Source organism: Yersinia enterocolitica (genome assembly GCA_002082245.2).
Classification (GTDB): Bacteria; Pseudomonadota; Gammaproteobacteria; order Enterobacterales; family Enterobacteriaceae; genus Yersinia; species Yersinia enterocolitica_E.
Genome location: NBTC02000002.1, coordinates 3979163 through 4036833, shown reverse-complemented (window position 1 = coordinate 4036833; position 57671 = coordinate 3979163). Strand labels below are relative to the sequence as shown.

Below are 57671 nucleotides of genomic sequence, written 5' to 3'. Positions count from 1 at the left end.
CAATAGAAGTAGGAGAATACCCATGGCATCACCCAACATTCTGCTGTTACGCATCGATAACCGGTTAGTTCACGGTCAGGTCGGCGTGGCGTGGTCCTCATCTCTTGGGGCAAACCTGTTATTAGTTGCCGACGACGGTGTCGCGCAGGACAAACTCCAACAGCAAATTATGTCGATGACCGCCGAGTCCATGGGGTTAGGGATCCGTTTCTTCTCCATCCAGAAAACCATTGATGTTATTGGTAAAGCCTCTGCTGAACAGAAGATTTTTATCGTCTGTCGCACACCGGATGAAGCTCGCCGCTTGGTTGAGGGCGGGGTACCTATCCGCGACGTGAACGTCGGGAATATGCATTTTTCGGAAGGCAAACGTCCGCTAACCAAAAAAGTGTATGTCGATGATAACGATCTGGCCAACCTGCACGCAATTCAACAGCATAACGTAAATGTCTTTATTCAGGACACACCGAGTGACGGCAAAGATAAAGTCCAGTAAAAAGCCGCCGCATCAGGGTATAGCAATCTGAGAGTCTCGGACTTAATCCGATAATACCCTGCCCTACAACGCCTTTGGTGACGGAATTATTTATGCATGAAATAACAATGATGCAAGGTATTGGGCTGGCAATCATGGCACTGATTGTCGGGATCGATTTTTGGTTGGAAGCGTTGTATATCTTCCGCCCGCTAATCGTTTGTACCTTAACGGGTGCCATTCTCGGTGATATCCAAACGGGTTTGATTACCGGTGCATTGACCGAACTGGCCTTTACTGGCCTGACCCCGATTGGCGGTACCCAACCACCAAACCCAGTGTTGGCAGGTATTATGACGACCGTGATTGCCCACAGCACCGGTGTCGACGCGAAAACGGCCATCGGACTGGGCCTGCCCTTTAGCTTCTTAATGCAATACATCATTTTGTTCTATTACTCAGCATTTTCCTTCTTTATGCAGAAGGCTGACCGTTATGCAGAAGAAGCTGATGGCGCAGCTCTCGGGCGGCTGAACTTGTTGTTAACCGCCATTGTTGCTGTGACTTATGCCGCCGTGACATTCTTGTGCGCTTACGTTTCACAGGGCGCGATGCAAAGCCTGGTACGATCAATGCCAGTCTGGTTGACTCATGGCTTTGAGGTTGCCGGTGGTATCTTGCCTGCGGTTGGTTTCGGCTTACTGTTGAAAGTTATGATGAAAACCCCGTTCACCCCTTTCTTTATTATTGGTTTCCTGTTTGTCACCTTTATACCGGTACAGAATCTGTTGCCTGTTGCGCTACTGGGAACGGCTTTCGCTATCTACGAATATTACAACCAACAGAAAAAAGCCGCCCATGCTGCTGCCGCTCCTGAGGAGATGAATGATGGAATCTAATACCTTGCCAACAACGACAGATACCAACACTGAACCAACCACCAAGTTGACGCGCCGGGATATCACCAAATTGGGTTTTCGGTCAGCACTGTTACAGTCCGGTTTTAACTACGAACGTATGCAGGCGACTGGTTTTGCTAGTGCACAAGCCCCGTTGCTGAAGAAGATTTATGGCAATGACAAAGCCGCTCTGTCTGCCGCCATGAAAGATAATCTGGAGTTTATTAATACCAACACCAATGCGGTTGGTTTCCTGATGGGGTTACTGATCTCTCTGGAGGAACGCCACGAAAGTCGAGACCTGATCAAAGGGTTGAAAGTGGCGTTGTTCGGGCCACTGGCGGGAATTGGTGATGCTATTTTCTGGTTCACTTTATTGCCGATTGTCGCGGGGGTTTGTGCCTCTTTTGCCAGTCAGGGCAGTATTTTGGGGCCAATCATCTTCTTCGTGGTTTATCTGGCGCTATTTTTACTGCGCGTGGTATGGACCCATCTGGGCTACACCTTGGGGGTAAGAGCCATCGATAAACTGCGTGCCAGTTCGGGGGCTATTTCCAGAGCAGCGACCATCCTTGGTGTGACAGTCGTTGGTGGGCTGATTGCTTCGTATGTCCATATTACCGTGGCGGCAAAAGTCGCGGTGACCGCGGGCCACGAGGTCTCTATTCAGGAAGCCTTCTTTGACAAAGTCTTCCCAAATCTGCTGCCCATGGTCTACACCTTGCTGATGTATTACCTGTTGCGCGCCAAGAAAGTCAGCCCGGTTACGCTCATTCTGGTGACTTTTGTATTGTCTATCGCACTGTCATGGCTCGGTGTGTTGTAGCACCTCAATCAGTCTCAATCTTTAATGCGCTGGCTAACGGCCAGCGCCCAAGGACCTTTTATGGTAAGCATTATCATCACCGGCCATGGGCGTTTTGCCAGTGGATTGTATAACGCGGTGGAACAAGTCATTGGCCCACAACCGCAAATCATTGCGGTCGACTTTCCGGTGGGTATGAGTACTCAACAGCTAGACCATGCGTTACAGCAGGCACTGGATACATTACCTGTTGAGCACGGTGTGGTGTTCTTCACCGACTTGCTCGGGGGCTCCCCATTTCGCAGTGCAGTCCAATTGAGTGTGCATCAACCTCAATTTGAAGTGATTACTGGTACCAATATGCAGATGCTGGCGGAAACAGTGCTAGACCGAGATGAAATCCCTACAGCCCGCGAATTGGTTCAACAGGCACTGGCGGCGGGAAAGCGGGGAATCGTTCATTTTGTCGTTGACAGTGAAACACCCAACAATGAGGAAAATGACGAGCCGGAGGGAATTTAATAATCCCATAATTCAAAATAGATCAGGGGGCTGAAACTCAAGCGACGGATTATCTTAAGACCCTGATGATCACCCGGTTGGCTTCAGACACCAGATAATGGCGGCGCTAAATGGTTAACCATTTAGTTCGCGGATAAAATCAATAAACGCTTTGAGTGGTGAAGGGATAAGACGACGGTCGGGATAGTACAGATATGGGCCTGAAAACTGCTGCCACCAGGGGGTTAGAATTGCTTCAAGTTCGCCACGTTCAATCGCGGGTCGCAGCCACTCTTCAAATAGATAGATTATCCCACCGCCAGCAATCGCCGTTGCCACCGCAAGGTCAACGGCAGCACCAATGCTAACCATTAGCGGGCCATTTGGCTTAACTCGCACCACCTCGCCGTCTCGCTCAAACTCCCATTCAGGCACTATGCCGCTGGCATAACGGCCACGAATACAGAGGTGGTTAAGGAGTTCGCTCGGATGTTCCGGCCGACCATGCAGGTCGAGATACTCAGGAGCTGCGGCAACAGCAAAGCGCTGCTGACGTTTTCCTATCGGAAGCGCAATTACATCCTGCTCGAGACATTCATCATAGCGGATACCCGCATCGCAGCCATCACGGAATACGTCCTGCACGTTGCTTTCGGCCACCACTTCTAACTGAATGTCTGGATAACGTTTCAAAAAAGTAGGAACAATGGCAGGCAACACCAGCCGCGCAGCACTAACAGGGACATTTAGACGTAATGTGCCCGACGGGGTATCACGAAAGCGATTAACAATATCCAGTGCAGCATCAACTTCGCTCATCGCAGGCATTAACCGCTCCATCAGTGCTCTACCTACCTCAGTCAATGCCACCGTTCGAGTGGTTCGATGAAATAGCCGGACACCCAGTTGCTGTTCCACCCGCCGCACCGCATCGCTGAGATACGAAGGATTACTGCCTATCATGCGTGCAGCCTCACGAAATCCGCCAGCTTTTGCCACCGCGACCACCGCATGAAGCAGTGCAATATCAATTTGCATTGTCCGCCACTCCGTACAACTTGTCTTCATTTAGCCAGATAGTTGCACAGCTATAAGCCAGCTACAATCATTGCGTTACTTACTCAGGAGATATCCCATGTCACAACGTACTCTTACTTATCGACTTGGCGATCGGCAGATTAATCGCCTCGGCTATGGCGCGATGCAACTGGCTGGCCCAGGTGTATTTGGCCCACCCTCGAATGAATCTCAGGCGATTCAGGTGTTGCGCGACGCTATCAAATCAGGGGTCCAACATATTGATACCAGTGATTTTTATGGGCCGCATATTACTAACCAATTAATTAAACGAGCCCTCCATCCTTATCCTAATGATCTGTGTATTGTTACCAAGGTGGGCGCACTACGCGATAAGACGGGGAACTGGCTACCGGCATTCAGCGCCGATGAACTCACCCGCGCGGTCGAAGATAATCTACGTCACCTTGGGCTTGATGTGTTGGAAGTCGTGAATTTGCGTAGCATGTTTGCTGTCCACCAACCGGCAGAAGGTTCCTTGGCCGCCCCCCTTGAGACACTGGTCAAACTGCAAGCGCGAGGGCTGATTCGCCATATTGGATTGAGTAACGTGACAGCAAAACAGGTCACCGATGCCCAAAAAATCGCCCCCATTGTCTGCGTACAGAACTTGTATAATCTGGCAAATCGCAATGACGACCTACTTGTCGACGAGCTTGCTGCACAGAATATCGCCTGGGTTCCTTTTTTCCCGCTCGGTGGCTTCACACCATTGCAGTCGACACAACTCAGTGAAGTCGCACAGTCACTGGGGGCCACGCCAATGCAGGTTGCGCTTGCCTGGCTGCTGCAACGCTCTCCAAATATCATGCTCATCCCTGGCACGTCATCACCGCAACATTTACAGGAGAACCTGGCCAGTGCTGAATTGATACTCTCCGCTGAGGTGGTGGAAAAGCTAAATAGCATTGGCTAACATTGCTAACGGTCTAATTATTTTCGCACTCTCTAATTTTGCGCGTACTGCTTTGACGCCTTGAACTTAAGATTTTACCGCGATTAAGGCAGTATTGAGCTGCTGCACAGCCTGCTGCGGAGTCTGCTCTGGATGGATAAAAAAGGAGTTCAGTACGTGGAAGAAGATCTCTTTGGTTTGTGCATCTGTCGCCATCGAATGCGCCATACTCGGCAGCAATTTACCCGAGGCCTCCGCCTGACGGAACGCCTTGCCTGACTGCTGCGCGCAGGAGTCAAAATCCTGCAAAGAAACATCCATTCGGGCGGGGATCGAGCCTTTTAGTTTATTAAACGTAACCTGAAACTGCTTATCCATCAGTACATCAGCCAAATGGCGCTGGCCCGATACCACGACTGGATTACCGTTTTGCTGCAAAATAGCAAAGCTGTCCGTGTTATAAATAAAATAGCCCTGAGTACCGGGAGCCAGCGCACACAAAAACGCTTGGCCGGGATTATCACCATCCTGCATCATCTCGCCTTTGGCCCAGTCGCCCATAATCATCATGGCAGCTTTACCACTGCGCAGCATTTCTACCGACTCATGCCACGGACGATTGGCGGCATCGGGGTCGATATAACCTTTAAGCTTGCGAAACTTTTCCAGCACTCGCACCATCTTCTCGCTGGTAATGGCACTACTGCGCTGTTCCATAAACACCTGGCGGTAGAATTCCCCGCCTTCCATGCCTAACAGCAGATTCTCAAACACCGTGGCGTCCTGCCATGCCTGCCCGCCATGTGCCAATGGAATGTACCCGGCAGCTTGTAACTTATCGGCTACGGCAAAAAACTCATCCCATGTGGTAGGTACGGCTAATTTCAATTTGGCGAAAGGTTTCGGGTTAATCCACATCCAATTGATACGATGTATGTTTACCGGTACGGCAACATACTCACCACGATATTTAATGTTGGCTTTGATGGCGAGAGGCAAAGCCTGATCCCACTCAACGGTTTGCTCCGGCGTATAAGGGCTAGAGAGAAAACCCAGTCTGGCCCACTCCTCAATAGCCTTACCTTCTAGTAACGCCGCCCCGGGAGGGTTACCGGCAATAGCACGCGTTTGCAATACACTGTATGCACTCTCTCCTGCACCACCAGCAACAGCAAAATCTTGCCAGTTATCCCCTTTTTCGGCCAGCGCCTGTTTTACCGATAACAGTGCCGCCTGCTCACTGGATGAAGTCCAATAATGCAGGACTTCAACGTTAACGGCAGTGGCATTGGTCGCGACCAACAGCAGAAAAATAAGAGATAGTGTCTTTAACATGCGTATTAGACTCAGTTATAGCGTTGTAAACGGACTTCAACTATCAGCCCACTGGCGGGATGATTACGTAATGTCACTTCACCACCATGTGCTCTGGCAATGCTACGTGAGATAGCAAGCCCCAACCCACTGCCACGGTTATCCTGTTGCAAACGATAGTAAGGCTTAAATACTTTCTCCCACTGCTCCTCGAGAATTCCGGGGCCAAAATCACGGATAAACAGCATGATGTAATCTCGGTGATCTGACAGGATTATTTCTACTCGCTGCCCATAGTTCAGCCCATTCTCCACGATGTTATTAAGTAGGCGCTTAATCGCCAGAGGGCGGCCAAAGATCGGGCTGGCTTTACCGGAAACAGTAACATTGAGATAGGCGTCCATCGTTTGCCTTAGCAAATTCATGATATCTATGGACTCCATATTTTCATGTAAATCAGTATCCTTCATACTTTGCAGTGCGCCTTTGACCATCATTTCCAAGTCAGCGACATCCCGTTCAAATTTTTTCCCCAAAGTCTCATCTTCTAGCATTTCTACCCGCAACCGTAGGCGGGTTAGCGGGGTTTTCAAGTCATGACTGATAGCGGTAAATAGCATTTCACGATTATGCAGGTAAGCGCGCAGACGGCTTTGCATTTGATTGAAAGAACGGGTCGCGGTAACCAATTCTGCACTGCCTTCCTCTGGCAATGGTTCACTGTCCAGTGAACTATTGAGTTCAAGTGCGCCATGGGCTAGCCGTGCTAATGGTTTCAGTTCACGCCGAATCAGCCACCAGGTAAAAAGTAAAACCAGAAGCAAACTACACAGGGTAAAGCCGACCTGACGCAGGCTAAACAACGGGCTTTCTAACTGATCATAAGGCGGTGGCAGTGGTGCTGCCAGAAACAGCCATTCATTGGAATTCAGTTGTAACTGAATGACTAATACTGGCGCATCTTTATGGGATGTAGTGATACCAAAACGTACCCAGGCAGGGGGGAGATTATCAACCAGAACTCCAGCGTTAAAAACTTTCAGTTGATCTGCGGGTGTCAGGGAGATAATCGCCGCCTGCCGTTCCCCTAATTGTGTTCGCAGTTCTTGTTTTGCCTGCGAGACCACGGTTCTGGCGGCCTGACTGTTCAGCAATTGCACTTCATCCAATACATGGTTATTGATCGAAATAAAAAACTGCGAGCCACCTAACGCCAATTGTTGTTGCAACACTAAATGGCGATAGTTATACGGCAGAGATGACATAAAGTTGTAGCTAGTCAGCATCCCTTGCACCAGCCCTTTGATAGTACTTTCCAGACTGGCCTGATTGCGCAGACTAAACTGACGGTACCAAATTGAACCAGAGATACTTTCTGCCAGCAGCAGGGCAATCACCAGCATGCACAGCATGCGGCTCAAAAGTGAACGCGGCCAGAGTGGCCGGAACATATCCTGTAGCCAACGGACATAACGGCCCGAATCAATATTCACGGGTAACATCACAACACAGCATGTAACCCTGATTACGCAGGGTACGCAGTAGTAAGCGCTGGCTATCTTGTAGACGCTGACGTAAGCGGCTGATTTGCACATCAATCCCCCGCTCCAAAGGGTTATTTTCCCGTCGGCGGGTTATCTCAGAGATTTGATCCCGGTCGAGGATCTGATTGGGATGACGTAAAAATAACGAGAGCAACGTAAATTCAATCCCCGACAACGGCTCACTCTGCTTTTGCGGATCAATAAGCTCCCGCCGGACTAAATCCAGTTTCCAGCCGTTAAAACACAAAAATCGTGCCTCAGTGCCGGGGCTTTGCACAATTTGATTACGGCGTAATAACGCCTTAACTCGCGCCAGCAACTCGCGGGCACTGAACGGTTTAGCCAGATAATCATCTGCGCCTAGCTCTAACCCAATCACTTTGTCACTTTCATCAGATGCCGCCGTCAACATGATGATCGGCACTGCCGATACTTGCCGTGCTTTGCGGCAAAGGGTGAAGCCGTCATCACCAGGCAACATGACATCCAAAATGACTAAATCCACGGACTCCTGCTTCAATGTTGTCAGCAAATGTTCGCCATCAGGTAGCGAAAGCACACGAAAATTCGCTTTAGTGAAGTATTCCGTCAGCAAGCTGCGGATCTCTTCATCATCATCAATCACGAGCAAAGTATGAGGGGACATAATGGCGCTGACCTGAGTAAACGAGTGTCGCTAAAAGACAAGCAGTGTACCGCTATAACTTGGTACGCAGCTATATGCTACCAGGTATTAACTTCGTTCTGAGAGCTGCCTCAAAACTGTTGTTCTGCTGTTTCTGTCATATGAAATCCAATGCGGGGAGCTTCGCACATTTACAGCTTAAAAGGTTTAAATAGAGGGCTTTGTTGCTTATTTAGCAATAGTGTTGTGCATTATTGTCCATTTTTCTCTCGCGTAAAAACCATTAGCATACTCAGCATTCCGGGTAGGCCGCTGTTTTGGGTTATTAGCCCCCCGTTTCACAAGGATTATATCAATGAGTAATGTATTAATTATTAACGCCATGAAAGCGTTTGCGCACTCCAAAGGGGCGCTTAACCTCACGCTCACGAATGTCGCTGCCGACTTTCTACGTGAAAACGGCCATCAGGTGAAAATCACCACGGTTGATGAAGGCTATGATATTGAAAGTGAAATTGAAAAATATCTGTGGGCCGATACCGTTATTTATCAAATGCCCGGTTGGTGGATGGGTGAACCGTGGATTCTGAAAAAATATATTGATGACGTCTTTACCGCAGGTCACGGCAAACTGTATGCCAGTGATGGCCGTACCCGTTCTGATGCCACTAAAGGTTATGGTTCTGGCGGTTTGATTCAGGGTAAAACCTACATGCTGTCAGTCACCTGGAACGCACCACTTGCAGCGTTCAATGACCCGAAACAGTTCTTCCATGGGGTGGGCGTTGACGGTGTTTATCTGCATTTCCATAAAGCGAACCAATTCCTTGGAATGGAACCTCTGCCAACATTTATGTGTAATGATGTGATTAAACAACCAGACATTGAAGGTGACATCAGCCGTTACCGTCAGCATTTAGCCGAAAACTTTAACTATCAGGCCGTTTGATTTCCTATCAGAGATAAATAGAGGCAGTAATGATTACCGTTTTTGCAGAAATCAAAGTCAAACCAGGGCGCCGTCAGGCAGTATTACAGGCAATTGAGAAGCTTATTCCGGCGGTACTGGCCGAGGAAGGTTGTGGCGGTTATGTGCCGATGGTTGACGTTCCCACCCAGCTTGACTGGCAAAAGAACTCGCCGGACTCTATTTTCATGCTGGAGAAGTGGCAAAGTGTGCATCATCTGGAGTTACATTTGCAGATGGAGCATATGCATCAACACCGTGAAGTGATTAAGGATGATGTGTTGGATGTGAACATTCACATTTTATCTTAGCCTTCTTACTTGAAGCTGCAGCGGTGTTAGCCGCTCTCACTCACCCGAATCACTTACTTGAGATTCATTCGTTTGCTGCCTTGCTGCAACTCCAATTACTTTGGCTAATACCCTTCTGGCTTGAAGTTGCAGCGGTGTTAGCCGCTAATATCTGAGCCAATGGCTCCCCTGCAACTGAATCTGCTCACTCACATAATCGAGAAAACAGGTAATCCGCGCGGCAAGTTGTGTATTGCGATAATACACCGCATTGATCGGTTGCCAGGTTTCCAGAGTTTGATCCGCCATAACTTCAACCAAATGCCCCGCCAGTTGATCTTTACGCGTCATAAAATCAGAGAGTTCGACGATCCCTTCACCCTGTAAAGCCAATAAACGTAGCGTTTCGCCGCTGGAAGCCGCTAAATTCGGGATAATCGACGAATGCCCGCCTGGCAAATGAGGTAGCGACCATTGATTAAGGAATTCAGGCTGAGTGAAACCGAGCAGACTGTGATTTGCGAGGTCATCAATAGTGTGCGGGGTACCGTGACATTGCAGATAGTCGGGGCTGGCAAGAATACGCACCCGGCTGGCACCCAGCAAACGTGCATGAATAGTGGAGTCGCGCAAAGCACCAATGCGGATCGCGATATCAGTACGTTGCTCTAACAGATCGATATTAAGATCGTCGGTATTCAGTTCAAGAATGATTTGCGGATATAAGGCGCGAAAGCCGCTGATCATCGGCACGATAACGTGCTGCATAAAGGGGGCTGCTGCATTCACTCGCAACCGACCAGCAGGCTTCAACCGCCGCAGAGCAATCTGTTCCTCAGCATCATCCACCGCGCCAAGAATCTGGCGTGCATGGCTGAGAAACAGCTCGCCCTCTTCGGTCAATTCCAACCGACGGGTGGTGCGGCGTAGCAAAGTGGTCGCTAGCTTTTGCTCCAATCGGCTCAATGCACGGCTGATACCCGATGTGGTCTGGCTACGTTGCTCTGCCGCCGCGGTAATCGAGCCGCAGTCAACTACCGAGGTAAATGCCTGCAACTCTTCTAACGTCACTTTCATCTATTAAACCCTGCCATCGATCAAACTTCGATTTCAGCGGTATCCCCTTTCTCTTGCAGCCAATTGCGCCGATCTTCGGAACGCTTTTTCGCTAACAACATGTCCATCATTGCTAGCGTTTTATCAATATCATCATCACCAATGGTCAATTGCACCAGACGGCGAGTATTCGGATCGAGGGTCGTTTCACGTAACTGCAACGGGTTCATTTCACCCAACCCTTTAAAGCGCTGAACGTTGGGTTTACCGCGTTTACGCTTCAGTTGTTCCAGAACACCGGTTTTCTCTTCTTCATCCAAGGCATAAAACACTTCTTTGCCTAAATCGATGCGATACAGTGGCGGCATCGCCACATAAACGTGACCGTTGCGCACCAACGCCCGGAAGTGACGCACAAACAGGGCGCACAGCAGGGTGGCAATATGCAAACCATCGGAGTCCGCATCCGCCAGGATACAAACTTTACCGTAACGCAGTTGGCTCAAATCTTCGCTGTCTGGATCGATACCAATGGCTACCGAGATATCGTGTACTTCCTGCGAGGCCAGCACTTCATCTGACGAAACTTCCCAGGTATTTAGGATCTTGCCTTTCAGCGGCATGATCGCCTGATATTCACGATCACGTGCCTGTTTAGCCGAACCACCGGCGGAATCCCCTTCCACCAAGAATAATTCGGTCATGCTCAGATCCTGCGAAGTACAATCCGCCAATTTACCGGGCAATGCCGGGCCGCTGGTCAGCTTCTTACGCACCACTTTTTTTGCCGCACGCATACGGCGCTGAGCACTGGAAATGGCCAATTCAGCCAGTTGTTCTGCCGCTTGTATATTCTGATTCAACCATAGGCTGAAGGCATCTTTTACCACACCGGACACAAAAGCAGCACACTGACGTGAGGAGAGCCGCTCTTTCGTCTGGCCGGCAAATTGTGGGTCCTGCATTTTTACTGACAACACATAAGCACAGCGTTCCCAGATATCATCGGCCGAAAGTTTGACACCACGGGGCAAAATATTGCGGTATTCGCAGAAATCGCGCATGGCATCCAGCAAACCCTGACGCAAACCGTTGACGTGAGTTCCGCCCTGCATGGTGGGGATCAGGTTGACGTAGCTTTCTGTCAACAGTTCACCGCCTTCTGGCAACCACAACAGCGCCCAATCAATCGCTTCAGTATCACCGGCAAAAGAGCCGACAAACGGTGCTTCTGGCAGGGTAATCAAGCCATCAACCGCTTCCATCAGATAATCGGTCAGGCCATCGGCATAGCACCAACGCTGCTCGGTATTATTCACCAGATCTTTAAAGACGATTTCTACGCCGGGGCACAACACGGCTTTCGCTTTCAGCAAATGGGATAAACGCGAAACCGAGAAACGTGGGCTATCGAAGAATGAGACATCCGGCCAGAAATGCACGCTGGTACCGGTATTGCGCTTACCGCATGTCCCGATAACTTGTAGTTCCTGCACTTTATCGCCATTTTCAAAGGCGATACTGTAGATTTGGCTATCACGGCGCACCGTGACCTCTACTCGCTTGGATAAAGCATTCACAACTGAAATGCCTACACCGTGCAAACCACCAGAGAACTGATAGTTTTTATTCGAGAATTTGCCGCCTGCGTGTAACCGACACATAATCAGTTCAACGGCGGGAACACCTTCTTCTGGATGGATATCAACAGGCATGCCACGGCCATCATCAGTCACTTCCAGCGATTGATCGGCGTGCAGAATAACGTCAATACGCCGGGCATGGCCCGCCAGCGCCTCATCGACGCTGTTATCAATCACCTCTTGACCAAGGTGGTTTGGCCGCGTGGTATCCGTATACATGCCCGGACGACGACGCACTGGTTCTAAACCGCTGAGTACTTCAATGGCATCAGCGTTATAGCTGGATTCAGTCATGGTTGATTAATATTCGGCTAATGGTTGGAAGGCTGGCGGTGACATGCCTGGTGGGCCATCTCGGCCCCAGTGCAATACCCACTGTAGTAACGATACCCAACGGTAGTAATACCAAAATTGTAGTAATACCAAACCTACTGTATCGGTGGCACATATACGGCCTGTTATCAGGCAGTCGCTAGCCCTAAAAAAGTTACAATCGGGGAGAAATAGTGATCAAAGCCAACAAAGGCATGATTTCCACCTGATTCTACTGTTTGCCGGCAAGGGGTGTAATAAGCAACCGCTTGACGGTAATCGAGGATCTCATCCCCGGTTTGTTGCAATAACCAGAGTAAATCTGGGGATTCCAACTTTTCAATTTGCATGACCTTCAGGTCGTAAATATGTCGAGACTCTAACACATATTGTTGACCTGTGTAGGGGTTCTCATTCTCGCCCAGATAATCACTGAGCAGCTCAAAAGGCCGCACTGCCGGGTTAACAACCACCGCAGGAATGCTGAAACGCTGGGAAAGCCAGGTAGCAAAATAGCCGCCCAAGGAAGAACCAACAATACCAATAGATTGCCCCGCTTTATCCATCACAATGTTTTCCAACATTTCTGCTGCTTGTGCCGGATACGGCGGTAATTGCGGTGTCAGCATCTCAATATGAGGATGGTGCTGCTGCAACCAACTTTTAAAGGTGGTTGCTTTGAGCGAACTGGGGGAGCTATTAAAGCCGTAAATATAAAGAAGCGTACTCATCAATAACCATCCGAGTCCATGTCCGGGCAGAACTCATCACTGGCTAACCGACGAACCTCAGTTTCAAGTATTCCATCAGGCAGTAAGTCGAGGTAGCGCCATCCCGGGGCCACAGTATCAAGCGTAAAATTAGTACAGTGCGGTTTGAACTGCACACAAGTAGAAGGGCTGGCCAGCAGCCGTTTACCATACCAATCGAGATCCAAATCTTGATGGATATGGCCACACAATAAGGTGGTAACACGCGGATAACGAACCAGCACTGCCGCCAACATATGCGCATTACGCAGACTGTGTTGGTCAAGCCAAGTGCAGCCGGATGGCATTGGGTGATGATGCAATAAAATCAGCGTATAGCGTTCTGGGTAAGCCACCAGACAACGCTCCATCCACTCCAACTGATAATCGCTCAGTTCACCATAAGGAACACCGAATACCTGACTGTCCAATAACAGAATTTGCCAGTTATCACCAACCAGAACCTGCTTCGAAGGCGCAATGCCTGAATCCGCCAGTGCATCTACCATCGCCGGTTGAAAATCGTGATTACCGGGTAGCCATACGCAAGGCGCCGGCAAACGGGAAATACCCTTCGCAAAATTTTGATAGGCAGCAACCGAATGGTCCTGCGCCAAATCACCGGTTGCAACAATCAGATCAAATGGATGTTGCTCAGCAATAATCGCATCCAACACAGCGCGATAACTGCGGGACGTATTCACACCCAGCAAGGTCTCATGTTCACCTGCGAAGAGGTGGGTATCTGTTATTTGTAAAATTCTGACTTTGGCCCCACTCGCCATAGGCAGTTTAAACAGGCTTTCCAAATGGTGTCCTTGTTTTTGCACCCTTCCCAACCAGAATTATCACGATTCTTCACTCTCTGTAGGCAAGGTTATAAGTCTGTCTAACAAACCGGAACTGCCACCGCTCCATGCGCCAAACAATAGCGCAACCAGTCAGCAAGAAACTGGTTAATTTGATGCTTTTCGTCCCGCTGATGCAACTTTTTATTCGGATAATCATAACTTGCTTTGAAGCGGTAGATCTGCTGACTGGCACACACTTCCGCGACCTGTGCATCATGATAAAGCCGCACCACCATCGATGGCAGGCTCCAGTGACTCACCGCAGGCTCGGTTTGCACAATCTCTACTACCGAAGTGTAGCGGGTTGACTCAATAATTGTCAGCCTATAACTGCCACCATTAACCTGATAAGCCACGTTTTCGCCCACTTCATCGACGCGAGGTATCAAACGACGCAATTGTGCGAAGTTAGTTTCACATATCCGCATCATCTCAGGGAAATCAGGTGTATAGCGCTTACTCATTATTTTTTCTCTTTATGACTGCCATTCTGCTCTCAGCGATTGATGGTGCAACGCCAACCATTGTAATGCAATGATTGAGGCTGCGTTATCAATAGCACCTTCTTCAACCCAACGACAAGCTTGTTCACGACTAACAACATGCACTCGAATATCTTCATTTTCGTCGGCCAAGCCATGAATGCCCTTCGCCGTTGTCGCATCAACTTCGCCCACCATAATAGACAAACGTTCGCTGGTGCCCCCGGGGCTGGCTAAATAGCTGAGCACCGGCTTACAGCGGCCAATGTCAATTCCGGCTTCCTCCTGCGCCTCGCGACGGGCGACCGCCTCAACGGTTTCACCCTCTTCAATCATTCCGGCTACCATTTCTAATAACCAAGGTGACGGGCTACTGTCAATGGCGGCAATCCGTAATTGCTCAACCAATACCACTTCATCACGCACCGGATCATAGGGTAACAACACCGCAGCATGGCCACGCTCGAAAATTTCACGCTTAACTTCACCACTCATTTCACCGTTAAACAGGCGGTGGCGGAATCGGTATAAATTCAGTGAAAAAAAACCACTGTAAAGTGTTTCACGTGCAATAATTTCCACATCATTCTTGTCAAAGGTCACCGGTGAAGATTGTACTGACGTCATTAACTGTTCTCCTTACTTAAGTATCCAAGCTTAATTGTGATTTTTGATGACAGCCAAACTACACAGGCTATACCCTAAATAATTAGAGTTGCAGGAAGGCGGCAATTGAGCGACAAATTGGTTGTAAACCATTTTGCACAGCGCCTGCGCTGGCCCGTAGGGTGAGGCTCATAATCCCCCATAAGCTTACATAAGTAAGTGACTGGGGTTAACGAAAGCAGCTAACGCACATGCAGCTTGCAGTATGACGGGTATACAGGATTTTAAAATAGCAGGCATAGAGTTAGCCGATAGAAATGATTTTGATAAAGATTATTTGACCAAGATAGCTCGATACAGATGAGTTGTCTGAATACTCATTTAGCTTTGTGATAGATTTAAGTAAATTAAGGCGAGATGGCACAATCAGCCACCTTATCCCATTGGCAGACTCTGATAGAATCGGCAACAATATCGTCTATCGACAGCTACCATAGTAAAATTGCCGCACAAATGCTGCACAACAAGGACTGCAAATGAAGAAACTGCTCCCCCTTCTTATCGGGCTGAGTCTGGCTGGTTTCAGTACCATGAGCCAGGCAGAGAACTTGCTGCAAGTTTATAAGCAAGCCAGGGATAGTAACCCGGATTTACGCAAATCGGCTGCTGACCGCGATGCTGCATATGAAAAAATTAATCAAGCTCGCAGCCCGCTGTTACCACAGCTCGGTTTGGGTGCAGGTTACAGCCATACTAATGGTTTCCGTGATGCATCCGATAGCCCGGATAGCAACGCGACATCAGGCTCCCTGCAACTGACTCAAACTATTTTTGATATGTCTAAATGGCGCGCCCTGACCTTACAGGAAAAGGCGGCGGGTATTCAGGATGTCACATTCCAGACCGACGAACAGGCACTGATCCTGAACACGGCAACAGCCTATTTCAACGTACTCAGAGCGATTGATAGCCTGTCTTACACCGAAGCACAGAAGCAATCGGTCTATCGCCAGTTGGACCAAACGACCCAGCGGTTTAATGTAGGTTTAGTCGCAATTACCGATGTGCAAAACGCCCGTGCCAGCTACGATACCGTGTTAGCAGCAGAAGTGACTGCCCGTAACAATTTGGATAACGCGTTGGAAAACCTGCGCCAGATCACCGGTGTTTATTATCCTGAATTGGCATCACTGAATGTGAGTCGCTTGAAGACTGAGCGCCCACAAGCAGTTACTAACTTATTGAAAGAAGCTGAAAAACGTAACCTTGCCTTGCTTTCTGCCCGTTTGAGCCAAGATTTGGCTCGTGAGCAAATTAAGTCAGCAGAAACCGGTTATATGCCGACGGTCGATTTGACCGCCTCATCTTCTGTAACCAATACACGTTACAGTGGGGGGTCACCAACCAGCCAGCAAGTGAATAATGATGCTGGGCAAAACCAAATTGGTGTGCAACTGAGTTTGCCACTGTATAGCGGCGGGGCCACCAATTCTGCGGTGAAACAAGCACAGTACAATTTCGTCGGTGCCAGTGAACAGCTAGAAAGTGCGCACCGTAGTGTGGTGCAAACTGTACGCTCCTCATTCAATAATATTTCAGCCTCCATCAGTAGTATCAAGGCTTATGAGCAGGTGGTCATTTCCAACCAAAGTTCATTAGATGCCATGGAAGCCGGATACCAGGTGGGTACCCGTACTATTCTGGATGTATTGACTGCAACGACTAACTTGTATCAATCCAAACAGCAATTAGCTGACGCGCGTTATAACTATCTGATTAATCAGTTAAACATCCAATCCGCGTTGGGGACATTGAATATGGACGATCTGATGCAACTGAATGGCGTATTGGACAAGCCAGTGCCAACTTCAGCCACCAGTCTCGCACCGGACAATGCCAACCAGAATGCTTATGCTGATGGCGAAAGTGCTCAATCAGCACCGCGTGCTACTTCTGTAAGCCAACCAGCTACCGCAGCACCAGCAGCGGCGCGTAGTGGCAATCCATTCCGTAACTGATTTTTACGGACTCGGACTCTCCGGGTGCAGCATCAGGCTGTGCCCGGTTTCTATGCCCTACGTCTTCGCTGCCAAGCACTTTTTGCCAATGAAAAAAGCGAAGCTACTCGCAGCATTTCGTATAGCTTTGTAAAGTCTGCCGCTGGCAAGCCCCCACGCTTTAATTTCGTACATCTTTCCCCTATTCTAGAGCGTACTTACTGGGAAAGGGCACAAAAGCCCTGAAATGAGATAAATAATGATGAAACGGACTCAAAACATCAATCAAGAGACTTTCCGTAAATCCTGGCGCAATTACCGTCTTGCGCCCGTAGCTTTAGCTGTCAGTGCTGTATTTATGCTGGCTGGCTGTGAAAAAACCGATGAAACCGTCTCTTTGTATCAAAATGCTGATGATTGCTCTCAGGCGAATCCGTCCAAGAGCGCGGAATGTACCACCGCTTACAACACGGCATTACAAGAAGCGGCTAAAACTGCACCAAAATATGCGACCCGCGAAGACTGTGTGGCAGAGTTTGGTGAATCTCAGTGTACTCAGGCTCCTGCTCAAGCTGGCATGGTACCAACATCTTCATCATCTTCTGGCGAAACCACGGCGGCCGCACCACAACAAAGTGGCAGTATGTGGATGCCATTAATGGCCGGTTATATGATGGGCCGGATGATGGGCGGTGGTGCAAGCCAGCCACTATTCACATCGAAAGCGCCAAATAGCCCAGCGAATGGCAAGTTTGTTGATGCGACAGGTAAAAACTTTGGTTCAGCCACCACTGGCCGCACCATGAACGTGCCAAGAACCGCCATGGCACCCAAACCTGCGGTAACCAACACTATCACTCGTGGTGGCTTTGGTGAGTCCGTGGCTAAGCAGTCTTCTATGCAACGTAGTGCCGCGACATCATCTAAAACCAGCACACGCAGCATGGGTGGTTAAGGTCTGATTAATGAAACGTTTAGCGATTAGCGAACGCCCAGACTGGCGCGAGAAAGCCACTGAATTCGGTTTCCGTTTCCACACCATGTATGGCGAGCCGTACTGGTGTGAGGATGCGTATTACGAATTCACACTGGCACAGATTGAAGAGCTGGAAGAAACTACCGCAGAATTGCATCAGATGTGTCTGCAAGTGGTTGAGAAAGTGGTGAATAGCGATCAACTGATGGCAAAATTCCGCATTCCAAAACACTGCTGGGATTTTGTTCGTAGCTCATGGAAAACTCATCAGCCATCGCTCTATTCTCGCCTTGATCTGGCCTATGACGGCATCAATCCAGCAAAACTGCTGGAAAACAATGCGGACACCCCAACGTCATTGTATGAAGCCGCCTTTTTCCAATGGTTATGGTTGGAAGATCAGATCAACGCAGGCAATTTGAGTCAGGATTCTGATCAATACAACAGCATGCAAGAGAAGTTGATTGAGCGCTTTGTCGACCTGCGTGATAACCATGGTTTTAGCTTACTGCATCTGGCCTGCTGTCAGGACAGTGAAGAAGATCGTGGCACGGTGCAATATTTGCAAGATTGCGCGCTGGAAGCAGGTCTGCCAACTGAATTCATGTTTATGGAAGAGATCGGCTTAGGAGAGAAAGGCCAATTTACTGACCTGGATAATCAGGTTATCAGTAATTTGTTCAAACTCTATCCGTGGGAGTTTATGTTCCGTGAAATGTTCTCAACCAAGTTGGAAGATGCTGGCGTGCGCTGGCTGGAACCTGCGTGGAAGAGCATAATCTCTAATAAAGCCTTATTGCCGCTGCTGTGGGAGATGTTCCCAAATCACCCTAACCTGTTGCCTGCTTACTTTGCCGAAGATGACCATCCGAAGATGGACCATTATGTCACCAAGCCGCTGTTCTCACGGGAAGGTGCCAATATCCAGATAGTGGAAAACGGTAAAGAAGTTGCCCGAGTTGACGGGCCATACGGGGAAGAAGGCATGATTGTGCAGCAATTCCATCCGCTGCCTAAGTTCGGCGACAGCTATACCCTGATAGGTAGCTGGCTAGTGAATGATCAACCCTGTGGCATTGGTTTGCGTGAAGACAGAGAACTGATTACCCAAGATCTGTCGCGTTTTTACCCGCATATTATTTTGGGCTAAGGCTGCGCATAATTTAAGGGAAAGCACTCGCTTTCCCTCAGACTGCTGACAAGGTCAAATGAAGGGGAAACACTCCGTTGGGGCTACTTTTAGTTTCAAATACAAGTGTGTAAACCGCCTGAACGCCCGTAGGAGTGGTCACCCCCTGGCTCGCTGACTTTATCAGTTCAAACCTTTCTTTTTATAACGTCGAACTATCCAATTCTTACCGACAACATACTGAGCGATCCCATCTCAATCCCATCAGTGGGAATCGAAATCGGCTCGACGCCGTCCCAGCTCCCCAACACATACAAAAGTGGTAGATAATGCTCTGGTGACGGATTAGATAGCGCAGCCCCTTCATGTTGCATAAAGTTCACTAAAGGATGGTTATCACCTTGATAGTTAAGGTTGTCTCGCACAAATTGATTGAAAGATTCAGCCCAAGGATAAGGACTGCTATCACCCTGCCATCTAACCATACGCAAGTTATGCACGACGTTTCCGCTGGCGACAATCATCACGCCCTGCTCCCGCAGCACTGCCAGCTTGCGACCTAACTCATAGTGATAAGCCGCCGGTTGCGTACCATCAATACTCAATTGCACCACCGGAATATCAGCCTCAGGGTACATTTTAATCAATACCCCCCAGCTACCGTGGTCCAATCCCCATTCACTGGTATCAGCCCGCACAACGATAGGTGCCAATAATTGCTGAACTTGTGCTGCCAGATCCGGTGAACCCGGCGCTGGATATTCGGTATCAAATAACGCCTGAGGGAATCCACCAAAATCATGGATAGTCCGAGGTTGCTCCATTGCCGTCACTGCGGTACCACGGGTATACCAGTGGGCGGAGACGGCCAGAATCGCCTTAGGACGCGGTAAAGTCTCACCCAACGTACGCCATGCCTGAGTGTGACTGTTTTCTTCCAGCACGTTCATCGGGCTACCGTGGCCGAGAAACAGTGCAGGCATACGAGAGCTGTTCATAAGAAATCCTTACTGTTAAGAGAGAAAATGGCGCTTGAAATCATAAGAAATACATTACGCGCTTTTTTTTCATTGCACAGCCAGATAACAGTGATGAAGATATTCAATAAAATTGAATGGGGAAAGTCAGAGAAGGGTTAACTTAGGGGTCAAGACATGATAGGAAATAACCGGGCCGCACTCTATTCAGGAAAATAGAGGCAACCCGGTGTTTAAACCAACACCATCAGCAGGCAATATCCATTGATATCGCCACTCTATTAGCTGGCTTTTCTTGCCTGAGACTGGAGGTAATCAGCCAGGTCATCAATTGTCACTACCGGCATATCATGCAATTTAGCGAACTCAATAACCTCTGGCGCATGGGCCATGCTGCCATCGTCATTAGTCAGTTCACACAACACACCTGCTGGCTTGTAGCCCGCCAGTGTTGCCAAATCGATAGAGGCTTCGGTATGACCACGACGCGATAATACGCCGCCTACCTGACCACGCAGCGGGAATACATGGCCCGGGCGGTTAAGATCAGCAGGTTTAGCGTTGTCAGCAATGGCCGCACGAATAGTCGTCAAACGGTCAGCCGCAGAAACGCCGGTCGTAACACCTTTAGCCGCTTCAATTGTCACGGTAAATGCCGTCTGGAACTGGCTGGAGTTATTGGTCACCATCATCGGCAAATCAAGCTGCTGGCGGCGTTCGTCAGTGATACACAGACACACAATGCCACTACCGTGGCGGATGGTCAGTGCCATTTGTTCAACAGTCATTGCTTCAGCTGCAAAGACGATATCACCTTCGTTTTCTCGACTTTCGTCGTCTAACACCATAACGCCACGGCCATTACGCAGCGCGTCGACAGCACGTTCTACACGCTCAACAGGCGTGCCAAAATCTGATAGAAGGGTCTGATTCATGGTAAAAAACCTCATTAAAATTATGGATTACCAGAATCAGGGCGGTCTTGAGGAGTAAAAGGCCACTCTTTCATATATAACATTGCTTCATATATAAATAGAAATAGCCGAAATAACGCAAGCGAGCTATAAGCCCGGCAGATACCGTTACTCTCTCCCATCCGGACTATAACCGTCGGCCCCGGAATCACACCGGGTCTGCTGACCTCTACCTTGCCCTCTTTAACAAGAGAAACAACGTGAGCGCTCGCGGGCTTTTGCACCACGACACAGATATGCCGCACCACAATTTACCGCCGGTGGGGACTTGCACCCCGCCCTGAGAATAAGCCCTATGACTATAGCGCTATTGATTCGTCTGGGCAATTACCAAAATGTAGATGTTTGGAGGTTTATACAATCAACGTGAGGCATTACACTAATAAGCAGTAATCCATCTCATTAGGGAAATATCATGATTGACCCGAAAAAAATTGAACAAATCGCCCGCCAGGTGCATGAGTCTATGCCGAAAGGAATTCGCGAATTCGGGGAAGACGTCGAAAAGAAAATTCGTCTGGTGCTGCAATCGCAATTAACACGACTGGATTTGGTTAATCGTGAAGAGTTCGACGTACAAACTCAAGTGTTACTACGCACCAGAGAAAAACTGGCGTTACTGGAACAACGCGTGACAGAGCTGGAAGCCAAATTCAACAACGTCCCAGCCGTTATTGATGATAACAGCGGTGATGACAAAACCGGCGAGTAACGCTTGGTCGCATGTCAGTAGTGATAATCAGGGCGCAGTTCGATATCGCGCCCTGAGTTTACGAGGATATCGCCGCTGGCCGCATTCTGGAAAGCAGCACCCACAATAGGAAAAACATCAGTAAAGCGTATAAGCTTTTCCAACCTATCATCACCAGCAATACACAACACAGAATACTGCCAATCACCGACATCACCCGCGAGCGCCCGCTCAATAAGCGAATCCCCGCCAGCATACATAGCAAATAAATCAGCACAAAAATGCCATTGGCATAAACAATCAGCAGGTCCAGTGGCAGCGATAGCCAATAAATCAGTAACGCAAATACCAGGCAACTCCCCACCACGGCAGTAAGTGCGTTAACCGGCGTTTGCCCGGCAGAAAGCTGCGCAAGTTTGCTTTCAGGCCGAACCTGCGCCTGCGACCACACCATGCGGGCAAAACTCTGGGTATAGATATTGACGCTGGCAAAACAGGCCAGATAGCCAATAATGCACGCTATCCACAGTGCATGCTGACCAAAAAGTTGCACTACAATGCCCGGCAACGACGCCGCAGCCGCCTGTTGTTCGCCATAAGCATGGAAATGCAACACCGCCACGGTACAGCCCCAATACACCGCACCAGCAACGAGTAAGCCAACGATCAGTGCGCGTGGGAAATCACGTTCGGGATGGCGGAATTCTGTCGCCAAATGTGCAAAGGCTTCTAATCCGACAAAACACCAGAACATTACGGCCAACGCGTTGAACATATTCGGCGGAGAAATATCTTGTAGCTTTGGCCAAGGTATCTGTGATGGATGAATCTCACCCTGCCACCAAATAGCCACCACCAGCGCAATGACCAGTAATGCTATCAATGTTTGCACATTGGCGCTGGAACCTGCACTGCGCGTGCCAAGCAACCAAATAACCAGCAAAGTGACCAGTTGCACCATCAGCAACCCAGTATCGCTCCAGCCGAATGTTGCCTGCCAGAAACCGGCAGCAATTTGCAAGGCGGCGGGTAAACCAACAGGAATAACAGACAAGAATAGCCAACCAGTGACATTCCCCAACTTCGGGCCAAAGGCCATTGTCACAAAGTGGGCCGCCCCTGCGGCACTAGGGAAATGGCGGCCTAGCGCAGCAAACGCGATAGCAATCGGGAAAACCAGTATAATTAATATCGGCCAGGCCCATAGACTGTCGTCTCCGGCCAGCATCGCCGCCAATGCAGGAACGGCAAAAACGCCCGTTCCCAGCAGTGAAGTGGACAGCAACCCGACTCCCTGTGCCAGACTCAACTCCTGTTTTAGTCCACCCACCTACTAGCCTCGGCCATTCTTGATTGACTGAATAATATTGGTGGTGGAAACTCCATCTTCAAAATTCAGTACTTTAACCTCACCGCCTGCGGCCCAAACCTCGGCACTGCCCGCGATCTCATCCGGCTTATAATCACCACCTTTTACCAGCAAATCCGGCAGAATATCGGCAATTAAGCGCTGCGGCGTATCTTCTTCAAACGGCACCACCCAATCCACAGCTTCCAACGCACCTAATACAATCATGCGCTGATCAAGTGGGTTAACTGGCCGTTTTTCGCCTTTCAAGCGTTTGGTAGAGGCATCGCTGTTCACTGCCACAATCAGGCGGTCACCCAGCTTACGGGCGTTAGCCAAATAAGAGACATGACCCGCATGGAGAATGTCAAAAATGCCATTGGTCATGACCACTTTTTCACCACGCTGACGGGCCTGCGCAACGGCTTTTTTCAGTTGTTGCTCATCCATCACCCCAAAACCGGTTTCCGCACGACCACGGATGGCATTTTCCAGCTCAATCGGTGAAACCGTTGAGGTACCTAACTTACCAACAACGACACCGGCGGCAGCATTAGCCAGGAAGCATGACTCTTCAAGCGTATTACCCGCAGCCAGTGCCGCAGCCAATACCCCAATCACCGTATCACCCGCACCGGTCACATCGAACACTTCCTGCGCCTGAGTGGGTAGATGTAATGGGGGTTTCCCCGGTTGTAGCAGTGTCATCCCTTGTTCGGAGCGAGTCACCAACAGAGCTGAAAGCTCAAAGTCAGCCACCAGCTTCATGCCACGGCTGACCAGTTCTTCTTCATTTTTACAGTGACCGACGACGGCTTCAAATTCAGATAAGTTAGGGGTTAACAGTGTTGCGCCGCGATAACGCTCAAAATCGCTGCCTTTAGGATCGATAAGTACTGGAACTTTCGCATTACGTGCCAGTTGGATCATCGGCTGCACACTGTTCAATGCACCTTTGGCATAATCGGATAACACCAGTGCGCCAATCTGTGGCAGCGCCTGCTGGATGCGATCAAAGATAGGTTGCGGATCAACACCGTCAAAACCTTCTTCAAAATCCAGACGGATCAACTGCTGATTACGGGAAAGTACCCGCAATTTGGTAATCGTTGGATGGGTAGGCACCGAAACAAAGTCGCAGCGCACCTGTACTTCATTCAGCTTGTTGGTCAGCGCCCGCGCAGCATCGTCGATGCCGGTCAACCCAACTAAACGAGAGATAGCGCCAAGGGATGCGATGTTCATCGCCACGTTTGCAGCACCACCGGGGCGCTCTTCGATGGTATCAACTTTAACAACTGGCACCGGTGCTTCTGGTGAGATCCGGCTGGTTGGCCCATACCAATAGCGGTCTAACATGACATCACCAACGACTAATACACCGGCGCGGCGAAAATCAGGCAGCGTGACTTTCATACGTTAGCCCCCCAAAGTGAGCTGTTATTAACCCCGAAAACACACATCTCTTCGCTCCAATTTTGTGTTTGTTATACTCTAAATAATTCGAGTTGCAGGAAGGCGGCAAGCGAGTGAATCCCGACGAGCTTACTTATTTCTTAAGGTCAAGACCAGTAAGTGATTCGGGCGATTGAGCGCGGCCAACACACATGCAGCTTGAAGTATGACGAATATATGTGGTGCCGGATAATATCACAGACACCTTGCATACTATTAATAACCGACGTACCCAGTCATAACGGGCACTGCTGCACTTTATCTTATTCGCTGGCAACAATATCTGACGTCACCAGCCATTTTCGCCAACTGGCAGCAACTTGCTCTCTTTCGGTGATAAAACTGTCAGCAGAAACCTTACTGGATAGCTCCTGCAATGCCAGGTGATGAATCTCATCACGCATGGTGACATAAGCACGGGTCAGTGCTGCTGCCTCTTGCGGTGCCATGATGTCGTAATTAGCCATCAACTCAAAAATGCGTACATTATCTGACCAACGGGTCAACCGTGGCTCGCTGGCCGCATAGCGCAACACCAGATATTGCGCGATAAACTCAATATCGGTAATCCCCCCCTCATCAGCCTTAATATCAAAGATACCACGCTGTTTGCTGCCCAGATGGTTGCGCATTTTCTCTCGCATTTCGCGCACTTCCTGCTGCAATTGTGGGTCTTCTCGGTGGCGGCACAGAATTTGCTGGCGGATGGTATCAAACTGTTGATGCAATTGAGGATCACCATAAACGATGCGGGCGCGAACCAGTGCCTGATGCTCCCAAGTCCAAGCCTCATGCTGTTGGTAATCGGCGAAAGCTTCAACGGTGCTGACCAGCATGCCCGCCTCACCTGATGGCCGTAGGCGAGCATCCACTTCATATAAAATGCCTGACGAGGTGCGGGTGCTGAACAAATGCATCACCCGCTGAGCCAAACGCAGGTAGAACTGACGGCCGTCGATGCTACGCTCGCCATCAGTCATCACATCCAGCGGGCAATCGAGCAAGAACACCAGATCCAAATCTGAGCTGTAACCTAGCTCCCAGCCCCCCAACTTGCCATAACCAATCACGGCGAAACCACGGCCTTCTCGCTGCTGTAGATGGCTCGGCTGGCCATAGCGAGCCACCATCTGCCCCCAGGCTTGCTGAATAACCGCATCAATCATGGCCTCTGCCAGATAAGTTAAGTGATCGCTCACTTTCATTACCGGCAGTGCCTCGGTGATATCACCAGCAGCAATACGCAATTGCTGGGCTTGCTTAAATTGACGCAACGCCTCGAGTTGCTGCTCTTCGTCATCCTCCGGCACCCGCAATAAGTATTGGCGCAATTCATCGCGATAAGCACCGGGTTCCAGTGGTTGATAGAACGATTGCGGATCAAGCAACTCATCCAATAACAGCGGGTAGCGGGCCAATTGACTGGCCACCATCGGCGAGGCAGAACACAGGCGAATAACATGTTTTAGTGCCGCATGATATTCCACCAGTAATTCGAGATAAGTGGTGCGGGTAAGGATACTGAGCAGCAACTGAATCAAGCGGCTGAGGGCGACATTGGCGTCCGGGCGCGAGCAAACCTCGGAGAACAAGCGCGGCATCAGTTGATCCAGCACCTCACGGCCCCGAGGACCAATGGTGCGTTTATCAACGTCATGGCGGAAATCATTAATCGTCGTCAACAACTGCCGGCGGGCTGGTTCGTCTAAATGTGGCGTCAAAGGGGCTAAATCACTCTCTTCGAGCACATCCTGCCATAAGCTTTTATACAAACCATGACGAGGATCTTCACCGATATCGGGAGTATCATCGCCAATCAGGTCGTCAAATACCAACCGTACCGCCTGCATATGGTGTTCCAGTGCAGCACTCATTTCTATCCAGTCGGTATACCCCATGCCCCAAGCCAATCGGGCCTGATTCAGTGCATCACCGGGTAACGTTTGGGTTTGCTCATCAGCAATAGCTTGCAGCAGATTTTCCAAACGGCGCAAAAACAGATAACTGCTGCTGAGGTCGTTCACTTGTTGTGGTGGCAATAAACCCAGCTCGGCGACTGCCTGCAACGTCGGCAGTAAAGCCCGCTCTTGCAGGCGCGGTTCACGGCCGCCACGAATAAGCTGAAATACCTGCGTGATAAATTCGATTTCACGAATACCGCCGGCCCCCAGCTTAATGTTGTCTTTCAGGCCACGCCGCCGGACCTCACGGGCAATCATCCCTTTCATGTTACGTAGCGATTGGATCACGCTGAAATCGATATAGCGGCGGAAGACGAAGGGCCGCAGCATCTGGCGCAGCTCTTTACTGTAGTGGTCTTCAGCCCCGCCCATCAAACGTGCCTTAACCATCGCATAGCGTTCCCAGTCGCGCCCTTGCTCTTGGTAATAATCCTCCAGCGCGGCAAAACTCAGTACCAGCGGGCCACTGTCACCAAACGGGCGTAGACGCATATCCACCCGATAGACAAAACCATCAATGGTTTGCTGACCCAACGCTTTAATCAGCCGTTGCCCCAAGCGGGTAAAGAACTGGGCATTATCCAACTGGCGACGCCCACCCTGGGTCTGGCCGTTTTCTGGGTAGGCAAAAATCAGATCGATATCAGAGGAGAAATTTAGTTCACCGCCGCCTAACTTACCCATGCCCAAAATCAGCAGCGGCTGCGGTACCCCCTCGGCATTAGAGGGGGTACCGAACTCACGGCAACAAGCCTGGTACAGCCAATCGCGCGCCGCCAAAATCAGGCTTTCAGCCAACCCGCTCAGTTGTTGCAAGGTCTCAGTAGTCACACTGGTTTGCTGTGTTTGTGACCAGGCGATGCGCACCATCATCCGGCGGCGAAACAGCCGCAATGCGGCTAATAATGCCGCTTCGTCATGTACCTCGGCCAACGCCAGATTTAACCATTGTGGATAAAATTGCCACTCCTGCGGTTGCGGGGGTTGCTGATGCAACTCCTCCAGCCACTCAGGGTGAATCAGTAACATATCACTGACAAAATCACTCAACGCCAGCACAGAGATATCTTCCTCGTGTAAATCTGGCGGAGCCGGTAACTCATAAAAGCGCTGTCGTATATTCTGCGCCTGAATCTGTAAATCCGAAGAGAGTGGCAACATAAAGCATTCCTCAAGCTGCTATCTATTAACTAGCAGCACCGTTCAACCAAAAGGCTGCCTGCGCAAGCGCTTCCTTACGGGCGGTATCACGCCAGTGACCCTGACGGTGCATAATCTCCTGCTGTAAACCAAACCAGCCATCGATATACGGCAACCATTCACTCTGCGGATAGAAGCCTGAGAGCAATTGGAAAGACATGATCTGCCGGTTCAAGCGAGGGAGTTGCGCCAAATAACCATCGTCATCCAGATGCTGGCCAAAAGCGTCTTTCAGATCAGCAGCGCTGCGGCTCAACATGATGTCGCAGAAGCGTTTGAATGACCCTTCAAACTTGGTCTGTGCTTTGGCATCCATAAATGGCCGCCAGCCAGAGGTAACCAGCCAAGATGTGAGCGCTAACTTACATTTTAGGTAATCACTGCTATAGCAAAGCTGCTCAGCATCGACATTCTTCGGTTCTAACTGCGGTTCAAGCGCCAGCAGCCCGGCACGCAATTCAGTACTGGCTTTGCGCGGGACCAAACCACCAAAAATAGCTAATGACTGACGCACCATTGCCAATGCTTCAATGATCATAGCTTTAGCGGCCGGTTCGCCACGTAACCACAGCTCTTCATGGTATTGCCAATGGTCCAGGGCCATCTCCAGCCCTGCGACCATACCTTGCTCAACGGTGGATTTGGCCGCTGGCTGCAACACCAGTAACGGGCGCAATTCACGAGGTGGATTGCCTTGTGCTAAATGATAGCCACGGGCTGCTTTACTCAGATTGCCCTGCCGTAAACCGCCAATTTGTGCCAGTTCTGCGGCCAATGCCAGCAAATCTGCCTGATTGCCTTTTTTCAGTTCCAGCTCAATTTCGTGCAAGGGTTCCGACAGCTCACCGGCACTGATAGTGCCTTGATCAACAGCAAGCTCTATCTCGCTCTCGCCGTAAGTAATTACCCACTTCTCTCGAGTAAAATCCGTACGGAATAGCGGCTGTAGTTCTGCTTGTAATGTCTCAATCACCCAACCGTTCGGCCAGATATCGGCAGGGAAACGCGCCAAATCCAATTGGTCACTATCAATATCAACATTGTATTCAGGGCGTTGATGTAAACCACCGACCACTTTACCGCCGGTCTTAACCGTCATTTCGTAACGGCCATCATAACCACGGATACGTAAGCCAATATCATGTTGGCGCAGCCGCTTATCGGCAGTTTCAAAATAGATATTGGTCAGCGTCTGCGGCGCAGAATGCTGGCTTCGCCAGGATGTAAGCCGCTCGGGCAAAGCGGCAATGGCCGCAGGAGTAGCAATAAATTTTAATTCTATTTCAACGGTCATAATTTCATTCACACCGGTATGTTGCGAGTTTACGGGCATTATGCCTCTTTCGCGGCGGTTTGCCTGTTTTACACAGACTTCGCTATTTTACACAAAAAAACCGCGTGGCTACCCCGAGTCAGCCTCTATTTTAACAGGTCTGCCATAAGGCTTCATAAGACAAATTTTCAGCGTGGTTAAAATGAACAACAAAGTGGCTAAAGCCGCGCTGGCTATGAGAGTAAGATAGTTCTCATTCCGGTTTATGCGTTGCGTCGGCAAACTGAACACACTACTATCGTTCCATAAATTCACTCATAAATGACTCTCTAATGCTGAAAATACGCCTAATTTGCCTCGCGATGCTAAGTCTCAGTATCTCCTGGGGCGCGCACGCTGAAGAAAAACGCTACATCTCTGATGAGCTGGATACCTACGTTCATAGCGGTCCCGGTAACCAATACCGTATTGTTGGCACGTTAAAAGGCGGAGATGAAGTCGCCCTGATAAGTGTTGATGACAGCACAAATTACGGTCAAATCCGCGACAGTAAAGGGAAAACCACCTGGATCGCGCTGAATCAATTGAGTGAAACGCCAAGTCTGCGTATTCGGGTACCGGACCTTGAACAACAAGTCAAAATCCTGACAGATAAGCTGGCTAATATTGATAATAGCTGGAATCAGCGCACTGCTGAAATGCAACAGAAGGTCGCGGCCAGCGACAGCGTAATTTCCGAGCTGCAAAAAGAAAACGAGTCACTAAAGAATCAGTTAGTGGTTGCTCAGAAGAAAGTCAGCGCTGTGAATCTGCAATTAGATGACAAACAGCGTACCATTATCCTGCAATGGTTTATGTACGGCGGCGGTGTTGCCGGTATCGGCCTGCTCCTTGGTCTGGTACTGCCACATCTGATCCCAAGCCGTAAAAAGAACAATCGCTGGATGAACTGATAGCCGTTTAATAAGACTGTAAAATCGACGCGTTTGGCTGCCCGCCAGGGTGGCCTGGTTGTTTAATCTATTCTCATCCCCAACTATACTGAAACAAGCCTTTGTCGCCAGGCGGTAAAGTGTGATTCAAGTGAGCAGCTAACAACGCTGCAACGTCAAGAACGAAGGATTTATATGAAAATCTATCTGGTCGGCGGCGCGGTACGCGACAGCTTATTAAATCTGCCGGTCACCGAACAGGATTGGGTCGTGGTGGGATCCACCCCGGAACAGTTACTCACACAGGGCTATCAGCAGGTTGGTAAAGACTTCCCCGTGTTTCTGCACCCTGTCAGCCATGAAGAATACGCACTAGCTCGTACCGAGCGTAAATCCGGCGCAGGTTACACCGGTTTTACCTGCTATGCCGCGCCAGATGTCACGCTGGAAGAGGATTTGTTGCGTCGCGATTTGACCATCAATGCCATTGCCCGTAGCGCCGAGGGGGAATTGATTGACCCCTACCACGGCCAACAAGATTTGGAAAACAGAGTACTGCGTCATGTCTCCGACGCCTTTGGCGAAGATCCACTACGTGTGCTGCGGGTTGCCCGTTTCGCTGCCCGTTTTGCCCATTTAGGTTTTAGCGTCGCCGCTGAGACTCAATCATTGATGGCAGCAATGGCACAAAGTGGCGAGCTATCGGCTCTGACGCCAGAGCGAGTATGGAAAGAGACCGAGAAAGCGCTGAAAACACAAAGCCCGCAGATCTATTTTCAAGTGTTACGTGATTGCGGTGCGCTGGCGGTGCTATTTCCAGAAATTGAACGTTTATTTGGCGTACCAGCTCCCGAAAAGTGGCATCCAGAAATTGATACCGGTATCCATACGCTGATGACATTAGCCATTGCGGCTCAACTTAGCCCTGAGGTTGATGTCCGCTTTGCCGCTCTCTGCCATGATTTGGGTAAAGGTCTGACACCAAAAGAATTCTGGCCACACCATCACGGCCACGGCCCAGCTGGAGTTAAATTGGTTGAGCAGTTATGTCAGCGCTTACGGGTACCTAATCCGATACGTGACTTGGCGAAACTGGTGGCGGAATACCATGACCTTATCCATACAGTGAATAAGCTTCGCCCCGAAACTCTACTCAAACTGTTTGATGCCATTGATGTGTGGCGCAAACCGGAACGTCTTGAGCAGATGATTATGACCAGTGAGGCTGATGCCCGAGGCCGTACCGGATTTGAAGAAAATCCTTATCCGCAGGGCGATTATTTGCGCGCCGCATTCCATATTGCCAGCAGCGTATCAGTGCAGGAAGTAGTCGCCAGCGGGTTACAAGGATTGGCCATTCGCGACGAACTTAAACGTCGCCGCCAACAAGCATTAGTCCAATGGAAACAAACTCAAGTAATTGCGTCAGAATAAAGCCATTCATAACGAAAAAGCCCTGATTAATCAGGGCTTTTTTTATATTTCGCTGCACTTTTTATACCCTAAATAATTCGAGTTGCAGGAAGGCGGCAAGCGAGAGAACCCGATGAGCTTACATGAGTAAGTGATTCGGGTGATGAACGTAGCCAACGCACATGCAGCTTGAAGTATAACGGGTATGTTACATAAACACCCAATACACGGCTGCCGCGACCACAAAGCGATAGATGGCGAAAGGTACAAAAGAGATACGTTTAATCAGTGAAAGGAAGGTTTTGATAGCAATCAGAGCCACGATAAATGCCGTGATAAATCCGACGGCAAACATCGGTAAATCACCCAGCGTCAGGAAGTGCAGGCTCTTATAAAGATCCAGTCCACTGGCCCCGATCATCATCGGCACTGCGAGAATGAAGGAGAACTCAGACGCGGCATAACGGTTAACACCGACCAACATACCGCCGGAAATGGTGGCACCAGAACGGGAGAACCCCGGCCACAACGCCAGACACTGGAAGCAGCCAATCGCGAAAGCCTGACGGTAAGTAATATCATCCAAACCAACAGATTTAGGATTTTTAGGTTTGAACCATTCTGCGACTAGCAAAAGCACCCCACCCGCAACCAAGGCATACATGACATTTCTCGGATCAAACAGCGATTTGATGAGGTCATGGAATACCAACCCCAGCCCCACGGCGGGGATCATTGCCAGTAAAATATGGCCCAAAGTCAGGTGACCGCTGGTTTTCCCCTCATGAGGTACCGCGCCGAAATGGATACCAATCAGGCCAAATAACCGCCGCCAGAACACCACGACAACCGCCAGAATCGACCCTAACTGAATGATAACTTCAAAGGTTTTTGCCTTGTCGCCGGTAAAGCCCAATAGCTCACCGACGATAATCATATGCCCAGTGGATGACACGGGTAAAAACTCAGTCAATCCCTCTACCACACCTAAAACAACAGCCACAAACAGCGAATACATATCCGTCATCTACGATACCCAATGCCATGTAATAGAAAACACAAAAAACGGCAATGTTACAAAGCATAGGATTAACAAAACCATATGCTAAAAAAACAATGCCGTTCAAACTCGATAATTATCACACCAACCAATCAGACTACATTATCTATTCAGGGTTGCACTTTTATGTCATCACAACACACAAAAAATCAGTTAGGTCGTTGACCACGTTCAATGAGCACTCCGACATTACGGGCTTGTGCCACCGCCCCTGGTTTACTGACTTTAATCCGCACCCACGGCGATTGGAAACGGACTAATAGCAGCTCGGCTATCTCTTCTGCCACCCGCTCAACCAAGGCAAAACGCTGTGACTCTACATGTTGTATCACCGCATCACTGATATCTGCATAGCTCAAGCAATCATTCACATCATCGCTGGCAGCAGCTTTACGATTATCCCAACCCATTTCGATATCGAACACCAGCTTCTGCTGGATGGTCTGCTCCCAGTCATAAACACCGATGGTGGTTATGACACTAAGTTCTTCAATAAATACGATGTCCATCACGTCATTCTCTGTTTTTGCGCCTGCCGGATACCACTTCCAGCGGAATATGCGTATTATCCACTGATGTTGCGATTAAAACGATCATTATTCAACAGGGCGGTGTTATGAGTGCTATCGCGCTTGGCATGATTATCTTCGCGTATTTGTGTGGCTCTATTTCCAGTGCAATCCTGGTGTGTCGGGTTGCTAAGCTACCAGATCCGCGTGAACATGGCTCCGGTAATCCCGGTGCGACCAACGTGCTGCGTATCGGTGGTCGAGCAGCCGCAGCAACAGTGCTGATTTTCGATGTGCTGAAAGGCATGTTACCCGTTTGGATTGCTTACCTGCTGCACGTTTCCCCGCTGTATCTTGGCTTGACCGCTATCGCTGCTTGTCTTGGTCACATCTATCCGGTCTTTTTCCATTTTAAAGGTGGCAAGGGCGTTGCTACTGCTTTTGGCGCCATCGCCCCTATCGGCTGGGATCTAACCGGTCTGATGACCGGTACTTGGTTGTTGACGGTGTTATTGAGTGGGTATTCATCTTTAGGCGCAATTATCAGTGCGCTAATTGCGCCCTTCTACGTCTGGTGGTTTAAACCTCAATTCACCTTCCCAGTCGCCATGCTCTCTTGCCTGATTTTGATGCGCCACCACGATAACATTCAACGTTTATGGCGCGGCAAGGAAAGTAAAATCTGGGATAAACTCAGAAAGAAAAAGCAGAAAACCCCGGCCGAAGAAGCCGCAGAGTTGGAAGAGAAAGAAGATTGATTCTCCTCAAAACGAGAATGACTGAACGGGAGCGAGGCAAGGCGCAAGGAATGAAAAAACGGCGTGGACTCTCATCCATGAGCATTTTGAATGACTGCGGCAACAGCGCCGCAGCCTCGCTCAGACTTTCGGCACCAATCTTAGAATGGCTGAGCGGGAGCGAGGCAAGGCGCAAGGAATTGAGAGAGCGGAGCATACATCAGTATGTGAGCATCACGAGATGACGCGGCAACACCGCCACAGCCCCACTCAGACTTTCGGCAACTCGGCTAACGGCCAGCGCGGCCTAACCGAAACACTCAACTCACTGCTCACACCACTTTTCAGCCTGATCAACCCAGCATAGGCGATCATTGCACCATTATCAGTACAAAACTCTGGCCGAGCATAGAATACTTCACCGCCCCGTTTTTGCATCATCTCCGCCAATTTTGAACGTAAAGTGCGGTTTGCACTGACACCACCGGCAATGACCAAACGTTTGAAGCCGGTCTTATCCAGCGCTCGTTTGGATTTAATCGCCAACGTATCAACCACTGCATCTTCAAATGCACGGGCAATATCAGCACGGGTCTGATCATCGGTACCGTTAGCACGGATAGTATTTGCGGCGAACGTTTTCAAACCAGAAAAACTGAAATCCAGTCCAGGGCGATCGGTCATTGGCCGCGGGAAAGTAAAACGACCCGCCGTACCCTGTTGTGCCATACGCGACAGCATCGGCCCCCCAGGATAGTCCAGGCCTAATAATTTTGCAGTTTTATCAAAGGCTTCACCTGCCGCATCATCGACAGATTCCCCTAATAGCAGATACTCACCAATACCGGTCACGCTGATTAGCTGAGTGTGACCACCAGAGACCAGCAGAGCGACAAACGGGAACTCTGGTGCGTTCTCTTCCAACATCGGTGCCAGTAGGTGGCCTTCCATATGGTGGACCGGCACCGCCGGAACCCCCCACGCAAATGCCAATGCGCGGCCGACTGTCGCCCCGACCAGCAATGCGCCAACCAAACCCGGGCCTGCGGTATACGCCACACCATCGATGTCTTTAGCGCTCAGATTGGCTTCTTTCAATGCTGCCTGAATCAGCGGTACAGTCTTGCGCACATGATCACGGGAAGCCAGCTCAGGCACTACACCGCCATAATCAGCATGCAATTTAACCTGACTGTACAGTTGGTTAGCTAACAGACCGGCTTTATCGTCATATACTGCAATACCGGTTTCATCGCAGGACGTTTCTATACCCAAAACTCGCATTACATTTCCCATCATTCACGTGCGGCCGATAGTTTAGCATAACAGCGCCGCCAGTCATGATCTCTGACGGTAAAGACGGCATTTTCACGCTTTGAGCACCTAAATGTTGTTGATAGTGGTCATATTTGAAAAGAGTGTTGATTAATTCGATCAACAGCCTTGTTTAGTATATAATCAGCGGCCGTCGCACTCTCGGCACCAACTTTCTTGTAAAGAACGAGGGCGACATCACAGGGGCGTGCCTGTTTCAATTTGCTGTGGTGCTTTACAAAGCAGCATCCATTGAAGTAAAATTCCGCACCATTTTGAGAAGGCTGGCGATTGGCCAGCAGCAAACCGATTTCTATTGAGGTGAGAGGCACATGCCGGTAATTAAAGTACGTGAAAACGAGCCATTCGACGTAGCTCTTCGTCGTTTCAAACGCTCTTGTGAAAAAGCGGGTGTTTTAGCTGAAGTTCGTCGTCGTGAGTTCTATGAAAAACCGACTACCGAACGTAAACGCGCTAAAGCTTCTGCTGTAAAACGTCACGCGAAGAAATTGGCTCGCGAAAACGCACGCCGCACTCGTCTGTATTAATTCTTCGGGGGTAACCCCACCGCGTAGTTTTTTATGTTCTAAGAACGCGCAGATCGAGTAGTTGCATACGAAGGCCGTGCTTTCCGAAAGGAATGCGCGGCTTGTTCTCGTTTATGGACTGACCGAATAGGGGCTTATGGCTGGACGAATTCCACGCGTATTTATCAATGACTTGCTAGCGCGCACCGACATCGTTGATCTTATCGACGCACGGGTAAAGCTGAAGAAGCAAGGCAAAAATTACCATGCGTGCTGTCCGTTCCATCATGAGAAAACACCCTCATTCACTGTTAACGGCGAAAAACAGTTTTATCACTGTTTCGGCTGTGGCGCACATGGTAACGCTGTTGATTTCCTGATGAATTACGACAGACTCGAATTTGTCGAAAGTATTGAGGAATTAGCCACCATGCATGGGCTGGAAGTGCCTTACGAGGCAGGAACCGGCACCACCCAGATCGAACGTCATCAACGACAAAGTCTCTATCAACTGATGGAAAGCCTTAGCGGATTCTATCAACAGTCACTCAACGGCTCGAATGCCAATCAGGCACGCGAATATCTTAAGCATCGCGGTTTGAGTGAAGAAATCATCCAACATTTTGCTATTGGTTTTGCCCCCCCAGGTTGGGACAATGCCTTAAAACGTTTTGGCCGTGATGGTGAGAGCCGTACTGCGCTGAACGATGCAGGAATGCTGGTGACTAATGATACAGGGCGGACTTACGATCGTTTTCGTGAGCGCGTCATGTTCCCTATCCGCGATAAACGTGGGCGGGTTATCGCTTTTGGCGGGCGAATTCTGGGTGACGGAGTGCCAAAGTATCTAAACTCCCCAGAAACAGAAATTTTTCATAAGGGCCGCCAGCTTTACGGCTTGTATGAAGCGCAAGTGAATCATCCCAATCCAACGCGTTTACTCGTGGTGGAAGGTTATATGGATGTGGTAGCACTCGCGCAATTTGGTATTGACTATGCCGTTGCCTCGTTGGGGACCGCGACCACTGCGGAGCATATTCAATTATTATTCCGTGCCACCGATAACGTAATTTGTTGTTACGACGGTGATCGGGCGGGCAGAGATGCGGCATGGCGAGCATTAGAAACGGCGCTGCCCTATCTAAATGATGGCCGTCAGCTACGCTTTATGTTTTTGCCCGATGGCGAAGACCCAGACACTCTGGTACGTAAAGAAGGGAAAGACGCATTTGAACAGCGGATGGAAGGGGCACAGCCACTCTCAACCTTTTTGTTTGAAACGTTGATGCCACAGGTGGATTTGAGCAGCCCCGACGGGCGCGCCAAGTTAAGCACTCTGGCACTACCTTTAATCAGTCAGGTACCCGGTGAGACATTACGTCTTTATCTGCGCCAGCAGCTCGGTAATAAGTTGGGCCTGCTCGATGATAGCCAGCTCGATAAGCTGATGCCAAAACAGGCTGAAAACACGAATACCTACCAACCGCCCCAGCTAAAACGCACAACCATGCGTATACTTATAGGGCTACTGGTACAAAACCCACAACTGGCTACACTTATTCCCTCACTACAGGGCGTCGAGCAAGCCAAGTTAGCCGGTTTACCGTTATTTATTGAGTTGGTTGAGACTTGTCTGGCTCAGCCAGGGCTGACAACCGGGCAGTTATTGGAACTGTATCGGGATAATAAATTCAGCCAACAGCTTGAAACTCTCGCAACATGGAACCACATGATTGTTGAGGACATGGTCGAACCGACTTTTGTCGACACGCTAACGAGCCTGTATGACTCCATCTTGGAGCAACGTCAGGAAACCCTGATAGCGCGTGACCGGACACATGGATTAAACGCCGAAGAACGTAAAGAGCTTTGGTCTTTGAATCTGGCATTAGCCAGAAAAAAATGAAACACCCAACGGCTTAATTGCCGATAAATGTGGGGGCGACTCCCTACAATATGCCGCCATAGCGGGCAGCGGCGACAAAAAAAGGCCCCAAATGCTATTGTTGGCGGTTTCGCCGACCGACACCAACCCAAATACTCTGAAGTGTGGATACCGTCTTATGGAGCAAAACCCGCAGTCACAGCTGAAGCTACTTGTCACCCGTGGTAAGGAGCAAGGCTATCTGACCTATGCTGAGGTCAATGACCATCTGCCGGAAGATATCGTCGATTCCGATCAGATCGAAGACATCATCCAGATGATTAATGACATGGGCATCCAAGTGCTGGAAGAAGCACCTGATGCCGATGATTTGATGCTGGCCGAGAACACCACTGATACCGACGATGACGCGGCAGAAGCTGCTGCGCAGGTGTTATCCAGTGTTGAATCCGAAATCGGGCGTACTACCGACCCGGTGCGTATGTACATGCGCGAAATGGGTACCGTTGAGCTATTAACACGTGAAGGCGAGATTGATATCGCCAAACGTATTGAAGACGGTATCAATCAGGTTCAGTGTTCAGTTGCTGAATACCCTGAAGCGATTACTTATCTGTTAGAACAATATGATCGCGTTGAAGCGGGTGAAGCCCGTTTATCTGACCTGATCAACGGCTTTGTTGATCCAAACGCCGAAGAAGATATTGCGCCGACGGCGACTCACGTTGGTTCTGAATTATCCACCGCAGAGATGGATGACGACGACGAAGATGAAGACGAAGACGAAGAAGAAGACGACAACAGCATCGATCCAGAGCTGGCACGCCAGAAATTCAGCGATTTGCGCGAGCAGTACGAAAACGCACGCATGGAAATCAAGAAAAATGGTCGTAGCCACGCCAATGCTGCTGCTGAAATTCTGAAGTTGTCTGAAGTGTTCAAACAGTTCCGCCTGGTACCGAAGCAATTCGACTATCTGGTCAACAACATGCGTACCATGATGGATCGCGTTCGTACTCAAGAACGTATCATCATGAAACTGTGTGTTGAGCAGTGCAAAATGCCGAAGAAAAACTTCGTTACTCTGTTTGCCAGCAATGAAACCAGTGATACCTGGTTTGCCGCAGCAATTGCGATGGGTAAACCCTGGTCTGAAAAACTGAAAGATGTCTCGGACGATGTTCAACGTAGCTTGCAGAAACTGCGCCAGATCGAAGAAGAAACCGGTCTGACAATTGAGCAAGTGAAAGACATCAACCGCCGTATGTCTATTGGTGAAGCGAAAGCGCGTCGTGCCAAGAAAGAAATGGTTGAGGCTAACCTGCGTTTGGTTATCTCTATTGCGAAAAAATACACCAACCGTGGTCTGCAATTCCTTGATTTAATTCAGGAAGGCAATATCGGTCTGATGAAAGCAGTAGATAAATTCGAATACCGCCGTGGTTATAAGTTCTCAACTTACGCCACGTGGTGGATTCGTCAGGCCATTACCCGCTCTATCGCGGATCAGGCGCGTACCATCCGTATTCCGGTACATATGATTGAGACCATTAACAAACTCAACCGTATCTCACGCCAGATGCTGCAAGAGATGGGCCGTGAGCCAACACCGGAAGAACTGGCTGAACGCATGCTGATGCCGGAAGACAAGATCCGTAAAGTGCTGAAGATTGCCAAAGAGCCAATCTCAATGGAAACCCCGATCGGTGATGATGAAGATTCACATCTGGGCGATTTCATTGAAGATACCACTCTGGAACTGCCGCTGGACTCTGCAACATCAGAGAGCCTGCGCTCTGCCACCCACGATGTGTTAGCTGGCCTGACCGCTCGTGAAGCGAAAGTTCTGCGTATGCGTTTCGGTATCGATATGAACACTGACCACACCCTGGAAGAAGTGGGCAAACAGTTCGACGTAACCCGTGAACGTATTCGTCAGATTGAAGCCAAGGCATTGCGTAAATTGCGTCATCCAAGCCGCTCTGAAGTATTGCGCAGCTTCCTGGACGATTAATCGTTAGCGACAGCAGCAAACACACAAAAACCCCGGCGTGCCGGGGTTTTTCTTTTTGGTCCCAAACCACCGATTCTCAAGCCTGCATCCGCACGTAATTACCTGCTATGTGCGTAAAAAACCTTAATTTTGTGCATAAAACAGCCATCTGATTTATCAGCTCTAGACCGCAGTATAAAAACTACCGTATAATCAGCGCCCAAGTCTGGCCCCTTAGCTCAGTTGGTTAGAGCACGCGACTCATAATCGCTTGGTCACTGGTTCAAGTCCAGTAGGGGCCACCAAATTTTAGCTGTTAAATCAGTACATTAAGCCAACTTTCGAGTTGGCTTTTTTGTATCTGGTAACCTGTGTCGCAGCATTTTCTAGGGTGGGTTGCCATTCATGTACTAAAAATTTTATATCTTAGGCTTTGTTAGATTCACGCCATTCAGTAACCATTTCCTTGGTAACTTCTTTTTTATAGCAAATGGGGGAATAACCACCTGCCCGACTCCACGCGCTACGTTTTCCACAACTACTTCCATTGCTGGCAGAGTTAAAAGGACATGGGCAGTTGCCAGGGTACGACTCTATAGACTCGTTGATAATCATCTGTTTTACATGGTCATCAGATGAATTAGTCACTTTGGCGGAAGTAGGGAAAGAGAATAAAACAAACGCTAATGCCAGAATTGATATTGAATATTTCTTAGGGAAAAACATTATTTTGTACTTCCTTGTGAAAAGGAGAGTATTTGACTATCAGTAGAAATCCTTATTGATTTAGATTAATAAATCATCAATTTGATTATAAAATCCTTGGTTACACAAACATTAAAGTGACGCCGCGCTATATTTGCTCAACTCAATGAAGCATAACTGCACAATCTTGAATAGAGACTGTTGAATGGAATCTCACGGATACAATTACACTTTATCTGATTTTATCTGTCTCAGTGGCTAGCCAATTTAAACGAAAATTGTTCAATGCGGATTGGCTGGATATTCTAGTAGAAGAAGAGAAAAGCACCTTGAAATGGCGATAATGTCATCGATTCAGGTTATAGCAATTTACTCATCCCCCAAGCCTCTCGCTTTACCTAATTATCTTAAGATATATAGGTCATTGCTATTTTCTTGCCGAATATTCAATAGACAGTCCCTTCGTTGATGAAATGTTTTAGTCGGCTAAAATTCAACGCTACTTAACGACCTACAATAATTCTCGTACTATAAAATAGCCATCTAACTCTCCGCTGAGATCTGAAAATGTCTGTGCTTACTCACTTTGATATGCTTTTTCAATACAAGGCCTGGGCTGATAAAGAGATCCTCTCCGCTATCGCCAATGTTGATACCGCGGCTTATAAAGATAAACGTCATCTTATGATTCGCCTGATGAATCATATTTATGTAGTTGATCAAATATTTATCGCCAATATTCAGGGAGTTCCCCACCGTTATACTGCGCTGAATACGGTTGAAACACCGCCTCTAGAGGTGCTGAATAACGCCTTTGCTATCAGTGATAATCGCTATCTCGAGTATCTTCACTCTCTGGTTGAACAACAATTGGATGAAATGATTAACTTCAAATTTGTCGATGGGGGAAAAGGGGCAATGAGTAGAAAAGAGATGTTTTCCCATGTTGAGCATCATGGTGCTTATCACCGAGGCGCGGTGGGGTGGCTGCTGTCTGAATGTGAGGTGACACCACCAAAAGATGTGCTAACCCTTTTCTTACGCGACACTTATCAGGCAGAGCAATAATCAATCCCAGAGGCAATTAAATACGTTATCAGTTGATAACGTATTCAGTATAAGAATGCTATGAATTGACCAATTACGTTCTTAAAGCATCAATGGCGGCAGTTGGCATCGATATTACGGATTTGAGACTATTTTCAATACGTTCAACAATTGCCACCCGCGGGCCAGCAAGCCAGCCGTCACTGCTGTAAAAACGTGCCTCAGCATTCACTAATGCCTCTTGACTGTCAAAGGCACGCATCAGGTAATAAGCATCTGGGTCGTGCAGCGATTGACCATAAGCGACGACGTCCATCCCCTCCCTGGCGTGCAAGGGAATGCTGATCTCTTGCATAATTCGGTGGAATTCCACACCACTACCTGGCTTCAATGTGTATTGCAGTATTTCCAGTATCCGAGAATCCATTTTGCCTTTCCTGTCATTAATATCCATTGAGATTATGTTTCCCGCCGCAGATACCTTCCTTACCGCTTAATCACTTTTCCCCGATGGCATTCGCTGGCATCCAATACCTTACCTTTTTGTGAGGATACTGTCAGCTTACTGATGGGATGCCCACTCTGATTATCAACTAAAATAGAGTGCTTTTCGCCAACAGCAAACAAGTGATCTTCGCCCCATTGGCGCAAGCTGACCACAATAGGGAATAATTGGCGGCCTTTATCCGTCAACACATATTCATGGTAAGCACTGCCATCAGAGGCCGGGACTATCATCAGAATGCCGTGTTCAACCAACTCACGCAGGCGACCCGCCAAGATATTTTTTGCCAAGCCAAGGTTATTCCGAAATTCACCAAAACGGCGGATCCCATCAAAAGCATCACGAATTATCATGAGTGACCAGCGATCCCCCAAAACCTTAAGCGCTCTGGCAACCGGGCATTCTTCTGCCCCTATCTGGCCTTCACTCGTTTTAGTCATTCTTTTACTCCGATCATTTGCTGGATAAACTGGTTGCATATTAAAACCACCTCTGTTAAAAATCAATTAAGTGGTTTCAAATAAAAACCAGAAAGGCATCAGGTATTTTTATGTCCATCAGAAAAGAATCAGCAAAGAGTCGCACCCGGCGATTACCACAAACAGCTCTGGCACCACACCTCACATCAATAGTGGTGCCACTCTTGGCGATGGTATCCGCCATGGCGGTCGCCAATGTCTATTTTGCTCAGCCCCTACTCGATACAATGGCAACGGATCTTAACGTTAGTCCGTCGGCGATCGGTCTGGTGGTTACTCTGACGCAGGCAGGGTATGCCTTGGGGCTGATATTCATTGTGCCTTTGGGTGATCTGTGGGATCGCCGAAAATTAATTATCGGGCAGTTATTGTTATCTGCTGTGGCATTGATTTCGGTTAGCCTTGCCCCCACTTTTTCACTACTTTTGGTGGCGATGCTGATTATCGGCCTGATGGCTGTCGTGGTACAGGTGATTGTGGCTTTTGCTGCGGCACTGGCTCCAGAGCAACAAAGAGGCAAAATAGTGGGTAAAATCACCAGCGGTATCGTGTTGGGGATTCTACTCGCGCGCTTTATCTCAGGTACGATGGCCGACTTTGCCGGTTGGCGTTCCGTCTATTTTTGCTCCGCAGCAGTGATGCTATTGATGGTTATTATGCTTTATCGCATTATCCCACCCGTTGCCAAACCGGCTGTATCGTCATATCGGCAGCTACTGCTGTCGCTGTGGGGGTTATTTACCCGTGAGCGCGAGTTGCGTGTACGGTCTACTCTGGCCTTACTGATATTTATGGCTTTTAGTGTGCTGTGGACCGCAATGGTGTTACCACTCAGCAGCCCGCCATACGTATTATCGCCTAGTCAGGTAGGTTTATTTGGGCTGGCAGGTATCGCTGGCGCATTCGCCGCCGCTCATGCGGGGCAGTTGGCAGATCGAGGGTTGGGAGTGAAAACAACGCAAGTCGCCTTGGCGTTACTACTGCTCTCCTGGCTGCCGATCGCTTTTTTGCCTCATTCACTCTGGTGGCTGGTTATCGGTGTCGTGATATTAGATTTTGCCGTTCAGGCGGTGCATGTAACCAATCAGACCATCATATTGGCGCTACGTCCTGATGCCCAAAGCCGCCTGGTTGCTGGCTATATGTTGTTCTATTCCATCGGTAGCGCCATCGGAGCTATCAGTGCAACGATGGTATATGCGAATGCGGGATGGTCAGGTGTTTGTATTCTGGGGGGGATGATAAGTGCCACTGCAATGCTATTTGCACATCTGGCGTACAGGAAATATTCCACAGTATAATTAGTTGAATATCATTGATTTTATTTATACATCTATTGTTCGACCTATACTCATGATAGTTATCGATAACCTAGTTCAGACTATACAGGAGTCATCGTCATGCTGAATATAGATCGGAAATACCTTATGAGCCTTGATGAAAGTACCTTAAAAAAACAACGGATTATCATGCGGGTCATCGCAATCCTGCTATTACTGGGCGGGATCTTTTGCCTTATTAACCCACTGGCCTCCAGCGTTGTTCTCAGCAAAATTATTGGTGCCCTACTGCTACTCAGTGGGATTGCAATGATCGTGGGTATGGTAACCAACCGTTCCCATAATCTTTGGCCAATGGTGACCGGTATTTTACTCGGCATCGCATATATTGTGATGGGTTATGTATTTATTACCAATCCAGCAATAGGGATGATAAGTCTGGCAGTGGTGCTGGCGGTGCTGTTTGCCTTTGGTGGAGTGATGCGGTTGATAACCGGTTTTAGAACATGGGGAATGCCGGGGGCATGGCTACAAATCTTGCTCGGCGTCTTGGATCTGATTATTACCTATCTATTGGTGAGTGCTGGCCCACTGATGTCGATCACCATGGTTACGACTCTGGTCGGGATTGAGATGCTATTTAGTTCATTTAGCTGCTTTATGGTCGCTGGTTTATATAAACAGAATTAATAACACATTATTCGCAGCGGTATCCTGAATTGCGATACCGCTGTCCTGGAAATATTCTCATGTTCGCTACTGATTATCACTACTCAGTTTGTGAACTGCCACTGTGAAATAACAACAACCGACTAATTCTCTCACCCTAGGTAGGCTGCGTGAAACTAACTGATTTTTTAATTGCTCTATGCATTACCGCAATTTGGGGGGCTAATTTTTCGGTAATAAAACTTGGCCTGATTGCCGCAGACCCGCTTATTTTAGCCGGGATTCGCTTCACGCTCTGCGCCCTACCCGCAGTCCTTTTTATCAAAAAGCCTGATACTTCATGGCGATACATAATAGGTTACGGCCTACTGTTTGGTATCGGTTTATGGGGTATCGTCAATCTGGGTATTAAAGCGGGTGTCTCAGCGGGAATCGCTTCGTTAGTGCTGCAATTCGGCACGTTCTTCACCATGATCCTTGGCGCATTGCTGTTTCGCGAAAAACTCTCAAGATATCAATGTATTGGTATCGCCGTTGCGCTCTTAGGGCTTATCAGTATTATTTTCATCAGTGATGGTTCTGTCACGCCTACTGGCCTGATATTGGTATTGTGCGGTGCAGTGGTATGGGGGCTGGTGAGTATTATAATTAAAAAAGCCAATACCAAACAGGTTTTTGCCTTTCTAGTTTGGTCGAGCCTATTTTCCCCTATCCCACTATTTCTACTGAGCTATTTATTTAATGGCTCCAGCGGTTTTACTGAGTTAGCCACCCAGTTCGATGTAACCACGCTGTTCTCTATTCTATTTCAGGTCTATCCCAATACGCTGTTTGCCTATTGGATTTGGAATTCATTACTGACCAAATACCCGGTTTCCGTTGTCGCGCCATTATCGCTGCTAGTCCCGATTTTTGGCCTGCTAGGTTCCGTGATGATTTTTAGTGAAAGCATTCCCGCCGCGAAAATTGTCGCGATGATACTGATTATCAGTGGGCTGATTATCGGCCTCTACGGTAGGCGGCTTATCGGCTTGCTACAGAGGAAATTCTCAATGGCTCCCTAGTTTTGCTGCCACCCAGTAAAATGGCCTGACTGAAGGTGCTATAGTCAGCTTTTATACTCCGACGAGAGCTATTATGTCCCGCAGCCAGCGTCTGCTTGACCTGATTCAAGTGCTACGCCGCCATCGCTATCCCGTAACAGGTGCTGCGTTGGCGGAGGAACTGGCTATCAGTGTGCGGACACTTTATCGCGATATTGCCACCCTACAACAGCAAGGCGCTGATATTGCAGGCGAACCCGGTCTGGGCTATGTGCTGCGCCCAGGTTTTATGCTGCCGCCCTTGATGTTCTCCGAAGAAGAGATAGAAGCACTGGTATTAGGGTCGCGCTGGGTCAGCCATCGTGGAGATACCCATCTGAGTGCCGCTGCCCGTAATGCTTTGGCGAAAATCGCAGCGGTTTTACCTACAGATTTACGTGACGAATTAGATGCCTCGACACTGCTCATCGGCCCTGTCGGCCATATGCCTGACTGTGAACTGGCGCTACCGGTATTGCGCCGCGCAATCCGTGCCGAGCGCAAAGTGGATATTACCTATCAAGACCTGAAAGGGGCTAACTCATGTCGCCGCATCTGGCCTTTTGCTATCGGTTTTTTTGAACAGGTGCGCGTAGTGGTGGCCTGGTGTGAGCTACGCCAAACCATCCGTAACTTTCGCGCGGATCGAATAAGCGCTATTTCTCTTACGGATCAACGCTATCCTCAGCGCCGACAGCTGTTGCTAAAACAGTGGCGGGAAGCGGAAGGCATCGATGATCAGTCGCTGCTGTCGACACCACCAAAACCGTAGTTTTTTATTGTCACTACAAATCAATAATCACTACTGACAGAAACTGTCAGTATGCCCCGCTAGGATAGAACCCAGTTAAGCGATATTCGGTTAACAAAAAAACTATCCATTTGATTAGATACCTAAAGTATTTGGAATTTCAGGTAGGCCGGTCGAGCACCGATTTGGGCGCTGCAATTTCAAGTACCAAAGGGATAAGGGGAAAAACCATGGCAGATCCGAATTTCATTATTCTTTATGTTGATAGCCCGGCCAACAGCGCGACGTTTTATGGTGACTTGCTGGCAAAGGCACCGGTAGAACTTCACCCAACCTTTGCCATGTTTGCACTGGATTCAGGGGTAATGCTGGGCTTATGGTCAAAACATACGGTTGAACCGGCGGCGACAGCCACGGGCGGTGGCGGTGAAGTGGCTTTTGCTCTGGCCGATAAAGCGGCGGTGCAATCGTTATATAATGACTGGCAACAACGCGGCTTACCTATTTTGCAACAACCATTACAGATGGATTTCGGCTATACCTTTGTGGCTTTAGATCCTGATGGTCATCGTTTGCGGGTTTTTGGTGACTGATTAATAGCCAAGTTATAAATAGCCATCGCGAGAAACGAAGGGGATATACTTTATAGGTATAATTCCTTCGTTTAATACTTCATGTTACTGCCCCTTCCCTGATGTCATATTCATGACGGCTATCACAATCAGCACACTGCGATTTCCCAAGTTGCACAGCACCGTCTAAATTTGAATAAAAAATCTCATCCGACCACTTGCTGCATTCGGCCAGAGCGGCAGAGACATAACAATAACAGTTTGGTGATATTGCGCAGATTTACGTTGCTGCAATATAGCCAGAGTGCACCCGATGGAGACTGCAATGTTAGCTTACCCTCACCTGCTCGCGCCCCTTGATCTTGGCTTTACTACCCTGAAAAATCGCGTATTAATGGGTTCGATGCATACCGGGCTAGAGGAATTACCCGATGGACCTCAACGTTTGGCCGCATTCTATGCTGAGCGGGCCGCCGGTGGTGTCGCCCTGATTGTCACCGGGGGTATCGCCCCCAATAAGCAAGGCGTGGTGTATCAGGGGGCCTCAGTATTAAATGATGCGGCGCAAGTCCCCCATCATCAAATCGTGACGGATGCAGTACATCAGGCGGGCGGTAAGATCGCGCTGCAAATCCTACATGCCGGCCGTTACAGCTATCAGAAACACCCCGTGGCTCCTTCCGCATTGCAAGCGCCGATTAACCCCTTTACCCCACAGGCATTGAGTAGTGATGAAGTACGGCAAACTATTGCCGACTTTGCCAACTGTGCACAGCTTGCCAAACAAGCGGGTTACGATGGTGTCGAGGTGATGGGATCTGAGGGCTATTTGATTAACCAGTTCCTCGCCGCCAGAACTAATCAGCGCGATGATGACTGGGGCGGGGACTTTACTCGCAGAATGCGCTTTGCCGTAGAAATTGTGCGGGCAGTCCGTGAGGCGACCGGAACTGATTTTATACTGATTTACCGCCTTTCGATGCTTGACCTGGTGGAAGAAGGTTCCAGTTGGCAAGAAATTGAACAATTGGCGCAGGCGGTTGAACAGGCCGGTGCCACCCTGATTAATACTGGCATTGGTTGGCATGAAGCACGTATTCCCACTATCGCTACCATGGTGCCACGGGCCGGATTCAGTTGGGTGACGCGCAAATTGATGGGGGCAGTGGCTATTCCGCTGATCACCACTAACCGCATTAATGACCCTGCTGTTGCTGAGCAGGTACTGGTTGATGGTTGCGCGGATATGGTGTCAATGGCGCGCCCGTTCCTCGCTGATGCGGCGTTTGTCCAAAAAGCAGCACAACATCGGGCCGACGAAATTAACACCTGTATCGGCTGCAATCAGGCCTGTCTGGACCAGATTTTCGAAGGCAAACTCACTTCATGCTTAGTCAACCCTCGCGCGTGCCGTGAAAGCGAAATGCCCATACTCCCCACAGAAACACCAAAACGGTTAGCCGTCGTCGGTTCCGGGCCGGCCGGACTGGCTTTCGCCGTTACCGCTGCCAGCCGTGGTCATCAAGTGACGCTATTTGATGCTGCAACAGATATCGGTGGCCAATTCAACATTGCCAAGCAGATCCCAGGTAAGGAAGAATTTTATGAAACGCTGCGCTATTTCCGCCGTCAGTTGGTGCTCCATGGTGTTATTCAGCAGCTAAATACCTCGGTACAGCCACAGCAGTTGGCTGATTTTGATGAAATTATCCTCGCCTGTGGTATCCAGCCACGCCTGCCAGCTATCAAGGGGATTGAGCATCCGAAAGTCCTTACTTATCTGGATGTATTGCGCGATAAAAAACCGGTCGGTGAGCGCGTGGCCATTATTGGTGCGGGGGGAATTGGTTTTGATACCGCCGAATACCTCAGCCAATCCGGTGATTCCAGCAGTCTGGACAGTGCTGCATTCAGTCGCGAATGGGGCATCGATCAACATTTGGCACATAGTGGCGGATTATCCCCGACGGGGTCCAAAGTGCATCCGTCACCTCGACAGATTTTCTTGTTACAACGGAAAACCAGTAAAGTGGGTGAAGGCTTGGGTAAAACCACCGGTTGGATCCACCGTACCAGCCTGGCGATGCGTGGGGTGAAAATGCTTAACAGTGTGAGTTACGACAGCATTGATGATGAAGGTTTGCATATCACCCGTGCAGAACAGGCGAGCTGTTTACCCGTCGATACCATCATTATCTGTGCGGGCCAGGAACCGCGTAGGGAATTACATCAGCCCTTGCTGGATATGGGAAAAACCGTGCATTTGATTGGTGGCGCGGATATCGCCGCTGAGCTGGATGCACGCCGGGCAATTGATCAAGGGACGCGTCTGGCGCTGGTTATATAAGCAGGAATAAGCAAAACAGGGGGTGGCATGACCCCCCTGCGGCTTCAAGCAGGGAATACCCAAAGTAAGTGGAGTCGCAGGTAGGCAGCAAGTGAACAAACCCCGATGAGCTTACATAAGTAAGTGATTCGAGTGAGTGAACATAGCTAACACCCCTGCGGCTTCAAGTACGAAGGGTATTTAGAAATCGCTATACGACATATCAAGACTGCCGCTACCACCACCCTCGGAACGGGATGATGCCGTTTTCACTGCTTTCAGCACCATAAATTTCTGGTTTGAATCTAATGTTTCGCAGTTACCGAACAAACGTTTAAGTTTGTGGAAATAGTCCAGATGGCGATTACCCACAATCATCAGTTCCCCCCCCACCTTCAGACAACGTTTAGCATCACAGAACATCTGCCAGGCCACATGGTCACTGACCGCATGCTGTTGGTGGAACGGAGGGTTACATAGCACCAGTTGCAGGCTCTCACGCTCAACACCGGCCAAACCATGGCTTACCATGAATTCACAGCGTGGTAAGTCTTGTGGGCGGTTATAGGTGATATTCAGCTCACTGGATGCAACGGCCATATAGGACTCATCGACAAACAGCATTTCTGCCAATGGATTTTGTTCCAATGCAATTAAACCGACGACACCATTACCACAACCCAGATCCGCGATTTTGCCCGCCACATCATACGGCAGGATCTCCATAAAGAAGCGCGCACCGATATCCAAATTATTGCGAGAGAAAACGTTAGCATGGTTATGGATGACATATTCGGTATTCGCCAGCGGCCAATCGGTGGTTTCCGGCGCATCTGCCAGTGGAATATCTGCCAGTGGAATATCTGCCACTTCGCAGTGAATCAGGCGGGATTTCTTCCACGCCAGCGTGGTTTTGGTCGGGCCAAGAATTTTTTCGAACAATTGCAAAGTTGAATTATGCACATCGCGGGATTTCGCCCCAGCAATAATCACCGTATCTGGGGCTACGACCAGGCGCAATGCGCGTAATTGCTGCTCCAACAGCGCCAAAGCTTTAGGGATCTTAATCACCACCAGCTTAGGAGCGGCGGGTAACGCATCAATACTGCTTAATAGGGTAACGGCATTTTCATCTAACTGATTTAACTGCACGTTATGCGTCGTCGCCAACTGGCTCATATAAGAGTCACTGACACTGAATGGACGATAAGCATGTAAAGCGCAGGCCAGCGTTCCAAACTGATCATTAAATACCAGCACCGGGCGGCCATCAATTTGGCTTAAGTCAATGTTTTGTAGCAGATATTCATCTGCTGCTTCCCACGCCTGTAGGGTATTGGAATTTTCTTGTGGTGGAAAACGCTCAAGCTCAAGGCTTTGCGTTCCCAGTAAGAGTTGGCTCATCACCGCTCCTGAATAATAAATTTGGGCTGTTTATCCCCTAAAACGGGCGATCAGTAAAATGTTTTTTTGCTTAAATGACATTTTAGCAAGGCCAAAGCTAGCTAAAAGGCAGAAATGCCAGAGGCATGACCTGATAAGCAATCTGACCAATAGCTCAACATAGCTTAATCAATGGCGTATTTTACCCTGATACCAATCATTACCAAAGCTTACTTTCATGTTAACTCATTATCAAATGACTCAAATTCTTTTGGCTCAATATAAAATACCCAACCAGACGAACTTAAACAGTTTATTAATTATATATTATTATTTATTCACATAACAAATTAAATAATTAATATATCATTATTTAATTAAATCGCATCAAAAATTATATTTATTTTAACCAAATTCAAATGCAACACATTGAGAGGAAACCAATGTTTGTCGTTGGAAAATAATATATCTCGTCATTGATAAATTTTTAACATTAATTACCAGGAAGGTAAATAAAAAATGTATATGTCAAATATTACTCAGCCCGATAGTGGCAAAGAAACACTGCAACCTACTGACGCCCATTTATCACCTTATCGTATAACGCCTTGTGCTAAAGCTATTGGCGCTCTGTTATTAGTATTGGGTAGCACAACTGCCTGGGCTGATAGTAAAGATAGTTTACTCGATGAAGTAGGTGCTGTATTTACTGAAGCCAGCGATCTCTTCCAGGCGATAAAACCCGTTGCTGCTAAAGTGCTCTCCCCAGAGCCTATTGCTCAAAAACAACAGCAGCTACAAGAGAGAAAAAAACCGAAAGCAGGCATCAATATCCCACGAGCGGATATCGTAGACAATATAGCTAAATCAACACTTGTCATTGGCCACAATCCGCAAGCCGGTAGCTATCTTGCCAACCAAATGGCTGCACAACAGATGTTTATTACTGACGACCTACAGCATCGCCAAGGAGAAACTCCCTACATTGACCCAATGACGGGCGAGCAAAAAGTTACCGGCATGTGGTTAAACACCAATGGGGCGATAACCCGCTTTAGCTCCGGTCAGGACCAACTCCACACCAAAGGCACCCGCTATTCAACTCAATTAGGGGGCGAAATAAGCCAATGGAGCAGCGGTGAACATGATCTAGGAATTCTGGGAATAACTGCCGGTATCGGTAAAGCCAGCAGTCGTAGCAATTCCACCACATCTCAGCATCAAGCTAATGGGTCTGTAGTTGGCTATAACTTAGGGTTATATAGCGTCTGGCATGCCAACAACATCAGTCAACTTGGGCCTTATATTGGTTTACTTGCACAATACGGAATGTTTAATAATCAGGTTAAGGCACCAGAAGTCGTCACCGGTGCGAATTATAAGTCTTATATATTCACCTCGGCGTTAGAAACAGGTTACAAAATTCAATTAATCGAAAAAGAGAAGGCTAAGTTATTTGTACAACCGCAGGCGAAAGTATTGTTGCAACGTAGCAGTGGGCTGCAACATAAAGAACTCACCGGGCCACAGATAAAGATAGAAGAGCACAATACGGTTACGACCAAATTAGGATTACTTACAACGCTAGAACTTGGCACTGATACTTTATCTACTACTAACACCTTAAAAATCAAACCGTTCATTGAAACTAATTGGATAAATAGCAACGGGAATAAAGGGCTATTACTGGATGATGCCCATATTACACCGCAAGGAATTAACAACATTGCTGAGTTGAAACTAGGTGTTGAGGGCAAGTTCAATAACAACCTTAAGCTATGGAGCCACCTTGGTCAGCAGTTAGGTAAGCACAATTACTCAGATACCCAAGCGACTTTGGGTATCAATTACCAATTTTAAATTAGTTAGATACTAATTTCTTAACGAAAAACCAGTACCAGCAAAGTGTAACGTGATGCTGGTACTGATACTTTTTATTTAAGTCATTAGATTTGGCCCAACTGCACAATAGGATTTTGTCTAAACGATGGGAAAACGTTATTATCGGCCCATATCAGCCATCAATTGATTGACTAACTTAGCCAGAGCAAATACATATGCAGGAACTGACTTATCTGCAAGGTTATTCCGAAAACTTACAGTCTCAGGTACGCCAACTCATCACCGAGCAGCGTCTGGGGAATGTATTACGTCAGCGCTATCCACAATCCCATGATTACAATACGGATAAGATGTTGTATCAATACACGGTTGATTTAAAAAACCAGTATCTACGCAACGCTCAGCCGTTAAGTAAAGTGGCCTACGACAGTAAAATTCAGGTGATGAAGCATGCTCTCGGCCTGCATACCGCAATTTCCAGGGTGCAAGGTGGCAAATTGAAAGCAAAAGCAGAGATTCGGGTCGCCACTGTGTTTAAAAACGCGCCAGAAGCCTTCCTAAAAATGATAGTGGTTCATGAATTGGCGCATTTGAAAGAGAAAGATCACAACAAAGCATTCTATAGTTTGTGCTGCCATATGGAGCCGCAATATCATCAGTTAGAGTTTGACACTCGCCTCTATCTGACTCATTTGGATCTGTTTGGTGCGATTTATTAGTATTTGATTTACAAAGCCATACCGAATAGATTTCAAGGGGCAGACAGGCGGCAAGCAAGTGAACATAGCGCCCCCTGTAACGTCAAGTACGAAGGGAATTCGCCAAGAAAATCTCCCTGTGGGTGTAACCATCTGGCGGTTCAACGTGTTTTTCTTCTGTAGTAACGGAGTTCACTATGATTCGCTTCGCTGTTATTGGCACTAATTGGATCACCGCACGCTTTGTTGATGCCGCCCACGAAAGTGGCAAGATGAAACTGGTTGCCGTTTACTCCCGTAAGCTGGAACAGGCCCAAGAGTTTGGCGATGATTACAACGTTACTGACTGCTTTGATAATCTGGAAGCCTTGGCGACGAGTGACCAGATTGATGCGGTGTATATTGCCAGCCCGAACTCCCTACATTATCCCCAGGCAAGATTGTTCCTCAGCCATAAAAAACACGTTATTTGCGAGAAATCGCTGGCATCAAATCTGGCTGAAGTCGAAGCGCTGGTTGCCTGTGCCCGCGAACATCAGGTCGTGCTATTTGAAGCTTTTAAAACTGCCTATCTGCCTAACTTTATTCAGTTAAAGCAGGCACTGCCCAAGGTGGGAAAATTACGTAAAGTCACCATTAACTTCTGCCAATATTCATCACGTTACCAGCGCTACCTGAACGGCGAAAATCCCAACACCTTTAACCCGGCCTTTTCTAATGGCTCAATCATGGATATTGGTTACTACTGTTTGGCTAGCGCACTGGCATTATGGGGCGAGCCGAAATCAGTACTGGCCAGCGCCAGTTTGCTCCCCAGTGGGGTCGATGCCCACGGCACCGTCTGTATGAATTATGGCGATTTTGATGTGGTTCTCATCCATTCAAAAGTCAGCCAATCAGATATCCCCAGTGAAATTCAGGGGGAGGATGGTTCGCTGATTATTGAAAGTATCTCTGAATGTCTGTCTATCGCCTTTACCCCAAGAGGGGGCCATTCGGTGGATCTGACGCTGCCACAGCATATTAATACTATGCTGTATGAAGCTGAGGTTTTTGCCAATTTGGTGGAAAATGCGCAGGTAGAACACGCTGGTTTGCAGTTGTCGTTGCTCACCTCGCGTATTCAAACAGATATTCGCCGCCAGACTGGGGTTATTTTCCCAGCCGATACCCAGCCACCGGCTGTAAGTTAATTTACTTTCAATGATTGACCAGCAGCCCATTTTCCATTATTTTTGCGCGGCAAAGGGGAGTAACTTCATTGCCGGTCAGCCGTCATTACGGTGCGAAAGCACCCGGTTACCGGGCAACCTCATTATGTACTAGCACCTATGGGTGTTGTTACATTATCGGTGTTGTAAGTGAGACCTTGCCGGAAGGCGAGGTTTGCTTGCAGCTCAGACATAGCGGCTAGCGTCTTCCGACGTTGGCCGTTTTTGTTTTTAAGAGGTTTATGAATGATGAATACCGTGGGTACTCCCTTATTGTGGGGTGGTTTTGCTGTTATCGTGACGATTATGCTTGCCATCGATTTACTCCTACAGGGGCGTCGTGGTGCACAAACCATGACACTGCGTCAGGCTGCCTGCTGGTCTCTAGTGTGGATTAGTTTGTCTTTACTGTTTAATGCTGGTTTTTGGTGGTATCTGGCCGAAACAGTGGGGCGTGATATCGCCGACAAGCAAGCACTTGCCTTCCTGACTGGCTATCTGATCGAGAAAGCACTCGCCGTAGATAACGTCTTCGTTTGGTTAATGCTGTTTAGCTATTTTGCTGTTCCTGCCAATTTGCAGCGCCGGGTACTGATTTACGGTGTGCTGGGTGCGATTGTACTGCGTACTATTATGATCTTCGCCGGCAGTTGGCTGGTGTCGCAATTCAGTTGGATCCTGTATCTGTTTGGTGCTTTCCTGCTGTTTACCGGTATCAAAATGGCATTGGCAAAAGAAGACGATACTCCCATCGGTGAGAAACCACTGGTTCGCTGGATTCGTAATCACTTACGCATGACGGATGAGTTACATGGCGACCGCTTTACTGTGCGTAAAAATGGCCTGCTCTATGCAACACCACTAGTGCTGGTATTAATTCTGGTTGAGCTAAGTGATGTGATTTTTGCCGTTGACAGCATCCCAGCTATCTTCGCGGTGACCACCGATCCCTTTATTGTGTTGACCTCTAATCTGTTCGCTATTTTAGGTCTGCGTGCCATGTATTTCTTACTCGCAAACGTGGCCGAACGCTTCTCAATGTTGAAGTATGGTTTATCCGTCATTCTGGTGTTTATCGGTATCAAAATGATGATTATTGACCTGTTCCATATCCCTATTGGCATTTCATTAGGTGTGGTAGCCGGTATTCTGGCACTGACATTGTTAATTAATGTCTGGGTAAATCATCGTGCAGACCGCCGTTTAGCAGCAGATAAGACTATCCACAAGTAAGCTGCCTGACGCTACAATCTATTATGCGGGGGAGTAATAACCCCGCATTTATCCCGTATATTTCGCCACTCACCAAATGTTATTACGATCACATAAATGTAAACGAAATGTTATGCAATATTGATCCGTATTGGATTTTGCTGATTGTCTTTTTCCTCGCCAATAGATTCCCTTATACTGTCAAAGCAAACACACCCAGTTACAAATAATATTAAGTTACAGGTGTGAACATAAGCGCTCAGTCCCGTTCCGGTTTGAGTGCTAAATGGGTAAAAAAATAAAACAAGTTTAACTTGGGAAGAGGCATCACTGGAAAACTATGGAAAAGACACCATCTGGATTTATCGGGTTTATCGCCCGTGGTAGTTTAGTTAAACAAATACTGGTCGGTTTGGTGGCGGGTATCATTTTGGCCGTGGTCTCTACCCCTGCAGCTACAGCCGTTGGTCTGCTCGGTACATTATTCGTTGGTGCATTGAAAGCTGTTGCACCGATATTGGTTTTGATGCTGGTCATGGCCTCCATTGCCAACCATAAACAGGGGCAAAAAACCAGTATCCGCCCTATTCTGTTTTTGTATCTATTGGGTACCTTTTCAGCCGCATTGATTGCTGTGGTGGTTAGCTTTATGTTCCCATCCACCCTTATTCTGGCGACCAATACTGCTGAAATCACCCCTCCCGGTGGGATTGTAGAAGTACTGAAAGGCTTGCTGAACAGCATAATTGCTAACCCGATTCATGCGCTGCTCAATGCCAACTATATCGGCATTCTGGCCTGGGCCGTGGGCTTGGGTATTGCCTTGCGTCATGCTGCGGATACCACTAAAGCCTTAATTAATGATATGTCTGATGCGGTGACCAAAGTGGTACGAGTGGTTATCCGTTTTGCGCCGCTGGGTATTTTTGGCTTGGTTGCCTCCACCATGGCAGAAACGGGTTTTGGCGTGTTACTGGGTTACGCACAGCTACTCATCGTATTAATTGGCTGTATGTTACTGGTGGCATTAGTAATAAACCCACTGATTGTGTATTGGAAAATTCGCCGTAACCCATATCCACTGGTCTTTGCCTGCTTGCGTGAAAGTGGTGTAACCGCCTTCTTTACCCGCAGTTCAGCGGCTAACATTCCCGTAAATATGGAAATGTGTAAGAAGATGAACCTGAATGAAGACACTTACTCAGTCTCCATTCCATTGGGTGCCACCATTAACATGGCCGGCGCGGCAATTACTATCACCGTGCTGACACTGGCGGCGGTACATACGCTGGGTATTCCGGTTGATTTACCCACAGCGCTGTTGCTGAGTGTAGTGGCTGCGGTCTGTGCCTGTGGTGCATCCGGGGTTGCCGGTGGCTCGCTGTTGCTGATCCCATTGGCTTGCGGCATGTTTGGTATTCCAAACGAAATAGCAATGCAAGTGGTCGCAGTTGGTTTCATTATCGGTGTGTTACAGGATTCAGCCGAAACCGCCCTGAACTCCTCCACCGATGTGCTGTTCACTGCCGCAGCCTGCCAGGCAGACGATGCCAGATTGGCTAATCCAGATCCACTGGCGAACCGTAAAAGCATCTGAATCAGGATAGTGTCATAACCCGTGGGGGCGATTACAGCCCCCAGTTTTATTGGGCGGCGTCTTCTTTTACCGCTTTCTTCTCAACCCGGAAAGGGTCTATTCCTTTAAGTTGCAGGCGGCGGAAACGGATAATATTAAAACCGTTTAGCAGTAAGAAACTGCCTTCAATTAATGAGCCACCAATAGAGCCCAACCATACGTTATGGATAACCCAGCAGACGGTGGAGACCCACATCACACAACGGGTGGTCAGCCCATGGGTGCGAAACAGTGCCCAAGTACTAATTACCGTGCCAAAAATGGGCAATATTTCCACCGCATGTTGCATACGCCAAATACCAAAAGTCAGCGTCAGGATGATAAAGACCATCATCGCAATATTACTGCGCGTTTTAGCGGCTACCAGATTACGTAATGCGTTAAGCATGGCACTACTGCCGGCAGCACTGGCTCCCATCAGGAAGAAGTGGCAACCAATAATGGCACTGTATGCGGAAAGTTGAAGTTTGAAACGCCGTTCATCACGGTTGAAAAACATGGTGATACCGACAAAAAATGCCAGTACACCAATGGATTGAGCAAACCAATAGAAGGTCATGGTGGGGAGTCCTGAAGTGCAGTTACCCGCACTGAGTCTGACTGTTAATAATGAACCCCCTTCGTGCTTGAAGCCACAGGATTGTTAGCTGCCCTTTACTCGGCCCATCCATGGGCTTTATCTCGTTCAGGCCACTGCAAGCAGTGTTCAAATCAGCTCGGCAGATTTGTCACCCGAATCACTTACTTGAGTAAGCTCATCGGGGTTTATTCGCGGGCGGCCTACCTGTGACGCCAATTACTTTGGGTATCGGAGCTTATTTATAAAAAATA

At 48.6% G+C, this 57671-nt stretch carries 54 protein-coding genes, 1 tRNA gene, 1 pseudogene and 1 riboswitch; of the genes and pseudogenes, 30 read left to right on the top strand and 26 right to left on the bottom strand.

Annotation, left to right across the window (positions count from 1 at the left end; all coding sequences use genetic code 11):
- Positions 1-22 precede the first annotated feature (22 nt).
- From A6J66_019960 to A6J66_019945, 4 genes are all read left to right on the top strand, one after another.
- On the top strand, positions 23-496 hold the full coding sequence (locus tag A6J66_019960) for a PTS N-acetylgalactosamine transporter subunit IIB (protein PNM26239.1): 474 nt from the start codon (positions 23-25) through the stop codon (positions 494-496).
- 92 nt (positions 497-588) lie between these two features.
- Positions 589-1374 (top strand): PTS sucrose transporter subunit IIBC, encoded by a 786-nt coding sequence (locus A6J66_019955; protein ID PNM26238.1) that lies wholly within the window; start codon positions 589-591, stop codon positions 1372-1374.
- Positions 1361-2200: a PTS N-acetylgalactosamine transporter subunit IID gene (locus A6J66_019950; GenBank protein ID PNM26237.1), complete on the top strand. Its 840-nt coding sequence runs from the start codon at positions 1361-1363 to the stop codon at positions 2198-2200. The genes A6J66_019955 and A6J66_019950 overlap by 14 nt, the downstream gene beginning before the upstream one ends.
- A 24-nt stretch (positions 2201-2224) precedes the next feature.
- Positions 2225-2701 carry a PTS N-acetylgalactosamine transporter subunit IIA gene (locus tag A6J66_019945; protein ID PNM26236.1) on the top strand — a complete coding sequence of 159 codons (477 nt, stop codon included), beginning with the start codon at positions 2225-2227 and terminating at the stop codon, positions 2699-2701.
- A gap of 114 nt (positions 2702-2815) precedes the next feature.
- On the opposite strand, the gene A6J66_019940 is transcribed toward A6J66_019945, so the two are convergent.
- On the bottom strand, positions 2816-3718 hold the full coding sequence (locus A6J66_019940) for a LysR family transcriptional regulator (protein PNM26235.1): 903 nt from the start codon (positions 3716-3718) through the stop codon (positions 2816-2818).
- Between the two features lie 97 nt (positions 3719-3815).
- On the opposite strand from A6J66_019940, the gene A6J66_019935 reads away from it, so the two are divergent.
- Complete coding sequence (locus tag A6J66_019935; protein PNM26234.1) at positions 3816-4673, top strand: oxidoreductase; 858 nt, start codon at positions 3816-3818, stop codon at positions 4671-4673.
- A gap of 66 nt (positions 4674-4739) precedes the next feature.
- Here the strand turns inward: A6J66_019935 and A6J66_019930 are convergent, their stop codons facing one another.
- The 3 genes from A6J66_019930 to A6J66_019920 all read right to left on the bottom strand — a co-directional run bounded on the left by A6J66_019930 (position 4740) and on the right by A6J66_019920 (position 8159).
- On the bottom strand, positions 4740-5987 hold the full coding sequence (locus tag A6J66_019930) for a carbohydrate ABC transporter substrate-binding protein (protein PNM26233.1): 1248 nt from the start codon (positions 5985-5987) through the stop codon (positions 4740-4742).
- Positions 5988-5998: 11 nt separating this feature from the next.
- The gene (locus tag A6J66_019925; GenBank protein PNM27087.1) at positions 5999-7378 is read right to left on the bottom strand and encodes a HAMP domain-containing protein; all 1380 of its coding nucleotides are present in this window, start codon (positions 7376-7378) and stop codon (positions 5999-6001) included.
- A 70-nt stretch (positions 7379-7448) separates the two neighbouring features.
- Positions 7449-8159 (bottom strand): DNA-binding response regulator, encoded by a 711-nt coding sequence (locus tag A6J66_019920; protein ID PNM26232.1) that lies wholly within the window; start codon positions 8157-8159, stop codon positions 7449-7451.
- 331 nt (positions 8160-8490) lie between these two features.
- Here A6J66_019920 and A6J66_019915 point away from each other — a divergent pair, with 331 nt between their 5' ends.
- Together A6J66_019915 and A6J66_019910 are read left to right on the top strand one after the other, a co-directional pair.
- Positions 8491-9084, top strand: a complete 594-nt coding sequence (locus A6J66_019915) for a flavodoxin family protein (GenBank protein ID PNM26231.1) — start codon at positions 8491-8493, stop codon at positions 9082-9084.
- Between the two features lie 29 nt (positions 9085-9113).
- On the top strand, positions 9114-9413 hold the full coding sequence (locus tag A6J66_019910; protein PNM26230.1) for an antibiotic biosynthesis monooxygenase: 300 nt from the start codon (positions 9114-9116) through the stop codon (positions 9411-9413).
- 144 nt (positions 9414-9557) lie between these two features.
- Here A6J66_019910 and A6J66_019905 read toward each other — a convergent pair whose 3' ends face one another.
- The 7 genes and pseudogenes from A6J66_019905 to A6J66_019875 form a co-directional block, all read right to left on the bottom strand.
- Positions 9558-10469: a LysR family transcriptional regulator gene (locus A6J66_019905; GenBank protein PNM26229.1), complete on the bottom strand. Its 912-nt coding sequence runs from the start codon at positions 10467-10469 to the stop codon at positions 9558-9560.
- A gap of 20 nt (positions 10470-10489) precedes the next feature.
- On the bottom strand, positions 10490-12385 hold the full coding sequence (gene parE / locus A6J66_019900) for a DNA topoisomerase IV subunit B (GenBank protein PNM26228.1): 1896 nt from the start codon (positions 12383-12385) through the stop codon (positions 10490-10492).
- A 167-nt stretch (positions 12386-12552) separates the two neighbouring features.
- A complete protein-coding gene (locus A6J66_019895) occupies positions 12553-13137 on the bottom strand; it encodes an esterase YqiA (GenBank protein PNM26227.1) in 585 nt (194 codons plus the stop codon).
- Positions 13134-13961 (bottom strand): 3',5'-cyclic-AMP phosphodiesterase, encoded by an 828-nt coding sequence (locus A6J66_019890; GenBank protein PNM26226.1) that lies wholly within the window; start codon positions 13959-13961, stop codon positions 13134-13136. The genes A6J66_019895 and A6J66_019890 overlap by 4 nt, the downstream gene beginning before the upstream one ends.
- A gap of 80 nt (positions 13962-14041) precedes the next feature.
- Entirely contained in the window at positions 14042-14467 is a 426-nt protein-coding gene (locus tag A6J66_019885; GenBank protein ID PNM26225.1) for a hypothetical protein, read from the bottom strand.
- A gap of 12 nt (positions 14468-14479) precedes the next feature.
- Positions 14480-15112: an ADP-ribose diphosphatase gene (locus A6J66_019880; GenBank protein ID PNM26224.1), complete on the bottom strand. Its 633-nt coding sequence runs from the start codon at positions 15110-15112 to the stop codon at positions 14480-14482.
- 30 nt (positions 15113-15142) lie between these two features.
- Positions 15143-15375 (bottom strand): annotated as a pseudogene (locus A6J66_019875) (hypothetical protein).
- Between the two features lie 252 nt (positions 15376-15627).
- Here A6J66_019875 and A6J66_019870 point away from each other — a divergent pair.
- From A6J66_019870 to A6J66_019860, 3 genes are all read left to right on the top strand, one after another.
- Entirely contained in the window at positions 15628-17109 is a 1482-nt protein-coding gene (locus A6J66_019870) for an outer membrane channel protein TolC (protein PNM26223.1), read from the top strand.
- A 241-nt stretch (positions 17110-17350) separates the two neighbouring features.
- On the top strand, positions 17351-18043 hold the full coding sequence (locus A6J66_019865; GenBank protein PNM27086.1) for a DUF1190 domain-containing protein: 693 nt from the start codon (positions 17351-17353) through the stop codon (positions 18041-18043).
- Positions 18044-18053: 10 nt separating this feature from the next.
- Complete coding sequence (locus A6J66_019860) at positions 18054-19214, top strand: glutathionylspermidine synthase family protein (protein ID PNM26222.1); 1161 nt, start codon at positions 18054-18056, stop codon at positions 19212-19214.
- A gap of 194 nt (positions 19215-19408) precedes the next feature.
- On the opposite strand, the gene A6J66_019855 is transcribed toward A6J66_019860, so the two are convergent.
- The gene (locus A6J66_019855) at positions 19409-20191 is read right to left on the bottom strand and encodes a 4,5-DOPA dioxygenase extradiol (GenBank protein ID PNM26221.1); all 783 of its coding nucleotides are present in this window, start codon (positions 20189-20191) and stop codon (positions 19409-19411) included.
- Between the two features lie 260 nt (positions 20192-20451).
- On the bottom strand, positions 20452-21105 hold the full coding sequence (gene ribB / locus A6J66_019850; GenBank protein ID PNM26220.1) for a 3,4-dihydroxy-2-butanone-4-phosphate synthase: 654 nt from the start codon (positions 21103-21105) through the stop codon (positions 20452-20454).
- A gap of 145 nt (positions 21106-21250) precedes the next feature.
- Positions 21251-21436, bottom strand: a riboswitch (FMN riboswitch).
- A 123-nt stretch (positions 21437-21559) separates the two neighbouring features.
- Here ribB and A6J66_019845 point away from each other — a divergent pair.
- Positions 21560-21856, top strand: coding sequence for a hypothetical protein (locus A6J66_019845; protein ID PNM26219.1), 297 nt, complete (start codon positions 21560-21562; stop codon positions 21854-21856).
- A 58-nt stretch (positions 21857-21914) separates the two neighbouring features.
- On the opposite strand, the gene A6J66_019840 is transcribed toward A6J66_019845, so the two are convergent.
- From A6J66_019840 to A6J66_019825, 4 genes are all read right to left on the bottom strand, one after another.
- Positions 21915-23165 carry an L-methionine/branched-chain amino acid transporter gene (locus A6J66_019840; GenBank protein ID PNM26218.1) on the bottom strand — a complete coding sequence of 417 codons (1251 nt, stop codon included), beginning with the start codon at positions 23163-23165 and terminating at the stop codon, positions 21915-21917.
- Positions 23166-23168: 3 nt separating this feature from the next.
- Positions 23169-24599 (bottom strand): bifunctional D-glycero-beta-D-manno-heptose-7-phosphate kinase/D-glycero-beta-D-manno-heptose 1-phosphate adenylyltransferase HldE, encoded by a 1431-nt coding sequence (locus A6J66_019835; protein ID PNM26217.1) that lies wholly within the window; start codon positions 24597-24599, stop codon positions 23169-23171.
- Between the two features lie 302 nt (positions 24600-24901).
- A complete protein-coding gene (locus A6J66_019830; GenBank protein PNM26216.1) occupies positions 24902-27760 on the bottom strand; it encodes a bifunctional [glutamate--ammonia ligase]-adenylyl-L-tyrosine phosphorylase/[glutamate--ammonia-ligase] adenylyltransferase in 2859 nt (952 codons plus the stop codon).
- A gap of 25 nt (positions 27761-27785) precedes the next feature.
- Entirely contained in the window at positions 27786-29093 is a 1308-nt protein-coding gene (locus A6J66_019825; GenBank protein PNM27085.1) for an inorganic triphosphatase, read from the bottom strand.
- Positions 29094-29404: 311 nt separating this feature from the next.
- On the opposite strand from A6J66_019825, the gene A6J66_019820 reads away from it, so the two are divergent.
- Both A6J66_019820 and A6J66_019815 read left to right on the top strand, forming a co-directional pair.
- Positions 29405-30025 carry a TIGR04211 family SH3 domain-containing protein gene (locus A6J66_019820; protein PNM26215.1) on the top strand — a complete coding sequence of 207 codons (621 nt, stop codon included), beginning with the start codon at positions 29405-29407 and terminating at the stop codon, positions 30023-30025.
- A gap of 174 nt (positions 30026-30199) precedes the next feature.
- Positions 30200-31438 (top strand): multifunctional CCA addition/repair protein, encoded by a 1239-nt coding sequence (locus A6J66_019815; protein PNM26214.1) that lies wholly within the window; start codon positions 30200-30202, stop codon positions 31436-31438.
- Between the two features lie 42 nt (positions 31439-31480).
- Here the strand turns inward: A6J66_019815 and A6J66_019810 are convergent, their stop codons facing one another.
- From A6J66_019810 to folB, 3 genes are all read right to left on the bottom strand, one after another.
- On the bottom strand, positions 31481-31663 hold the full coding sequence (locus A6J66_019810) for a hypothetical protein (protein PNM26213.1): 183 nt from the start codon (positions 31661-31663) through the stop codon (positions 31481-31483).
- Positions 31626-32444 carry an undecaprenyl-diphosphate phosphatase gene (locus A6J66_019805; GenBank protein ID PNM26212.1) on the bottom strand — a complete coding sequence of 273 codons (819 nt, stop codon included), beginning with the start codon at positions 32442-32444 and terminating at the stop codon, positions 31626-31628. Before A6J66_019805 ends, A6J66_019810 begins: the two co-directional genes overlap by 38 nt.
- A 182-nt stretch (positions 32445-32626) precedes the next feature.
- Positions 32627-32986, bottom strand: coding sequence for a bifunctional dihydroneopterin aldolase/7,8-dihydroneopterin epimerase (folB, locus tag A6J66_019800; protein ID PNM26211.1), 360 nt, complete (start codon positions 32984-32986; stop codon positions 32627-32629).
- Between the two features lie 107 nt (positions 32987-33093).
- Here folB and A6J66_019795 point away from each other — a divergent pair, with 107 nt between their 5' ends.
- On the top strand, positions 33094-33744 hold the full coding sequence (locus tag A6J66_019795) for a glycerol-3-phosphate 1-O-acyltransferase PlsY (protein PNM26210.1): 651 nt from the start codon (positions 33094-33096) through the stop codon (positions 33742-33744).
- Positions 33745-33993: 249 nt separating this feature from the next.
- On the opposite strand, the gene tsaD is transcribed toward A6J66_019795, so the two are convergent.
- Positions 33994-35007, bottom strand: coding sequence for a tRNA (adenosine(37)-N6)-threonylcarbamoyltransferase complex transferase subunit TsaD (tsaD, locus tag A6J66_019790; GenBank protein ID PNM26209.1), 1014 nt, complete (start codon positions 35005-35007; stop codon positions 33994-33996).
- A 362-nt stretch (positions 35008-35369) separates the two neighbouring features.
- Between tsaD and A6J66_019785 the strand changes: the two genes are divergently transcribed.
- From A6J66_019785 to A6J66_019770, 4 genes are all read left to right on the top strand, one after another.
- Positions 35370-35585 (top strand): 30S ribosomal protein S21, encoded by a 216-nt coding sequence (locus tag A6J66_019785; GenBank protein ID PNM26208.1) that lies wholly within the window; start codon positions 35370-35372, stop codon positions 35583-35585.
- Positions 35586-35721: 136 nt separating this feature from the next.
- Positions 35722-37470, top strand: coding sequence for a DNA primase (locus tag A6J66_019780; protein PNM26207.1), 1749 nt, complete (start codon positions 35722-35724; stop codon positions 37468-37470).
- 157 nt (positions 37471-37627) lie between these two features.
- Positions 37628-39463 (top strand): RNA polymerase sigma factor RpoD, encoded by a 1836-nt coding sequence (locus A6J66_019775; GenBank protein ID PNM26206.1) that lies wholly within the window; start codon positions 37628-37630, stop codon positions 39461-39463.
- Positions 39464-39670: 207 nt separating this feature from the next.
- Positions 39671-39747, top strand: a tRNA-Met gene (locus A6J66_019770).
- A gap of 121 nt (positions 39748-39868) precedes the next feature.
- On the opposite strand, the gene A6J66_019765 is transcribed toward A6J66_019770, so the two are convergent.
- Positions 39869-40168 carry a hypothetical protein gene (locus A6J66_019765; GenBank protein ID PNM26205.1) on the bottom strand — a complete coding sequence of 100 codons (300 nt, stop codon included), beginning with the start codon at positions 40166-40168 and terminating at the stop codon, positions 39869-39871.
- A 546-nt stretch (positions 40169-40714) separates the two neighbouring features.
- Between A6J66_019765 and A6J66_019760 the strand changes: the two genes are divergently transcribed.
- Positions 40715-41215 carry a diguanylate cyclase gene (locus tag A6J66_019760; GenBank protein ID PNM26204.1) on the top strand — a complete coding sequence of 167 codons (501 nt, stop codon included), beginning with the start codon at positions 40715-40717 and terminating at the stop codon, positions 41213-41215.
- A 73-nt stretch (positions 41216-41288) separates the two neighbouring features.
- Here A6J66_019760 and A6J66_019755 read toward each other — a convergent pair whose 3' ends face one another.
- Positions 41289-41621 carry an NIPSNAP family protein gene (locus A6J66_019755; GenBank protein PNM26203.1) on the bottom strand — a complete coding sequence of 111 codons (333 nt, stop codon included), beginning with the start codon at positions 41619-41621 and terminating at the stop codon, positions 41289-41291.
- 59 nt (positions 41622-41680) lie between these two features.
- Complete coding sequence (locus A6J66_019750) at positions 41681-42139, bottom strand: transcriptional regulator (GenBank protein ID PNM26202.1); 459 nt, start codon at positions 42137-42139, stop codon at positions 41681-41683.
- Positions 42140-42249: 110 nt separating this feature from the next.
- Here A6J66_019750 and A6J66_019745 point away from each other — a divergent pair, with 110 nt between their 5' ends.
- The 6 genes from A6J66_019745 to fadH all read left to right on the top strand — a co-directional run bounded on the left by A6J66_019745 (position 42250) and on the right by fadH (position 48879).
- Positions 42250-43479 carry an MFS transporter gene (locus A6J66_019745; GenBank protein PNM26201.1) on the top strand — a complete coding sequence of 410 codons (1230 nt, stop codon included), beginning with the start codon at positions 42250-42252 and terminating at the stop codon, positions 43477-43479.
- Between the two features lie 99 nt (positions 43480-43578).
- Positions 43579-44148 (top strand): HdeD family acid-resistance protein, encoded by a 570-nt coding sequence (locus A6J66_019740; GenBank protein PNM26200.1) that lies wholly within the window; start codon positions 43579-43581, stop codon positions 44146-44148.
- Positions 44149-44297: 149 nt separating this feature from the next.
- Complete coding sequence (locus A6J66_019735; GenBank protein PNM26199.1) at positions 44298-45191, top strand: hypothetical protein; 894 nt, start codon at positions 44298-44300, stop codon at positions 45189-45191.
- 73 nt (positions 45192-45264) lie between these two features.
- Positions 45265-45981, top strand: a complete 717-nt coding sequence (locus tag A6J66_019730; protein ID PNM26198.1) for a YafY family transcriptional regulator — start codon at positions 45265-45267, stop codon at positions 45979-45981.
- 209 nt (positions 45982-46190) lie between these two features.
- A complete protein-coding gene (locus A6J66_019725; protein ID PNM26197.1) occupies positions 46191-46553 on the top strand; it encodes an extradiol dioxygenase in 363 nt (120 codons plus the stop codon).
- A gap of 304 nt (positions 46554-46857) precedes the next feature.
- Positions 46858-48879: an NADPH-dependent 2,4-dienoyl-CoA reductase gene (gene fadH / locus A6J66_019720; GenBank protein ID PNM26196.1), complete on the top strand. Its 2022-nt coding sequence runs from the start codon at positions 46858-46860 to the stop codon at positions 48877-48879.
- 180 nt (positions 48880-49059) lie between these two features.
- Here the strand turns inward: fadH and A6J66_019715 are convergent, their stop codons facing one another.
- Positions 49060-50262 carry a 23S rRNA (guanine(1835)-N(2))-methyltransferase RlmG gene (locus A6J66_019715; GenBank protein PNM26195.1) on the bottom strand — a complete coding sequence of 401 codons (1203 nt, stop codon included), beginning with the start codon at positions 50260-50262 and terminating at the stop codon, positions 49060-49062.
- A 498-nt stretch (positions 50263-50760) separates the two neighbouring features.
- Between A6J66_019715 and A6J66_019710 the strand changes: the two genes are divergently transcribed.
- The 5 genes from A6J66_019710 to A6J66_019690 all read left to right on the top strand — a co-directional run bounded on the left by A6J66_019710 (position 50761) and on the right by A6J66_019690 (position 56801).
- Positions 50761-52101, top strand: a complete 1341-nt coding sequence (locus tag A6J66_019710; protein ID PNM26194.1) for an autotransporter outer membrane beta-barrel domain-containing protein — start codon at positions 50761-50763, stop codon at positions 52099-52101.
- 197 nt (positions 52102-52298) lie between these two features.
- Positions 52299-52802 carry a M48 family peptidase gene (locus A6J66_019705; GenBank protein ID PNM26193.1) on the top strand — a complete coding sequence of 168 codons (504 nt, stop codon included), beginning with the start codon at positions 52299-52301 and terminating at the stop codon, positions 52800-52802.
- A 176-nt stretch (positions 52803-52978) separates the two neighbouring features.
- Complete coding sequence (locus A6J66_019700) at positions 52979-53974, top strand: gfo/Idh/MocA family oxidoreductase (protein ID PNM26192.1); 996 nt, start codon at positions 52979-52981, stop codon at positions 53972-53974.
- A gap of 264 nt (positions 53975-54238) precedes the next feature.
- Positions 54239-55225, top strand: coding sequence for a TerC family protein (locus A6J66_019695; GenBank protein ID PNM26191.1), 987 nt, complete (start codon positions 54239-54241; stop codon positions 55223-55225).
- Between the two features lie 319 nt (positions 55226-55544).
- Complete coding sequence (locus A6J66_019690) at positions 55545-56801, top strand: serine/threonine transporter SstT (GenBank protein PNM26190.1); 1257 nt, start codon at positions 55545-55547, stop codon at positions 56799-56801.
- A 46-nt stretch (positions 56802-56847) separates the two neighbouring features.
- On the opposite strand, the gene A6J66_019685 is transcribed toward A6J66_019690, so the two are convergent.
- Positions 56848-57399 (bottom strand): YgjV family protein, encoded by a 552-nt coding sequence (locus A6J66_019685; GenBank protein PNM26189.1) that lies wholly within the window; start codon positions 57397-57399, stop codon positions 56848-56850.
- Between the last annotated feature and the right edge of the window lie 272 nt (positions 57400-57671).

Coding starts and splice junctions, on each gene's coding strand:
- A6J66_019960 (PNM26239.1), top strand. CDS start 23: ATGGCATCACCCAACATTCTGCTGTTACGCATCGATAACCGGTTAGTT.
- A6J66_019955 (PNM26238.1), top strand. CDS start 589: ATGCATGAAATAACAATGATGCAAGGTATTGGGCTGGCAATCATGGCA.
- A6J66_019950 (PNM26237.1), top strand. CDS start 1,361: ATGATGGAATCTAATACCTTGCCAACAACGACAGATACCAACACTGAA.
- A6J66_019945 (PNM26236.1), top strand. CDS start 2,225: ATGCGCTGGCTAACGGCCAGCGCCCAAGGACCTTTTATGGTAAGCATT.
- A6J66_019940 (PNM26235.1), bottom strand. CDS start 3,718: ATGCAAATTGATATTGCACTGCTTCATGCGGTGGTCGCGGTGGCAAAA.
- A6J66_019935 (PNM26234.1), top strand. CDS start 3,816: ATGTCACAACGTACTCTTACTTATCGACTTGGCGATCGGCAGATTAAT.
- A6J66_019930 (PNM26233.1), bottom strand. CDS start 5,987: ATGTTAAAGACACTATCTCTTATTTTTCTGCTGTTGGTCGCGACCAAT.
- A6J66_019925 (PNM27087.1), bottom strand. CDS start 7,378: ATGCTGTGCATGCTGGTGATTGCCCTGCTGCTGGCAGAAAGTATCTCT.
- A6J66_019915 (PNM26231.1), top strand. CDS start 8,491: ATGAGTAATGTATTAATTATTAACGCCATGAAAGCGTTTGCGCACTCC.
- A6J66_019910 (PNM26230.1), top strand. CDS start 9,114: ATGATTACCGTTTTTGCAGAAATCAAAGTCAAACCAGGGCGCCGTCAG.
- A6J66_019905 (PNM26229.1), bottom strand. CDS start 10,469: ATGAAAGTGACGTTAGAAGAGTTGCAGGCATTTACCTCGGTAGTTGAC.
- parE (PNM26228.1), bottom strand. CDS start 12,385: ATGACTGAATCCAGCTATAACGCTGATGCCATTGAAGTACTCAGCGGT.
- A6J66_019885 (PNM26225.1), bottom strand. CDS start 14,467: ATGAGTAAGCGCTATACACCTGATTTCCCTGAGATGATGCGGATATGT.
- A6J66_019880 (PNM26224.1), bottom strand. CDS start 15,112: ATGACGTCAGTACAATCTTCACCGGTGACCTTTGACAAGAATGATGTG.
- A6J66_019870 (PNM26223.1), top strand. CDS start 15,628: ATGAAGAAACTGCTCCCCCTTCTTATCGGGCTGAGTCTGGCTGGTTTC.
- A6J66_019865 (PNM27086.1), top strand. CDS start 17,351: ATGAAACGGACTCAAAACATCAATCAAGAGACTTTCCGTAAATCCTGG.
- A6J66_019860 (PNM26222.1), top strand. CDS start 18,054: ATGAAACGTTTAGCGATTAGCGAACGCCCAGACTGGCGCGAGAAAGCC.
- A6J66_019855 (PNM26221.1), bottom strand. CDS start 20,191: ATGAACAGCTCTCGTATGCCTGCACTGTTTCTCGGCCACGGTAGCCCG.
- ribB (PNM26220.1), bottom strand. CDS start 21,105: ATGAATCAGACCCTTCTATCAGATTTTGGCACGCCTGTTGAGCGTGTA.
- A6J66_019845 (PNM26219.1), top strand. CDS start 21,560: ATGATTGACCCGAAAAAAATTGAACAAATCGCCCGCCAGGTGCATGAG.
- A6J66_019835 (PNM26217.1), bottom strand. CDS start 24,599: ATGAAAGTCACGCTGCCTGATTTTCGCCGCGCCGGTGTATTAGTCGTT.
- A6J66_019830 (PNM26216.1), bottom strand. CDS start 27,760: ATGTTGCCACTCTCTTCGGATTTACAGATTCAGGCGCAGAATATACGA.
- A6J66_019825 (PNM27085.1), bottom strand. CDS start 29,093: ATGACCGTTGAAATAGAATTAAAATTTATTGCTACTCCTGCGGCCATT.
- A6J66_019820 (PNM26215.1), top strand. CDS start 29,405: ATGCTGAAAATACGCCTAATTTGCCTCGCGATGCTAAGTCTCAGTATC.
- A6J66_019815 (PNM26214.1), top strand. CDS start 30,200: ATGAAAATCTATCTGGTCGGCGGCGCGGTACGCGACAGCTTATTAAAT.
- A6J66_019805 (PNM26212.1), bottom strand. CDS start 32,444: ATGACGGATATGTATTCGCTGTTTGTGGCTGTTGTTTTAGGTGTGGTA.
- folB (PNM26211.1), bottom strand. CDS start 32,986: ATGGACATCGTATTTATTGAAGAACTTAGTGTCATAACCACCATCGGT.
- A6J66_019795 (PNM26210.1), top strand. CDS start 33,094: ATGAGTGCTATCGCGCTTGGCATGATTATCTTCGCGTATTTGTGTGGC.
- tsaD (PNM26209.1), bottom strand. CDS start 35,007: ATGCGAGTTTTGGGTATAGAAACGTCCTGCGATGAAACCGGTATTGCA.
- A6J66_019785 (PNM26208.1), top strand. CDS start 35,370: ATGCCGGTAATTAAAGTACGTGAAAACGAGCCATTCGACGTAGCTCTT.
- A6J66_019780 (PNM26207.1), top strand. CDS start 35,722: ATGGCTGGACGAATTCCACGCGTATTTATCAATGACTTGCTAGCGCGC.
- A6J66_019775 (PNM26206.1), top strand. CDS start 37,628: ATGGAGCAAAACCCGCAGTCACAGCTGAAGCTACTTGTCACCCGTGGT.
- A6J66_019765 (PNM26205.1), bottom strand. CDS start 40,168: ATGTTTTTCCCTAAGAAATATTCAATATCAATTCTGGCATTAGCGTTT.
- A6J66_019760 (PNM26204.1), top strand. CDS start 40,715: ATGTCTGTGCTTACTCACTTTGATATGCTTTTTCAATACAAGGCCTGG.
- A6J66_019755 (PNM26203.1), bottom strand. CDS start 41,621: ATGGATTCTCGGATACTGGAAATACTGCAATACACATTGAAGCCAGGT.
- A6J66_019750 (PNM26202.1), bottom strand. CDS start 42,139: ATGACTAAAACGAGTGAAGGCCAGATAGGGGCAGAAGAATGCCCGGTT.
- A6J66_019745 (PNM26201.1), top strand. CDS start 42,250: ATGTCCATCAGAAAAGAATCAGCAAAGAGTCGCACCCGGCGATTACCA.
- A6J66_019740 (PNM26200.1), top strand. CDS start 43,579: ATGCTGAATATAGATCGGAAATACCTTATGAGCCTTGATGAAAGTACC.
- A6J66_019730 (PNM26198.1), top strand. CDS start 45,265: ATGTCCCGCAGCCAGCGTCTGCTTGACCTGATTCAAGTGCTACGCCGC.
- A6J66_019725 (PNM26197.1), top strand. CDS start 46,191: ATGGCAGATCCGAATTTCATTATTCTTTATGTTGATAGCCCGGCCAAC.
- fadH (PNM26196.1), top strand. CDS start 46,858: ATGTTAGCTTACCCTCACCTGCTCGCGCCCCTTGATCTTGGCTTTACT.
- A6J66_019715 (PNM26195.1), bottom strand. CDS start 50,262: ATGAGCCAACTCTTACTGGGAACGCAAAGCCTTGAGCTTGAGCGTTTT.
- A6J66_019710 (PNM26194.1), top strand. CDS start 50,761: ATGTATATGTCAAATATTACTCAGCCCGATAGTGGCAAAGAAACACTG.
- A6J66_019705 (PNM26193.1), top strand. CDS start 52,299: ATGCAGGAACTGACTTATCTGCAAGGTTATTCCGAAAACTTACAGTCT.
- A6J66_019700 (PNM26192.1), top strand. CDS start 52,979: ATGATTCGCTTCGCTGTTATTGGCACTAATTGGATCACCGCACGCTTT.
- A6J66_019695 (PNM26191.1), top strand. CDS start 54,239: ATGATGAATACCGTGGGTACTCCCTTATTGTGGGGTGGTTTTGCTGTT.
- A6J66_019690 (PNM26190.1), top strand. CDS start 55,545: ATGGAAAAGACACCATCTGGATTTATCGGGTTTATCGCCCGTGGTAGT.
- A6J66_019685 (PNM26189.1), bottom strand. CDS start 57,399: ATGACCTTCTATTGGTTTGCTCAATCCATTGGTGTACTGGCATTTTTT.